Source organism: Acinetobacter sp. GG2, from assembly GCF_000292385.1.
GTDB classification, from domain to species: Bacteria; Pseudomonadota; Gammaproteobacteria; order Pseudomonadales; family Moraxellaceae; genus Acinetobacter; species Acinetobacter seifertii.
Window position 1 is genome coordinate 57672 of the sequence record NZ_ALOW01000025.1, and the last position, 44603, is coordinate 102274.

General features: G+C 39.6%; 42 protein-coding genes (1 of these 42 only partly in view). 15 read left to right on the forward strand and 27 right to left on the reverse strand.

From position 1 onward, the window contains the following. The 4 genes from B554_RS0104080 to B554_RS0104095 form a co-directional block, all read left to right on the forward strand. Positions 1-504: the end of an MFS transporter gene (locus B554_RS0104080; RefSeq protein ID WP_004703464.1), read on the forward strand. 1140 nt of this gene lie to the left of the window's left edge; the window shows 504 of its 1644 coding nt (coding positions 1141-1644); its start codon lies off the left edge, out of view; its stop codon occupies positions 502-504. A 40-nt stretch (positions 505-544) separates the two neighbouring features. Further along, positions 545-1678 (forward strand): HlyD family secretion protein, encoded by a 1134-nt coding sequence (locus tag B554_RS0104085; RefSeq protein ID WP_019457071.1) that lies wholly within the window; start codon positions 545-547, stop codon positions 1676-1678. A 65-nt stretch (positions 1679-1743) separates the two neighbouring features. After that, positions 1744-2625 carry a 1-aminocyclopropane-1-carboxylate deaminase/D-cysteine desulfhydrase gene (locus B554_RS0104090; protein WP_019457072.1) on the forward strand — a complete coding sequence of 294 codons (882 nt, stop codon included), beginning with the start codon at positions 1744-1746 and terminating at the stop codon, positions 2623-2625. 115 nt (positions 2626-2740) lie between these two features. Then, a complete protein-coding gene (locus B554_RS0104095) occupies positions 2741-3940 on the forward strand; it encodes an NAD(P)/FAD-dependent oxidoreductase (protein ID WP_019457073.1) in 1200 nt (399 codons plus the stop codon). A gap of 12 nt (positions 3941-3952) precedes the next feature. Here B554_RS0104095 and B554_RS0104100 read toward each other — a convergent pair whose 3' ends face one another. The 3 genes from B554_RS0104100 to B554_RS0104110 form a co-directional block, all read right to left on the reverse strand. Further along, entirely contained in the window at positions 3953-4123 is a 171-nt protein-coding gene (locus B554_RS0104100) for a hypothetical protein (protein WP_019457074.1), read from the reverse strand. Positions 4124-4249: 126 nt separating this feature from the next. Beyond that, positions 4250-5917, reverse strand: a complete 1668-nt coding sequence (locus B554_RS0104105) for a mechanosensitive ion channel (protein WP_019457075.1) — start codon at positions 5915-5917, stop codon at positions 4250-4252. Positions 5918-6144: 227 nt separating this feature from the next. Beyond that, on the reverse strand, positions 6145-6372 hold the full coding sequence (locus tag B554_RS0104110) for a hypothetical protein (RefSeq protein WP_004703475.1): 228 nt from the start codon (positions 6370-6372) through the stop codon (positions 6145-6147). Between the two features lie 292 nt (positions 6373-6664). On the opposite strand from B554_RS0104110, the gene B554_RS0104115 reads away from it, so the two are divergent. Beyond that, a complete protein-coding gene (locus B554_RS0104115) occupies positions 6665-7084 on the forward strand; it encodes a hypothetical protein (protein ID WP_171057774.1) in 420 nt (139 codons plus the stop codon). Positions 7085-7132: 48 nt separating this feature from the next. On the opposite strand, the gene B554_RS0104120 is transcribed toward B554_RS0104115, so the two are convergent. Further along, positions 7133-7894: a ferredoxin--NADP reductase gene (locus B554_RS0104120; RefSeq protein ID WP_019457076.1), complete on the reverse strand. Its 762-nt coding sequence runs from the start codon at positions 7892-7894 to the stop codon at positions 7133-7135. 86 nt (positions 7895-7980) lie between these two features. Between B554_RS0104120 and gigC the strand changes: the two genes are divergently transcribed. Beyond that, positions 7981-8868 (forward strand): LysR family transcriptional regulator GigC, encoded by an 888-nt coding sequence (gigC, locus tag B554_RS0104125; protein WP_004703480.1) that lies wholly within the window; start codon positions 7981-7983, stop codon positions 8866-8868. 11 nt (positions 8869-8879) lie between these two features. Here gigC and B554_RS0104130 read toward each other — a convergent pair whose 3' ends face one another. The 16 genes from B554_RS0104130 to ndhC form a co-directional block, all read right to left on the reverse strand. After that, a complete protein-coding gene (locus tag B554_RS0104130) occupies positions 8880-9341 on the reverse strand; it encodes an excalibur calcium-binding domain-containing protein (protein ID WP_019457077.1) in 462 nt (153 codons plus the stop codon). A gap of 159 nt (positions 9342-9500) precedes the next feature. After that, a complete protein-coding gene (locus B554_RS0104135) occupies positions 9501-9794 on the reverse strand; it encodes a cold shock domain-containing protein (protein WP_004703483.1) in 294 nt (97 codons plus the stop codon). A 115-nt stretch (positions 9795-9909) separates the two neighbouring features. After that, positions 9910-10545 carry a uracil phosphoribosyltransferase gene (gene upp / locus B554_RS0104140; protein WP_019457078.1) on the reverse strand — a complete coding sequence of 212 codons (636 nt, stop codon included), beginning with the start codon at positions 10543-10545 and terminating at the stop codon, positions 9910-9912. A 100-nt stretch (positions 10546-10645) separates the two neighbouring features. Beyond that, the gene (gene nuoN, locus B554_RS0104145; protein ID WP_019457079.1) at positions 10646-12142 is read right to left on the reverse strand and encodes an NADH-quinone oxidoreductase subunit NuoN; all 1497 of its coding nucleotides are present in this window, start codon (positions 12140-12142) and stop codon (positions 10646-10648) included. 2 nt (positions 12143-12144) lie between these two features. Beyond that, positions 12145-13743 carry an NADH-quinone oxidoreductase subunit M gene (gene nuoM, locus B554_RS0104150; RefSeq protein WP_019457080.1) on the reverse strand — a complete coding sequence of 533 codons (1599 nt, stop codon included), beginning with the start codon at positions 13741-13743 and terminating at the stop codon, positions 12145-12147. 1 nt (position 13744) lies between these two features. Next, positions 13745-15634 carry an NADH-quinone oxidoreductase subunit L gene (gene nuoL / locus B554_RS0104155; RefSeq protein WP_019457081.1) on the reverse strand — a complete coding sequence of 630 codons (1890 nt, stop codon included), beginning with the start codon at positions 15632-15634 and terminating at the stop codon, positions 13745-13747. Then, positions 15631-15939, reverse strand: a complete 309-nt coding sequence (gene nuoK / locus B554_RS0104160) for an NADH-quinone oxidoreductase subunit NuoK (RefSeq protein WP_000529822.1) — start codon at positions 15937-15939, stop codon at positions 15631-15633. Before nuoK ends, nuoL begins: the two co-directional genes overlap by 4 nt. Further along, a complete protein-coding gene (gene nuoJ / locus B554_RS0104165; protein ID WP_014205902.1) occupies positions 15939-16457 on the reverse strand; it encodes an NADH-quinone oxidoreductase subunit J in 519 nt (172 codons plus the stop codon). The genes nuoK and nuoJ overlap by 1 nt, the downstream gene beginning before the upstream one ends. Further along, positions 16457-16999 (reverse strand): NADH-quinone oxidoreductase subunit NuoI, encoded by a 543-nt coding sequence (gene nuoI, locus B554_RS0104170; protein ID WP_004703498.1) that lies wholly within the window; start codon positions 16997-16999, stop codon positions 16457-16459. Before nuoI ends, nuoJ begins: the two co-directional genes overlap by 1 nt. A gap of 18 nt (positions 17000-17017) precedes the next feature. Next, positions 17018-18034 (reverse strand): NADH-quinone oxidoreductase subunit NuoH, encoded by a 1017-nt coding sequence (nuoH, locus tag B554_RS0104175; protein WP_004703499.1) that lies wholly within the window; start codon positions 18032-18034, stop codon positions 17018-17020. 3 nt (positions 18035-18037) lie between these two features. After that, on the reverse strand, positions 18038-20722 hold the full coding sequence (gene nuoG / locus B554_RS0104180; RefSeq protein ID WP_004703501.1) for an NADH-quinone oxidoreductase subunit NuoG: 2685 nt from the start codon (positions 20720-20722) through the stop codon (positions 18038-18040). A gap of 11 nt (positions 20723-20733) precedes the next feature. Then, the gene (gene nuoF, locus B554_RS0104185; protein ID WP_019457082.1) at positions 20734-22065 is read right to left on the reverse strand and encodes an NADH-quinone oxidoreductase subunit NuoF; all 1332 of its coding nucleotides are present in this window, start codon (positions 22063-22065) and stop codon (positions 20734-20736) included. Next, on the reverse strand, positions 22062-22571 hold the full coding sequence (nuoE, locus tag B554_RS0104190; protein ID WP_003653477.1) for an NADH-quinone oxidoreductase subunit NuoE: 510 nt from the start codon (positions 22569-22571) through the stop codon (positions 22062-22064). The genes nuoF and nuoE overlap by 4 nt, the downstream gene beginning before the upstream one ends. Positions 22572-22584: 13 nt before the next feature. Then, positions 22585-24372, reverse strand: coding sequence for an NADH-quinone oxidoreductase subunit C/D (nuoC, locus tag B554_RS0104195; RefSeq protein ID WP_004703507.1), 1788 nt, complete (start codon positions 24370-24372; stop codon positions 22585-22587). 84 nt (positions 24373-24456) lie between these two features. Then, positions 24457-25134, reverse strand: a complete 678-nt coding sequence (locus tag B554_RS0104200) for a NuoB/complex I 20 kDa subunit family protein (protein WP_002050353.1) — start codon at positions 25132-25134, stop codon at positions 24457-24459. A gap of 6 nt (positions 25135-25140) precedes the next feature. Continuing rightward, the gene (ndhC, locus tag B554_RS0104205; protein WP_004703510.1) at positions 25141-25692 is read right to left on the reverse strand and encodes an NADH-quinone oxidoreductase subunit A; all 552 of its coding nucleotides are present in this window, start codon (positions 25690-25692) and stop codon (positions 25141-25143) included. A 425-nt stretch (positions 25693-26117) separates the two neighbouring features. Between ndhC and B554_RS0104210 the strand changes: the two genes are divergently transcribed. Both B554_RS0104210 and B554_RS0104215 read left to right on the forward strand, forming a co-directional pair. Continuing rightward, positions 26118-27539, forward strand: coding sequence for a GGDEF domain-containing protein (locus B554_RS0104210; protein WP_019457083.1), 1422 nt, complete (start codon positions 26118-26120; stop codon positions 27537-27539). 93 nt (positions 27540-27632) lie between these two features. Beyond that, positions 27633-27986, forward strand: a complete 354-nt coding sequence (locus B554_RS0104215; protein WP_004703515.1) for a hypothetical protein — start codon at positions 27633-27635, stop codon at positions 27984-27986. 22 nt (positions 27987-28008) lie between these two features. Here the strand turns inward: B554_RS0104215 and bfmS are convergent, their stop codons facing one another. Genes bfmS through B554_RS0104230 form a run of 3 tightly spaced genes read right to left on the reverse strand, consistent with a single transcriptional unit; the run spans position 28009 to position 30610 of the window. Next, positions 28009-29658 carry a sensor histidine kinase BfmS gene (gene bfmS, locus B554_RS0104220; RefSeq protein WP_019457084.1) on the reverse strand — a complete coding sequence of 550 codons (1650 nt, stop codon included), beginning with the start codon at positions 29656-29658 and terminating at the stop codon, positions 28009-28011. A 32-nt stretch (positions 29659-29690) separates the two neighbouring features. Further along, the gene (bfmR, locus tag B554_RS0104225; RefSeq protein ID WP_000076440.1) at positions 29691-30407 is read right to left on the reverse strand and encodes a response regulator transcription factor BfmR; all 717 of its coding nucleotides are present in this window, start codon (positions 30405-30407) and stop codon (positions 29691-29693) included. Continuing rightward, positions 30404-30610 carry a hypothetical protein gene (locus tag B554_RS0104230; RefSeq protein ID WP_019457085.1) on the reverse strand — a complete coding sequence of 69 codons (207 nt, stop codon included), beginning with the start codon at positions 30608-30610 and terminating at the stop codon, positions 30404-30406. The genes bfmR and B554_RS0104230 overlap by 4 nt, the downstream gene beginning before the upstream one ends. 329 nt (positions 30611-30939) lie before the next feature. Here B554_RS0104230 and B554_RS0104235 point away from each other — a divergent pair, with 329 nt between their 5' ends. The 3 genes from B554_RS0104235 to B554_RS0104245 all read left to right on the forward strand — a co-directional run bounded on the left by B554_RS0104235 (position 30940) and on the right by B554_RS0104245 (position 35387). Beyond that, complete coding sequence (locus B554_RS0104235; protein ID WP_019457086.1) at positions 30940-33774, forward strand: ribonucleoside-diphosphate reductase subunit alpha; 2835 nt, start codon at positions 30940-30942, stop codon at positions 33772-33774. 56 nt (positions 33775-33830) lie between these two features. Continuing rightward, a complete protein-coding gene (locus tag B554_RS0104240) occupies positions 33831-33965 on the forward strand; it encodes a hypothetical protein (protein ID WP_002120013.1) in 135 nt (44 codons plus the stop codon). A gap of 138 nt (positions 33966-34103) precedes the next feature. Next, positions 34104-35387 (forward strand): ribonucleotide-diphosphate reductase subunit beta, encoded by a 1284-nt coding sequence (locus B554_RS0104245; RefSeq protein ID WP_004703550.1) that lies wholly within the window; start codon positions 34104-34106, stop codon positions 35385-35387. Between the two features lie 430 nt (positions 35388-35817). On the opposite strand, the gene B554_RS0104250 is transcribed toward B554_RS0104245, so the two are convergent. Further along, the gene (locus tag B554_RS0104250; RefSeq protein WP_004703552.1) at positions 35818-36576 is read right to left on the reverse strand and encodes a sulfite exporter TauE/SafE family protein; all 759 of its coding nucleotides are present in this window, start codon (positions 36574-36576) and stop codon (positions 35818-35820) included. Between the two features lie 180 nt (positions 36577-36756). Between B554_RS0104250 and B554_RS0104255 the strand changes: the two genes are divergently transcribed. The 4 genes from B554_RS0104255 to B554_RS0104270 are packed head-to-tail and all read left to right on the forward strand — an operon-like array spanning position 36757 to position 41156. Next, positions 36757-37539 carry an iron-containing redox enzyme family protein gene (locus B554_RS0104255; RefSeq protein WP_019457087.1) on the forward strand — a complete coding sequence of 261 codons (783 nt, stop codon included), beginning with the start codon at positions 36757-36759 and terminating at the stop codon, positions 37537-37539. 26 nt (positions 37540-37565) lie between these two features. Then, complete coding sequence (locus B554_RS0104260; RefSeq protein WP_019457088.1) at positions 37566-38846, forward strand: pyridoxal phosphate-dependent aminotransferase; 1281 nt, start codon at positions 37566-37568, stop codon at positions 38844-38846. Positions 38847-38895: 49 nt separating this feature from the next. After that, on the forward strand, positions 38896-40608 hold the full coding sequence (locus B554_RS0104265; protein WP_019457089.1) for an FAD/NAD(P)-binding protein: 1713 nt from the start codon (positions 38896-38898) through the stop codon (positions 40606-40608). Positions 40609-40628: 20 nt separating this feature from the next. Next, entirely contained in the window at positions 40629-41156 is a 528-nt protein-coding gene (locus B554_RS0104270; protein ID WP_004703559.1) for a cupin domain-containing protein, read from the forward strand. Between the two features lie 39 nt (positions 41157-41195). On the opposite strand, the gene zapE is transcribed toward B554_RS0104270, so the two are convergent. The 3 genes from zapE to B554_RS0104290 all read right to left on the reverse strand — a co-directional run bounded on the left by zapE (position 41196) and on the right by B554_RS0104290 (position 44520). After that, complete coding sequence (gene zapE / locus B554_RS0104275; RefSeq protein ID WP_319795919.1) at positions 41196-42284, reverse strand: cell division protein ZapE; 1089 nt, start codon at positions 42282-42284, stop codon at positions 41196-41198. After that, positions 42271-43173, reverse strand: a complete 903-nt coding sequence (locus B554_RS0104280) for an ArgP/LysG family DNA-binding transcriptional regulator (RefSeq protein WP_019457091.1) — start codon at positions 43171-43173, stop codon at positions 42271-42273. The genes zapE and B554_RS0104280 overlap by 14 nt, the downstream gene beginning before the upstream one ends. 369 nt (positions 43174-43542) lie before the next feature. After that, positions 43543-44520: an MDR family oxidoreductase gene (locus tag B554_RS0104290; protein WP_019457093.1), complete on the reverse strand. Its 978-nt coding sequence runs from the start codon at positions 44518-44520 to the stop codon at positions 43543-43545. Positions 44521-44603 lie beyond the last annotated feature (83 nt).

Consider the following 44603-nt stretch of genomic DNA (forward strand, 5'->3'; position numbering starts at 1 on the left):
GATGTTCGACCTGTAAACTTCTTTGCAAGTCAGTTCCTAGTAGGTTTCGCAGGTGGTTTATTTATTGGGCCGTTACTGCTCATTGGTTTCGCCCAAACTTTAGCTAAAGGTCCTTCGTATGTAGTGACTTTTATTGTGCTGTTCTCAGCAACTCAAACCTTTGGTGGTCTGGTCGGGTCTTCTTTCTTCTCGACCTATCAACAACACCGCACACAGAACTATCAAGTCGAGATTATTAAAGATTTAGAACAATCCGACCCGTTAGTTTCTCAAAGGCTCTCCACCTATCAGCGTAGTGCAGCCATCACAACAAATGACCCAGCATTACAAACGACTCAGGCCATGCGCACACTCAATCAAGTGGTTACCCGTGAAGCACAAGTGCGTGCCTACAATGATGTTATTGCGTTAAACGGTATTTTTGCTATCGCATTGCTCTTATGGGGTGGATTTAACATTGCGCGTAGTAAATATCTACAACGTAGAGGAATTAGCCGTCCTTAAAGGCTTTCGTATTTGATGAAATAGAAATTGAGATTGATATATGTCAGATGATCAAAACAAACCGGAACCAACACCAGCTCAGGCACCTGCCAACGAGCCAACACCTGCACCTGCACCTGCACCTGCACCTGCAAGTAAATTGATTCCGACAAAAAGCTCAACTCTGTTCTGGATGTTGGGAGTCCTTATTATCGGTATTTTAGTAATTTTATGGGCATGGAGAATTGGTCCGTTTGCAACGAGTGTCCAGCAAACTGACAATAGTTATGTCAAAGGTAAAACTACGATTTTATCTTCACAAATTAATGGCTACGTTAAAGATGTATTAGTCAAAGACTTTGATCATGTTAAAAAGGGTCAAGTGCTAATGCACATTGATGCAACCACTTATGACCAAAAAGTAACTCAGGCAGCTTCTGGGGTTGAACAAGCTAAAAATACTTTAGCCAACCAAACCCAATCCATTGCTCAGAAGCAAGCTGATATTGTGGCGGCGCAAGCTAAAGTCGATCAAGCAAAAGCTCAATACGAACTCTCTTTAGCTCAGCTTAGACGTTACCAACAGCTAGGAAATAGTGGTGCAGCCTCTAAATCTGAGCAAGATAAAGCCGCGGCCGATGCTGAAAATAACCTTGCAGCACTTAAACAGGCAGAAGCGAATGTTTTAGTTGCTAAAGAGGCTTTGAAAACCGCACAGGTCGCAGAAGCTGGCTTAGAAGCACAAGTTTCAAGTGCTAAAGCACAGTTAGACCAAGCACAGACCACCAAAGACTATAGCGTTATTGTTGCTCCAATGGATGGTCAACTGGGTGAAGTAAACCCTCGTGTTGGACAATATGTCGCGGCAGGCTCACAGTTACTCTACTTAATTCCACAGCAAACTTGGGTGATTGCTAACTTTAAAGAAACCCAAATTGCCAATATGCGAATTGGTCAAAAAGCATGGTTTACTGTCGATGCCATGAACCACAAAAAATTTACAGGCCATGTTGAGCAAATCTCACCTGCTGCAGGTTCAGAGTTCAGTGTGTTAAAGCCAGACAATGCGACAGGCAACTTTACTAAAGTTGTGCAACGCATAGCTGTACGCATCACCATAGACCCGAATCAGGAAGGAATGGAACACTTACGCCCTGGTATGTCAGTAATTACTTCTGTCGATACAAGTTCTTAATCAGCTTTTTAAAGTTCTCTTTAAAAAGCTACAATGTGATCATTCATTATTTTTCTCAATTTCTAATGTTTGATCACATTGCCCAACCGATTTCCTACCAGCACATTGAACTCCCCTCATCTGTTCATCTCGACATTAAAAGGATAGATCTAATTCATCCTCAAATTTCGGGCAATAAATTTTTCAAACTAAAATACAATCTGCTTGCCGCAAAACAACAAGGTCTATCAACTATTTTGACTTTTGGTGGGGCTTATTCCAACCATATTGCTGCAACTGCTTATGCAGCTCATCTTTTTGGCTTACATAGTATTGGAATTATTCGTGGTAAAGAGTTAGCGAGTAAGCCTCTTAACCCCACTTTGGCAAAAGCCCAAAGTCTGGGAATGCAGCTACATTTTGTCTCACGCAATGAGTATCGCTTGCGAGATGACGCAAATTATCTTCAAAAGCTAGGTCATCAGTTTCCTGAAACTTTTATTATTCCAGAAGGCGGCACCAATCAGCTAGCAGTTCAAGGTTGTCAGGAAATTCTTAGTGAGTATGATTTAGAGCAATACGATGTGATTTGCTGTGCAGTGGGAACCGCCGGAACGATTTCAGGTCTTATTGAAAGGAGTTCAGCACATCAAAAAGTTATGGGGTTTTCGGCTTTAAAAGGTGACTTTTTACAACAAGAAATTCAACAGTGGACTAAAAAACAGAATTGGTCTCTGACAGATGCTTATTGCTGCGGAGGTTATGCCAAAACGTCACCTGAACTATTTGCATTTATTGAGAGTTTTGAAGCGAAATATGCCGTGCCTCTTGAACCGATCTATACGGGAAAAATGATGTTCGGTCTGTTTGACCTTATAAAGAATCATTACTTTCCTGAAGGAACTCGTATTCTGGCTATTCATTCTGGTGGTTTACAGGCAGATATAAGAAATAAATCACACCAATAATTTACTCATTTTAGTTAAGGTTTTCTCTACGGCAATAAATGTCTTTAGCACGAGTAAGTGCTGACATGGTAGTATATGCCCCTTTTTAATTTTCACGATTAATCGAGAATCTCTTATGTCTAACAGTCATGTCGATGTCATTGTCTTAGGTGCAGGCGCTTCTGGACTCATGTTGGCTGCACATGCTGCTAAACGAGGGCGCTCGGTTTTAATTTTAGAAAAAGCCAACAAAGTTGGTAAAAAGATTTTAATGTCAGGTGGAGGTAAATGTAACTTTACCAACCTGTATGTAGAGCCTGACAACTATATTTCTCATAATGCACACTTTGTCATTTCTGCCCTGTCACGCTATAGCAACTGGGACTTTATTGGGCTGGTATGTGATTATGGAATTGCCTATGAAGAACGTAAACACGGCCAATTATTTACGCTAAACGGCGCTAAAGAAATTTTAGAGATGTTGGTGAGTGAGTGTAATAAAACCAACAATGTTGAAATTAAAACCCATTGTGAAGTTGGACAGATCGACCTATTACAACAAGGCGGTTTTTCTGTACACACCAACCAAGGTCGATTTAGCTGTGAATCATTAGTTGTTGCTACAGGCGGTTTATCCATTCCGACTTTGGGCGGTTCTGGATTTGGCTATGAACTGGCACAAAAATTTGGACATACAGTTTTCCCAACCCGTGCTGGTTTAGTTCCATTTACTTTTTCAGATCATATTAAAGAAGTCACCACACGCTTAAGTGGTAATGCTTTAGATGTGACGTTAAGCAACTCAAAAAATAGCTTTACTGAAGCGTTGTTATTTACGCACCGTGGCTTAAGTGGACCAAGTTCCTTACAGCTTTCTAACTATTGGAATACTGGAGAAAGTTTTAAAATTGACTTTTTCCCAAGCCAAGATTTAACAACTTATTTAAAAGACAAAAAGAAAGCACAGCCGAAAGTTTTATTGCGTACCCTTCTGAATGAATTTACCGCGAAAAGTATTGTACAAGAGCTACAACAACTCATATGGCCAGAGCATAGCGAAACAGCGATTGGTAATATTAGTGATGCACAGCTAGAGCATATTACCGAGCAGTTACATGGTTTTTCGGTTAAACCATCAGGCACTGAAGGATACCGTACTGCCGAAGTGACCTTAGGTGGAATTGATACAACCGAAGTTTCATCTAAAACACTCGAAAGCAAAAAGCAGAAAGGACTGTTCTTTATTGGAGAAGTACTTGATGTAACCGGCCATTTAGGAGGTTATAACTTCCAATGGGCTTGGTCTTCTGCTTATGCAGCAGCACAATATGTTTAAATGCGGAATAAGCTAATTTGCTGCTTTCGCTTCACTCGATGATTTTTCAGCATCACGTGTATGCGTTGTTGCCTGTTTTGATGAGTCAGATTTGCTAAATACAAATTTATAAGCACTTGCTAAAAAACCAACGGTAATCCCAGCAATTACAACAGGTGCTAAAAAACGACCAGGTTTTTTCATCGTATTTTCCTCACTTATTTGTTTTTATAGCTGTCAAAGACAGAACGACCACTCATATAGAGTGGTCGAACTTATCACAAAAATCAAAGATTTTTTGTACGGTTTATCTGAAAATTAGTTCACTCACTAAATTTCATCATTTTCACCAGTAGAGCCAAATGGTTTATTTACAGGTGGTTGTGCTGGGTTTACCTGTGCAGAATCTGCTGGTTTTGCATCAGATGGAACCGCTGACGGTGGAGTTGTCGTAGTTGATGAAGTTGGAGTTGAAGACGTACTCGCTGTTGTTGTAGTAGGTGGTTGATATAAAGGATTTGGATGATTTGCTTCTTTTTTCGCTTTATCAAGCAAATCAGATAGCAATCTTTCTGCTGGTTGGCGACCACCCAGACCAAATGCAAGTGCGAAAGCAACTGCAACTGCGCCTAGAGTTAAACCAAATGCAAGGTTCACAATCGAATCAGCAATACCCATCGCTTTTAAACCAAGCGCAAGAACTAGGCCAATAATTAAGACACGAACCAAACTACCTAACCAACGCGAACTATTATATTCACCACGTTGAACTACGTTCGCCACAACATTTGCAAGCCAGAAACCAATCACCAAAATTACAGCGCCCAATAGAATGTTTGCACCGAAATGGATAAACATTGCGATTAGACCACTAATCTGTTCAAAACCAAGACGGTCAGCAGCTTCAGAAACTGCAAACAACATGGTAAAGAACACAATTAACCAGCCAACAGCACCAGAGACTTTAGTTTGACCTAAAAAGCGTTGTACATCTAATTTTGCTGGAATTTCATCAACACCTGTTCCTGCAATCAGTTCGGCAACCAAGCGTCCAACAAAACGAGAAACAATATAAGCAACAAGTAGAATTAAGCCAGCAGCAATAATATTCGGAATCGCTTGCAAGATTTCATTCAGCATTGCTGTCGCTGGTTGAGAAATGGTCTGAATACCCAAAGCTTCAAATGCCACAATCAATGTCGTAATGATAATAATGGCAAAAACAAATGAACCTAAGAATTTGCCTACATTTGAATTTTTGAAAAGACCAATTTTTTCAGCTTGAGCTTGAACACCTAAGCTATTGATTAGACCTTCAACAATACCGCGTACAATTTTTGCCAAGATATAACCAACAAAAACGATAACGCCAGCAATGAAGATATTTGGTAAGAAGGCAATCGCCTCATTCACCATGTTTTGAACAGGAATAAGTAAACCTGTTAATCCCAAGATTGAGAGAACAATAGGAAGGAAAAGTAATAGTACAAGCCAGTAAAGAATTTCACCGATATTCTGACTGATTCCTCCTACACCCACTTCACTACTTAATTTATCATCAAGTTGCGTTCTAGATAGCACATTGGTGATCCCTGCTCGCACCAGTCGAGCAACAATCCAGCCAATAAAGCCCACCACCACCGCAGCAATAATATTTGGAATGTAAACAAGTACCTGATTCACCATATTGCTAAATGGACCACTTACTCCACTAATGTTGAGTACATTTAAAGCAGCAACAACGGCAAGAATCAAAATAAACCAAAATATGACTTTGGAGACGAGACCTTCTATATTGGGAGTACGCCCTGTAGCTGAAGATAATTTGGCATTGGTATTTAATTTTTGCAGAAGTTTTTTTACCCCTGCTGCTACCACTAAAGCGATTATCCAGCCAACCAGTAAGATGACAATTGCAGCCAAAATAGGATGAAACTGATCCCAGTAATACATCGCATCAAACTGAGCGCCGCGAGGCCCATTAAAAAATTCATTCATATTGTTATGTCCTCAATTGTTATGTTCTTTTCAGTGTTATCAATAAATGAAAAACACCAGTTCGTTGTAAAAAATGACGATAAATGCGGTCTATGTCACCTTATGTTTTGAATATTTTTCAATCAACAACCTTCTGCATAAATACAACAAATTGATGCAAAAGATTGCAAAAAAAGCCTTCAGGGCACATCCTAAAGGCTTTCTATCAAGATATACTGTTGGGCTTACTATCCTTTGTAAGTCTTCAAATCAGGACTACCCATCATGACATGTGGTGTGGTCTCATGTTGAAAAGCTCCTTCTTCTTTAGGCGTTTTGCTATGATCAGCAACCATGTAGACGATGAGTGCAATAAGAAAAAGCCCAACAATAATTAAAATATAAACTGGCAATCTTCTTTTTTTCGCAGTTTCTTCAGGACTCGTCACATGAGGTGGTTTTGAAAAATCATGCATCTTCTTTCCCCTCTTCTATTATCATTAACTTTATAATCATCATAACAATTTGATTTGTTGCATTGTGTGAAAAAGCATTATGCGTAGGTGACTAGGTTTGCAAAACTCTACTTTTAAAATAATAAATTTAGTATAAAATTTAGCCACATTAATTTTGACTATTAAAAATATAATCTCATTTTATTCATCACCTTCTTCAAAACTCGATTTGTAATACAATATGTTTTAGCGCTTACTTTTTATAAAATAGGCTATAATAAGCCCCCTTGTTTTAAAGCTACTCAATTTTATGATGTATCGTCAGCAAAGCGTAACTCTTGATCTCGACACTGACGTCACACATCAATGTTATTTGCATCAAACAAGAGATGAGCATCTCATTGGTATTATTGAATTTAATAAACCAAGCTTCCAGTTAAAATGGGGTGATCTTGAGTATTTCCGTCGCCGTACCGAAGAGTTCTCGGTCATGCCATTCCCTGAATGTGTTAATGCGATGATTGTTGATATTCGTAATATCAATGTATTTCTGGATAATGAAGTCCCGATTTTACCGTGGCGTTTACTTGAAGAAGACTGCCCTGTTCGCTTGGTTGTTCCTCAAGATCGTCTTGAATATTATGCAGGTCTGTTTGAACCAACTTGGCTTTCAACAGATGTCGACAGCGCGATTTCAGAAATTCGTGAATTTATGGATATGTTTGTCCATTAATAAACATATCCATAAAAAGTTTTCTTAAAAATATTTTATTTTCGGTTTTTACCAATAATTTTCTACCGCAATATTTCCCTCACCACGACGATTCATCGTCAAACCACGGCGTTTTAAAGCTTCTTTGGTATCATCTACCATTTGTGGGTTTCCACATAACATAACGTGACTAGTTGCTGAATTAAGTTCCAGACCTGCTGCTTTTTCTAACTCACCATTTTCGATTAAAACCGGTAAGCGCTCATGCAACGGCGCTGATGAGTCTCGGGTAATAATAGGAATAAATTTAAAGCCGTTATGCCCTTCCCCAAACGTTTCAGCAATCTCTTGAATACGATCGACATATGCCAATTCATCTTCCGTACGGACGCTATAAACCAAATTAATCTTTTGATAATTAGACCAAGTTTCAAAGTCTTGTAGCATCGACAAAAATGGAGCCAAACCTGTACCTGTTGCTAATAACCATAAATCATGCGGTAAAGGTTGCTGATAACGCGCCAAAGTCAGGTATCCATAGGGAATTTTTTCTAAATATAGCTCATCACCGACTTGCAAATGCTGTAAATTCGAAGTGAAGGCACCATCTGGTACAACAATTGAGAAGAACTCTAGCGTTTCATCAAATGGAGAAGACACCACCGAATAAGCACGGACAACCAGTTCCTCCCCCACCTTTAAACCTATACGCGCAAACTGACCTGCGGTAAATTTAAAATGCGAAGGGCGAGTCATGGTAAAGCTGAAAAGTGTTGGGGTCCAACGATGAACTGATAAAACTTTTTCTACGCTAAATTTTTCAATTGACATGATTTCAACGTGGCATGAAATAGTGCGCTCATGTTAGCATGACAGCCGAAATAATGAATACTTTTAAACGTTAAGGCTTTTTAAACATGCGGATGACATTACGCCAGTTGGCTGTTTTTGTAGCAGTCGCCCAAGAAGGAACCGTTACTAAAGCCAGTGATGCGGTCAGACTGACGCAAAGTGCAGCTAGTATGGCTTTAGCCGATTTAGAAGACGGCTTAGGTGCTCCTTTATTTGATCGTTTAGGTAAGCGCTTACAGCTTAATGATCTTGGACGTTTTTTACTTCCTCAAGCATTAGAAATATTAGGACGTTGTGAAGCATTTGAACAAGCTGCCAAGGGTGAATTACAAAGTATCGATTTACGTATCGGTGCGACTTTAACCATTAGCGACTACTTAATGCCTGATTTAATGGCTAACTTTTTACAACGTCATCCGCAAGCACATTTACAACTTCAAGTGGGCAATACACGCCAAATGATTGAAGCAGTAAATCAGTTCCAATTAGATTTAGCTTTAATTGAAGGTTCTTGTCACTTACCTCAACTCCAATGTATTCATTGGCGTGATGATGAGTTAGCAGTATGCTGTTCACCAGATCATCCTTTAACTCGTTTAAATCGTCCACTTACGCCTCAAGATTTTCATGATGTAGAATGGATTTTACGTGAAGAGGGATCTGGTACGCGTGAAGTCTTTGATAATGCAATTTTGCAAGATCTACCAGATGCCAACATTCGCTTAACGCTTGGTCACAATGAAGCAATCTTGAAAATAGTGGCAGGTGGCTTAGGAATGTCTTGTATTTCTAGATTAGCGATTGAACCTTTAAGTGAGAAAGGTCAACTCGTTATTTTAGATACACCATTTTGGCAACTGACCCGTCCACTTTATATGCTGGTACATCGCCAAAAATATCAAGGCCCAGGACTTAAAGCATTTTTAAAATTCTGCGATGAAGATCAGGCTTAAAGCCTGATCTTCTAATGCCATCGTGAATCATTTTCACATGGCTCACCGTCATGATCTCCATCCATTTTAGTGTTCGGGCAATTTCTTACAAACCAACGTGCCTCTTCTAAAGAATGCATTTGCGAACAATGCTCACGCCCATCACAATGAAAAGCCGATGTTTCATTATTTACTCGTTCCGAGGCTGGAGCTGTTTGAGGAGTAAATGCTAAAGCCTTTTTCGTTTTCTCAGATAGTTGAATATCCGGCAATTTACCCAAAGCTGCTCGCTGTTCCTTAATAATCTGCTTCTGTTGCTGTATTAATAATTGTACTTTTTCATGTGATGCACGCTGCTGAGCTTGTTGACGATAGTGCAATACAATAAAAGTCACACACGCAACAACAACCAAGATGCCAACGATAAATATACTGATGTACTCACGTGAACTCAGCTTGAATTTGCTGCGTTTAATTTTTCCCCGTTGAACCATATTTCCCCATTCTTTATCTTATTATTCATTTTTAAGAAAATTAAGGGAAATTAATATCTCCCTTAATTCTAAATCACTTAATCTTTCTGAACGCATCAAAACAATTGTCTAGTACATTCATTATTTAAGTGTTTTTAATATATTACATTTAGCTCATTATTAACGTCGGAAATTTGACAATAACTCACTCGTGATCGCTTTATTGTGATCCGCAATTTTATTTTTTTTGGTTTTCGCAGGATTCGTGTCAACACGCTCAATTTTGATCGCTTTAAATTTCCCTTGATTGTCAGCCGCAAGAAATCTCACTTTCTCATTTCTTTTCGGCTCACCTTCTGATGCAGGAAAGTCAGAAATATGAAAGAAAATATCTCCTTCAGTGGTTGAAATAAAACCAAACCCCTTATCGGCGTTATATTGTTTTACTCTTCCAATATAAAACTCTTGTTTCATGATCTTTCCCCTACTTTTCCCATCCAATCGTTGCTGTAAATAAAAAGAGACTTTCAATTCCGCTGTTAAAAAATACGGTTTGATGAAGTCTCTTTTTTTATGACTATTTCAAAAATTAATCTTTTTGAACACTACCAAAAATCTTGTCACCAGCATCGCCTAAACCTGGAACAATATAGCCTTGCTCATTTAAGCCATCGTCAATAGATGCAGTATAAAGCTCAATATCAGGATGCGCTGCTTCAACCTTTGCAATTCCTTCAGGAGCTGCAACTAATACCATAACACGGATATCTTTACATCCACTTGCCTTTAACACATCAATTGCAGCAACCAAAGAGTTACCTGTTGCAAGCATTGGATCAATAATCATTGCAATACGGTTAGCAACATCTGGAACCAGTTTTTTATAGTAAGTACGTACTTCTAGAGTGGCTTCATCACGCTCAAGACCTAACACACTTACTTTTGCACTTGGAATCAGATTAAGTACGCCATCAAGCATACCGATACCAGCACGTAAAATCGGTACAATCGTTATTTTTTTACCAGCAATACGTTGAGTAGTAACAGTTCCAGCCCATCCATCAATTTCGCAATCCACAACTGGTAAATCTTTCGTTGCTTCATATGTCAACAACATAGTCACTTCTTGAGCAAGCTCACGGAAATTCTTAGTACTGATGTCAGCACGACGTAATAAACCTAATTTATGACGAATAAGTGGGTGACGAATTTCTTGAATGGCCACAGATGTTACCTAAAAATATAAAAACGTATTTATTATAATCTTTTTTTAACTATCAATAAAAAAAAGCCTCCATATTTGGAGGCTTTTTTGTACACAAGAATTATTGTTGTTGCGAAAGCATGAAATGTAATGGAGATAAAATTTCTGCTTTTAATGCCAAATTAATCATTGGATCTGGATATACACCCAAAATAATCACTAATGCAGCAGCAGCTAATACCATCAAACCACCCACTTTTTGTCCCCAATGTGCATCAGCATCAATACGAGGAGTTTCAGGTGGAGTCATATACATCACAACCATCACACGTAAGTAGTAATACAAACCAATACCACTACCCACAATAATCATTGCAGCTAAGAACCAGTGTTGAGTCGTTACAGCAGCCATAACAACTAAGAACTTACCAATGAAGCCTGCTGTTAATGGAATACCAGCCAAAGATAACATCATGACTGTTAATGTTGCTGTAAGTACTGGACGGCGCCAGAACAAACCACGGTAGTCTGCAAGGCTTTGAGCTTCATCTACGTTGTTATATGGACTAGACATTAACGCTACTGCACCAAAGGCACCAATAGTTGTTAATACATAAGTCACCACATACACAGTTACGCTACCTAAGCTCGCATAAGTCATGCTGATTAAAGCAATTAACAAATAACCAAAGTGAGCAATAGATGAATAACCCAAAATACGCTTTAAGTTCACTTGGCGAACAGCGAGCAAGTTACCGACTAAAATTGACAATACAGCAATGATTGTCAAAACAGTCACTAACGAGTTCACCATAATTGCGCCAGAAGCAAGCAAATAACGTACGAACAAACCAATAGTCGCAACCTTAGCAGCAGTTGCTAAGAAAGTTGCCATTGGAGCTGGAGCGCCTGCATATACATCTGGTGTCCATTTGTGGAACGGTGCAAGCGACAATTTGAATGCAACAGCAAAGATAATAAGTGCTAAACCTAATAACACCATTGGCTGTTTGATTGCGCCAAATAAAGCTTGAACCGAATCATAGAATGAAAGCGAACCAGTGTAAGCGTAGATATACGCCATACCCATCAACAACATCGCAGAAGCTGTTGCAGAAAGTACAAGGTACTTAATACCCGCTTCAAGCGATTGGCTACGTTGATATGTATAAGCAAGTAAGCCGTATACAGGAATCGACATTAACTCAAGGCTAATAAAGAAAGATGCATAGTGAGAACTTGCAACCATCAACATTGCACCTGCTACAGAAGCAAGTAACAAAAGATAGAGTTCTTCACGGTTGTCTTTATAAGTCTCAATGTAAGCATGAGACAGAGTACAACACGCCAATGATGCAACTAAAATCATGAACTGATAGAACAAAGTAAATGGATCAACCATAAACATGCCCATCACATTTGCCGGTACAAATTTACCGCCAAATAGTTCTAGCAAGATATAAAGTGCAGCAAGGTTTAAACCGACAACAGAAGTTGTTGCGATTAAATTATGGTTACGCTTAATTGATATGAGCAGCATAACGACGACTGTTGTCAACGCAACAATCATCACAGGCGCTAATGGCATAATCGTAGAGAATGATACTGTGAAGTTCATGGTTATTGGATCTCCACATGGTCAAGTTGAGTAGCTGTTTGCTGAACAGTTTCAACGACTTCTTGTACTGGCACATAACTATTGACCAACCACTGCATACTTGAATGAGATACATCCAAGAATGTTTGTGGGAAGATACCAAGCCAAACGAGACCAATCGCACAAATCATCAAAATAACAACTTCACGAGCAGATAAGTCTTTTAATGGACTAGTGTAGTGTTGCTTTTGTTCAGGGTTTGGCTCACCAAATAAAGCACGGTGAATCAAGATCAAGCCATATAAACCTGCAAATACAAGGCTGATAGAAGCAAGAATCGTGAAGGCAGGATATTTATTAAATGAACCCATCAAAATCAGGAATTCACCAATAAAGTTACCTAAACCTGGCACACCAACAAGAGCAGCTACGAAGAACATTAAGAAGAATGGTAAGTATTGGAGTTGACCACGAAGACCACCCATCAAACGCAAATCACGTGTATGCAAGCGCTCGTAGATTTGACCAGACATAATGAATAATGCAGCAGATGACAAACCATGTGCCAACATCATGATCATTAAACCTTGGAAGGTCAAAATATTACCTGCATAGATTGCAAGTAAAATGAAGCCCATGTGTGAAATCGACGTATACGCAAGTAAACGTTTCATGTCAGTTTGCTGGTAAGCACACCAAGCGCCGTAGAAAATACCAATCAAACCGAAAATAATCGCAATATCTGCAAACTGTGCAGAAGCTGCCGGGAAGAATGGAATTACAAAACGGAGCAAACCGTATGCTGCTGTTTTAATCAAGATACCAGCCAAGTCTACAGAACCCGCTGTAGGAGCTTGAGCATGGGCATCTGGTAACCAGCCATGCAATGGAAACACTGGTAACTTCACTGCAAAACCAATAAAGAAGCAGATCATGAAACCATACGCGAAGCCAGCAGGTAAACGATTCGCTACAGCTAATAAATAGTTGTAATCAAAACCGATCATACCAGTCATCATGTAACCATAGACCACAAGGCCAAGGATACCGATTAACATCACTAAACCAGCGATTTGCGTATATAAGAAGAACTTGGTTGCAGCGTAAACACGTGAACGGCCGTTTGAACCTTTATGACCCCATAACGCAATCAAGAAGTAGATTGGTACAAGCATCATCTCCCAGAAGAAGAAGAATAGGAACAAATCGATTGCCAAGAACACGCCAATAACGCCACCTAAACTCCATAATAAGTTTAAGTGGAAGAAACCAACGTTCTTTTGAATCTCACCCCATGAACAACCAACAGCAAGTACACCAAGTAAAGCTGTTAACAACACCATGAGTAAAGATAAGCCATCCACTGCTAAGTGAATGCCAATACCGAGAGATTTAATCCACGGTAAATAGAACTCAGCTGACCAAGTTGGGACTTTTGAGCCCAACTCGTAGGTATAAGTACCACTTTGCCAAAGTGCAAGACCTAGGCCCAACGTAATGAGCATACCAATTAAGGCAATCCAGCGTGGCAAAGTTTTGTCGAGTTTATCGACTAACCAACAAGTAAAACCTGCAATGAACGGAACAAGGATCAGCGCGGGTAAAATTAAATTGTTTTCCATTTTATTTCCCCACTACCTGAATAACGATCAAGATCATCAATAACACCACTACACCGAGTGACATGCTTGATGCGTATTCACGCAATGAACCTGTTTGACGTGAGCTTGTAAAACTGTTTCCGCCTTTAACAAGCGCAGGAAGCACAAGCCACAAGCTATCAATTGGATCACGACCAAATAGTTTGGCGAAGAATAAATAAGGTTTAACAAAAACGATGTCATACAGCGCATCAAAACCAAATGCAGTACGACAAATATGAGCTAAGCCAGCACCAAGACTTGTTTTTGCAAACGACTTCACTGCACCGTAAGCAAATGCAAACAGCCCAACACCAACAGCTAAACCAGCAAGCGCGATACCTACTGCTAAATGCTCTGCCCCATGCATGCCTTCTACAAACTGTTCAGCAACATGGAATTCAGGAATTTTTGCAGTATTTAAAATACCAGCGACTGGGCCTTTTAGGGCAGCGCCCACAAAAGTAGACAATACAGCTAAGATACCTAATGGCGCCCAGTAAGTTGCACCTTTAATCTCATGGTAATGTGTATTTTCTTTACCGAAGAATACAACCCAGATTAAACGGAAGGTATAGATTGAAGTCAGGAATGCACCTGCTACACCAGCCCAATATAAGGTATGGTATAGAGCAATTGATTGACCTTGTACCCAAACTTCACCAAGAATCGCATCTTTTGAGAAGAAGCCGATTGTTAAGAATGGAATCGCTGCTAATGCACCGCCACCAATCGCGAAACATGCAAATAGGAATTTGTTTTTGTAGAACAAACCACCCATTTTGAAAATATTTTGTTCGTGATGGTAAGCAAGAATAACTGCACCAGAAGACAAGAATAATAATGCTTTGAAGAATGCATGAGCCAACATGTGGAACAAGCCAGCTTGATACGCTTCTGCACCGACAGCCATAAACATATAACCAAGCTGACTCATTGTTGAGTAAGCCAAAATACGTTTGATGTCTGTTTGCACAAGAGCAGCAAAGCCTGCAACTAATAAAGTTACAGCACCTGTTACTGAAATGAATTGCATCACTTCAGGTGCAAGCTCAAATACGCTGAATAGACGGCAGCATAAGTACACACCAGCCGTTACCATTGTTGCTGCGTGGATTAATGCAGAAACAGGTGTTGGACCTGCCATCGCATCTGCCAACCATGTTTGCAATGGAATTTGAGCAGATTTACCAGCAGCACCCAAGAACAACATTAACGCAGTCCAGATGGTAAGTGACGAACTCTTCGTCATTACTTCTGCTGCATGTTCAACGATGTACTGAGTATTCAGCGTACCAAATTGTTGGTAAAGCAAGAATAAAGCGATAAGTAAGAATACGTCACCTACGCGGGTAACTGTAAATGCTTTGATCGCTGCCCAACCATTTGCAGGGTTTGCATAATAGAAACCGATGAGCAAGTAAGAGCAAAGACCTACGCCTTCCCAACCTAAGAATAACAACGCTAAGTTGTCACCCAATACAAGCACAAGCATGCTTGCAACGAATAGGTTGAAATAAGAAAAGAAACGCGCATAACCTTCTTCACCACGCATGTACCATGATGCAAAGATGTGGATTAGGAAACCAACACCAGTGATCATGCCCATCATAAGTAAAGATAAGCCATCTAAATGTAAGCTAATGCCAGGAGCGAAACCACCAACATTGAACCATGTCCAAAGGTTTTGAACAAAAACCTGTTGGCCGCTGTTGGTAAATGCCATACCAGCAATCAATGCAAATAATGCAGATAAACCTACAGAACCCACACCAATAATTGCTGCAACATTTTCAGAGAGCTTATCACGCCCTGCCGCCAATAAAATAAAACCGATTAGCGGAAATAATACTGTTAGATATAAATAACTCATCCGCGCATCTCACTAGCAGCATCCACATCCAAATGATGGAAGCGATGATAGAACTGAAGGACAATCGCAAGACCGATACACGCCTCTGCCGCAGCAAGGGTTAAAATCAGAATGAACATCACTTGTCCATCTGGTTGTGCCCATACGCTACCCGCAAGAACGAATGCTAACGCAGCAGCATTCATCATGATTTCAAGACTCATTAACATAAATAGTAGGTTGCGTCGCACCATTACACCGTAAAAACCGAGTGCAAAAAGAATGGTTGCAACAATCAAACCATGTTCTAAAGGGATCTGGCCCATTATTCTTTTTCCTCTTCTGCACCTGGTTCACGTTTACCTAAGTGGTATGCTGCAACAAGGGCTGCTAGCAATAACATCGCGGCAACTTCAACCAATAATAAGTAGTGAGTAAAGAGCGCTTGACCAACAACTTTTGGTCCAATTACTTGTGCTCCAAGTGGTGCAGAGATGGTTGTATATTCACCACCAAGCATCCAAACTAAAAGTAAGCCAAGTAAAAAGCTCATGAGTGCTGGATATGCCCAAGCATCTGAAGAAAGCCATTTACGCTCTTGTTCTACAGTGTGTTGCCCTAAGTTAAGCATCATCACCACGAATACGAACAAGACCATAATTGCACCAGCATAAACAATGATTTCGAGGGCGCCAGCAAACGGCGCACCTACGATCATGAAAATACCAGCAACTGCAAGTAATGAAACAATCAGACTAAGCAATGCATGTACAGGGTTCGTGTTAGTAACTACACGAACCGTAGAAACGATGGCCACGAGCGCCATCAAATAAAACGGCCACATCATGGTAATAGACTCCGTACATCGATTGGTGCACTTTCTTTTTGTGCTTGACCTTTCTCTTTACCGCTAACAGCCATACCAGTTACACGGTAGAAGTTGTAGTCTGGGTATTTACCTGGACCTGAAATGAGTAAGTTTTCTTTCTCATATACAAGGTCTTGACGTACGTATTCGCCCAACTCGAAATCTGGAGTCATTTGAATCGCTGTCGTTGGACATGCTTCTTCACACATACCGCAGAAAATACAACGAGAGAAGTTGATACGGAAAAACTCCGGATACCAACGCCCATCTTCTTTTTCTGCTTTTTGTAGTGAAATACAGCCAACTGGACATGCAACCGCACAAAGGTTACATGCCACACAACGTTCTTCCCCATCTGGGTCACGCGTTAATACGATACGACCACGAAAGCGTGGCGGCACAATTTGTTCAGCCGGTACTTCTGGATATAAAATCGTGTCACGTTTACGCGTTGCATGGCTAAATACCATAAACAACGAACGTACAATTGATCCGAATCCAGCTAGAAATTTATACATTTTGTACTCCCTGCTGTCCTAGGCCTGATTCATCAGAATCACAGCACCAGTCACTAACAAGTTGACCAACGCCAATGGCAAACAAATTTTCCAACCAAAGTTCATGACTTGGTCATAACGTGGGCGCATTAAAGAACCACGTGCCAATACAAACATCATTACAAAGAATGCTGTTTTAATCACAAACCAGAATACTGGTGGAACAAATGGAATTTCTAAATTGAATGGCGCTAACCAGCCACCAAAGAATAAAGTCACGATCAATGCAGAGATAAGTACAACGTTGACATATTCAGCAACGAAGAACATACCCCATTTCATACCGCCATATTCAACATGGTAACCTTCAGCCAATTCTTGTTCTGCTTCTGGTTGGTCAAATGGATGACGGTGAGTTACCGCAACACCAGCAACCACAAAAATCAAGAAACCTAAGAATTGTGGAATAACGAACCAAACATCGCGTTGTGCTTCAACAATTTCACGAAGGTTGAATGAACCTGCAATTGCAACCACACCCATTAACGAGATACCCAAGAACACTTCATAAGAAATGGTTTGAGCAGCTGAACGTAAGCCACCAAGCAATGAGTATTTGTTATTTGAAGCCCAGCCACCAAATAAGACTGCATAGACTGCAATACCAGCCATTGCCATAAAGAACAACAAACCGATGCTCATGTCGGCAACACCCAGCGAAGGACTCACTGGGATAACCATGAACGAAAGCACCGCAGTTGCCATCGCAACTGCCGGAGCTAAACGGAAAGTTAATTTATCAGCAAATTTTGGTGTCCAGTCTTCTTTGAACATGATCTTGAGCATGTCGGCAACGATCTGGAACATACCACCAGGACCAACACGGTTTGGACCATAACGGTCTTGCCACCAAGCAAGTAAACGACGCTCAATAAAAGACATCAACGCAGCAACAAGAACAACAACAAGCAAAATCACAACTGCTTGAACAACTGCATAAGCAATTGGCCAGTTCTCAGCCCAAAGTGGCGTTTGACGTATAATTTCTTGATTCATGAATTACACTCCTAAAGCCACTGAAACAGGCTCAGCTAACGATACTGTTGGTGCTAAACCAACTGGGTACCCGATATAACCTGTAGGTAAGTATTCAATTACTTGTACAGGCAAGCTCACTGTAGTTTCGCCTGCTTTAACTGTAATGCGTTGGCCTTCTTGCAAATTCAAACGCGTTGCGTCTTGCTCACCAACTGCAAACATAGCTTCTGGAATACGAGTTTCCATTGCAGGTGTTTTAATCGTGAATTCACCAGAACCAAAGATGTGGTGCATTGGTACAAGACGGAAGCTTTCAGGGTTTGCAACTACAGCAGTTGGAGCAACATAGCTACGTGCTGGACGTTTTGCTAAACGATCGAATAAACGAACGCCCGAATCACCACCTTTTAAGTGACCGCCCACTTCATCTTGGTATTTGTTCCAAGATTGTGGAGAGTTCCAACCCGGAGCCCACGCAAATGGTACAAGTGAAGATGCATTTTGTGGACCTACATAACCTTCCATAGAGAATGTTAATGCTGAGTCTGGATCTGTTGGCTGTTTAGGTTCATGAACCGATAAAGGTGCACGAATTGCTGTACGACCAGAATAACGACGTGGTTCACGCGCAATTTTCAAACCATGTACACGGTAGCCTGCATCTGGTGCAACGTCTTGAATTGCTTCAAGTACCGGAACATTTTTAACGATAGTTTCAATAACATCATCAAGCAATGTCCAATCAACTGGCTTACCTTTAAGGCCAGTTTCAATGGCATGCAACCAACGCCAAGATTCTTTAATCGCGTATTCAGGCTTGTAGTAGCTTGGATCGTAAACTTGGTAGAAGCGCTGTGCACGGCCTTCTTGGCTTACAACAGTACCATCACCTTCAGCAAAGCTTGATGCTGAAAGTACAATATCAGCCTGTTTCACAGTTTCTGTTTCGCTGTGATCAAGCACAATTACTGTTTCAGCTTTATCAAGTGCTGCTTTAACTTGAGCAGCCGGTAAGCGACGGAACAAGTCATTTTCAACAATCACAAGTGTGTCGTAGTCTTGAGCAAATGCTTGTTCAAGGCTTAAACCGCCAAACAATGCCAAGCCCATAGAGTTCACTTCAGGAACAACAAGGCTTAAACCAGCTTTTGAACCAAGGTTTTGCGTTAACTCTGCCGCAGCTTCCATAATTGAAGCATCTTGCAAGCTCGTACCCGCAATAATTAACGGTTTGTTTGCTGCTTTTAAAGTGTCGGCAATAGTTTGTGCAAATGCTTTTGCATCGTCATCTAAACCACTTACAACTTCACCTTTAACTGCTGCAGCAACTGCAAAACCTAAACGCGCGATGTCATTTGGAGATGCAACCACTTCACCAGTCGCAACATCGGCAAGACGAGTTTGAGTTGCAGCCAAGATATAGATCGGAGACTTCGCTTCCTGACCAATACGTTGTACAGGCTCAGCCAACCAATCTGGCGTACGTGTTTTTGCAGCCATTTCGCGAGCTTTGTTTTTCGCAGCTTGACGAACTGACAATGCCATACGAGGTGCAGTTTGAGTTAAATCTTCACCCAAAATTAATACTGCATCATAGCCTTCAATTTCACGCATGTTCGGGTTGTAAATACCCTCTGTTTGCATGATTGAAGCTGCAAGCTCAACAAGATTTTGCTCTTTTTGTGCAACACCTGTTGAATAGTTTGCTTGGCCTACAAGTTCACGTAATGCGTAGTTTGATTCTAAACTTGCACGTGGTGAACCAATACCTAAAACTTTCTTACCTTCAAGTTTCGCAATTGCCTGATCTAAAGCTTGGTCAACTGAAACAGTTGCTACTGTTTCACCATTGCGGAATTGAGGTTGACGCGGACGATCTGCACGGTTTACATAACCTGTGCCAAAACGACCTTTGTCACAAAGGAAGTATTGGTTAACCGAACCATTAAAACGGTTTTCTACACGACGGATTTCACCATAACGCTCACCCGGAGAAATGTTACAACCCGAAGAACAGCCATGACACACGCTTGGTGCATATTGCATATCCCATTTACGGTTATAGCGTTCTGAGTGAGTCTTGTCGGTAAATACACCTGTTGGACATACTTCAGTCAAGTTACCTGAGAATTCAGACTCTAAAGTACCTGATTCTGGGCGACCAAAGTAAACGCGTGACGCATTGGCATATACACCAAAGTCTGTACCACCCGCATAGTCTTTGTAGTAACGAACACAACGGTAACAAGCAATACAACGGTTCATTTCATGCGCGATGAATGAGCCGAGTTCTTGATTGTAGTGTGTACGCTTCGTAAAACGATAGCGACGACGGTCGTGACCTGTCATTACAGTCATATCTTGTAAATGACAGTGACCACCCTCTTCACATACTGGACAGTCGTGTGGGTGATTCGTCATTAAGAATTCAACAATAGACGCACGGAAATCCGTAGCTTCTTTGTCTTCAATCGAGATATAGGTATTGTCAGATGCTGGCGTCATGCATGACATCACAAGACGTCCGCGCGTATCTTCAGGATTTGCATACTGAGTTACGGCACATTGACGGCAAGAACCAACCGAACCTAAGGATGGATGCCAACAAAAATATGGGATGTCGATGCCCAGACTCAAACATGCTTGTAGCAAGTTTTCCGAGCCGTTGACTTCATACGATTTTCCATCGACATGAATTGTAGCCATAGTCGAATTCCTTAAGCTTGTTCTACGTTGCTGGTTTGCACGACAGGACGATTCGTCACTTTCGCTTCAAACTCACCACGGAAATGTTTGAGTGCGCCCATAAGCGGCTCCATCGCGCCTGGTGCGTGGGCACAGAAAGTTTTACCAATCCACAATTTACGAGTTAACTCTTGTAAATGATCGATATCTTCTTTCTTACCTTCACCTGTCTCAAGTGCTTTAAGCGCTTTAACAGCCCATGGCAAACCATCACGGCATGGTGTACAGAAACCGCATGATTCGCGCGCAAAGAACTCTTCTAAGTTACGAGTGAGCGATACCATACATTGAGTTTCATCTACCACCATCAACAAACATGTTCCCAAACGAGAACCTGCTTTCATAATAGTGTCTGCATCCATTGGTAAATCAATAGTATCTGCAGGTAAAAAGTCAGTAGACGCACCACCTGGTAACCATGCTTTAAGCTTTAAGCCTTCACGCATACCGCCGGCATGATCTTCAATTACTTCACGAGCAGTCGTACCAAATGGAAGTTCCCAAAGACCAGGGAATTTAACTTTACCTGACGCACCATAAATCTTAGTGCCTGGATCTTTTGATTTACCAGCTGATAAACCGATATACCACTCTGGACCACGAAGCATGATTGCTGGCAAGTTGTTATAAGTTTCAACGTTGTTCACAATCGTAGGACGACCCCATGCACCAGCAACTTGCGGGAATGGTGGTTTTGTACGTGGGTTAGCACGGCGGCCTTCAAGTGAGTTAATCAATGCAGTTTCTTCACCGCAGATATAACGACCTGCGCCTGTATGCACGTGTAACTCGAAGTTCCAGCCAGAACCTAAAATGTTGTCACCTAAGTAACCTTTAGCGCGAATTTGGTCAAGCGCTTCATTTAGGTATTGTGCAGCCTCGATGTATTCGCCACGAATGAAGATATAACCTTGAGTTGCTTCTAAGGTATAACCTGCAATCAACATACCTTCGATCAATTGGTGAGGAAGTTTTTCCATCAACAAACGGTCTTTAAAGGTACCCGGTTCCATCTCATCGGCGTTACAGATTAAATAACGTGGGCCACCATCATTTGGTGCCATAAGAGACCATTTGATCCCTGCTGGGAAGCCTGCACCACCACGACCTTTTACAGTTGCAGCTTTAATGACATCTAACACTTCAGCAGGTTTCATACCTAATGCTTTTTTAAAGCCTGCATAACCTTCAAGTGCTTCGTAATCGTCAGCGCTACGTACTGCTTCTTGTTTGCTTAAACGCCAAGTCAGTGGATGAGTTTCCGGATTACCGTCGCCATAAATTGGTTTTGGTTCGGTATTCATACATACTTCTCCAATAACTGTTTGATTGATGTCACTTCCACTAAACCGTGAGTATCTTCATCAATCATTAACGTTGGGCCTTTGTCACAGTTGCCTAGGCAGCAAATTGGTAGCAGTGTAAAACGACCATCTGGTGTCGTCTGACCATACTGAATACCTAATTCACGCTGGAATGCTTCAGCAAGTGTTTCAGCACCCATTAAGAAGCAAGCAATTGAGTCACAAAGCAAAATTACGTGACGACCTACCGGATGGCGATAGATACGGTTGTAAAATGTTGCAACACCTTCCAAATCAGCAACACTCATCGACAACAACTGTGCGATGGCATTCATTTGAGCGTCATCTACCCAACCATTACGGCGCTGTACGCACTTCAAAGCATCCAAAGAGGCTGCACGTGGGTACGGATAGTGACCAATGTGATGTTCGATGTCGTGAATTTCTTCCGCAGTCAAAATTCCTTCAACATTCACACGTGGTTTTTTATCAGTCAAAATCATCATTATGTGTTACCTCTTAGCGATCCACGTCAGCCATAACCACGTCAATGGTCGCCAGATAAATGATTAAGTCAGATACTAAACTTCCGTTAATCACTGAAGGCATTTGCTGTAAGTGAGTAAACGTCGGTGTACGAATACGAGTACGATAACTCATGGTCGCTTTATCTGAAGTCAAGTAGTAAGTACTTGCACCTTTCACAACTTCGGTCATGAATGATGATTCACCAGCAGGCATAACAGGACCCCATGACACGCTCAAGAAGTGCGTAATCAAGGTTTCAATGTCTTGTAATGTCTTATCTTTTGGTGGTGGCACAGCCAATGGGTGATCCGCTTTATATGGACCAGAAGGCATGTTATCCAAACACTGTTTGATAATTTTGAGTGACTCAGTAATTTCACGGAAGTGAACAAGTACACGAGCGTATGCATCGCCTTCATACTCAACTGGCACATCAAAATCAAAGTTTTCATAGCCACTGTATGGACGATATTTACGTACGTCGAAATCAATACCTGTTGCACGTAAACCAGTACCAGTTACACCCCATGCAAGCGCAGATTTTGCATCGTATTGAGCAACATTACGTGTACGACCAATAAACACAGAGTTTTTAAGTGCAGCTGTGTAGTATTCGTTCAAACGTTTAGGCATCCACTCTAGCAATTCTTTAACAAGTTTTTGCCAGTTGTTTGGAAGGTCGTGTGCTGTACCACCAATACGGAACCATGCTGGATGCATACGGTAACCCGTGATTGCCTCAACAATGTCGTAAACTTTTTGACGGTCTGCGAACATATAGAATACTGGTGTCATACCACCGGCATCCTGAATTGCCGTACCACAGAATAACAAGTGGTTATTAATACGGAACAATTCGTTCAACATGACACGAATCACTTGCGCACGTTCAGGAACTTTAATACCTGCCATTTGCTCTACAGCCATGACATACGGCATGTTTTGAGCACAACCACCTAAGTAGTCGACACGGTCAGTATAAGGAATGAAAGAATGCCATGTTTGACGTTCAGCCATCTTTTCCACACCACGGTGGTGATAACCGATATCAGGTACACAGTCCTTCACTTCTTCGCCATCTAACTGCAATACAACACGGAACGCACCGTGCGCAGATGGATGGTTAGGGCCCAAGTTCAAGAACATGAAGTCTTCGTCAGCGTTACCACGCTTAAGACCCCAATCTTCAGGTACAAAGCGTAAGTGTTCCTGTTCGAAATCTTGCTTCGCTTTGTCTTGCATGTACGGCGTATATTCTGTCGCACGTGCTGAATATTCTTTACGAAGCGGATGACCTTCCCAATAAGTTGGCAACAAAATACGACGGAGCATTGGATGCCCTTCGAAATTGATACCGAACATATCGTAAGCTTCACGTTCATACCAGTTGGCATTTGGCCAGATATTTGTCGCTGTCGGGAGGTTAAGATCATTTTCGTTCAAGGCAACCTTGATACGAATGTCACTATTACGCTCAAGCGATAATAAATGATAGAACACAGTGAAGTCAGATGCTGGTAAACCATCACGATGTTGACGTAAACGCTCATCCATCGCTGATAAGTCAAACAGCATTACATAAGGACGTTCCACTTTACGCAGGAACATGAGGACTTCTTGCACGCGTGCGCGCTCAACCCAGACTGTTGGAAACTCTTCAAAAGTCGCCTGCACATAGAAGTTCTCACCAAACTTGGTTTTGAGCTCTTCTACGATTGCAAATGCTGGGCGTGAATCAACTGGTGTTGATTCTGGCATAGCAATGTCAGTTTCAGCCATTGGCTTGGCTTCCTATTTAATACAAATTCTGTCAATTTTCTCGATGAACATATCGGTTAGATATGTCAAAACACCGTCAAAAAATTATTTAATCTCATCCATAGAGCGTAAGTTTTTAACGGCAATACGCTGCGCATTCTTACGATCACGTTCTGGCATCATCTTTGGCTTATACACTGGCTGAAGATCATCACCAATCACGGCAGAAAGCGGGCGTCGCTCTAATTGAATCTGGTCTTGCAAAAGCATTAATGCTTGAATTAATGCTTCAGGACGAGGCGGACAACCTGGGACGTACACGTCAACAGGAATAATTTTGTCTACACCTTGTACTACTGAATAGATGTCGTACATACCTCCAGAGTTTGCACAAGCACCCATCGAAATAACCCATTTAGGTTCTAACATTTGTTCATACAAACGTTGAATAACCGGAGCCATTTTTACAAAGCAGGTACCTGCAACAATCATCAAGTCAGCCTGACGAGGTGAAGCACGAATAACCTCTGCACCGAAACGGGACAAGTCATGCACGCCTGTTAAAGTCGTTGCATATTCAACGTAACAACATGAGGTACCAAAGTTAAATGGCCACAAAGAGTTTTTACGTCCCCAGTTTACTGCTGTATGCAAGACATCCTCTAAGCGAGTCATGAATACGTTTTTATTCACTTCCTCTTCTAGCGGATCAGTCACAATTTGACGTTCTTGCAATGGGTATTGATCAGCATCCGGATTCGCGCGGGTCAGAGTATATTTCATCCCGACTTACTCCTTTTCAGATGACAATGCAGGTGTAGTTTTTGACTTAACACGACCTGATGATTGGGCTGGAATCTGGCCTGTAGGGTCAGTTACGAGCTCTTCAATAGAGTTAAAGCGTGTAATTTCAGCAATATTCATTGTTGGTGAACCAACTTTGATCTTTTCACCTGCTGATTTACGACGATCTGCTGGTGACCAACTTAAGGCACCTACAGAGAAGGCATAAACAAGCGCAATCAATAGATCAACGACAAAGATCACAACAGTGGTATATCCCAACCACCCTACTTCACGCACAGAAGTAGACCATGCATAGAGGTAAAGTGCCTCTAAATCGAATACAACAAAGAAAATTGCAACTAAATAGAACTTTGCAGACAGGCGAATGCGAGCGCCACCAGCACTCACGACACCTGATTCAAACTGCTCTTGCTTAGCACGTCCCCACGATTTTCCCCCGAGGAGTAAGGGAACTGTGAGCATAAAGACGCAAAGAAATGTAACGCCGATCACGAAGGCGATAATCGCCCAGTCGTATGGAGTAATGGCACTCATGCGGGGATAACTCCTGGCAGGCCTATTATTTAACAAAGAATGTATGTATTGGCCTTTGAATACACCAAACACAAAATTAATCCCGCCAATTGTACCTGATTTCTAATTTCGCATGCTAGTTGAAGCGTCTTAGTCTTTTGGATGATTTTCTAATCAAAAGTATTCATCTATGTCTTGTAGAGGGGGTTTCACCGTTCATAATCGGTTTATTTGATAGTTTTTATGCTTGTGATGATTTTTTTCATTTTTTGATTTTTAATATTATTTGAACAATCGCTCATTTGGTCAAATTAAACAACTTACTTTTTTATAATATTAAGCGGTTTTTTATTGTATTCATCTTCTGCTCTGAATTATGATGAATGTTTAATCATGCATAATATTTATTACTCTTGGATAAGGGTATTTATCATTAAGGGCAGCTGATGCCATACTCACTTCGTGAACTTTCATTTTCTTCCTTCCTGAAATTTTTCATTCTATTTACGATCATTGTTTCGATATGCTGCTTTATTGGAATTGCATCTCGGCCCCTTAGTTTTCTGGCTTTTTTCTGGCCGGCCAATTCAGTTTTATTAGGATTACTAGTTCGCTATCCTCAAACACGTAAGCTCGGTACTTTTCTTGGTGCATATACTGGATATATTATTGCCGACCTTATTCAAGGCACACCATTTTTACTGACTATTATCCTAACAACATCTAACTATATTTATGTTGTTACTTCTTTAGTGCTGTATCTATGTTTAAGTCAACACATTAGATCTGCTCATCGTGGTTATTCTTACCTTTTTTTATTCGGGTTATGTGGCATAGGCAGTTTAGTTGGCGCTTTATTTGCCGCGACTTTTGTGCCTATGTTTAATACCAAGTTTATGCTTGGCAGCTTTTGGGCTGAGTTTGGTTACTGGATGACATCAGAACTACAAAATGCCCTACTCTTACTTCCTATACTGCTCAATATCCCTGCTTACTCCCAGATAAAACGTTATTTTAATGGTCATCGGGAGCATATAAGCATTATCGACTTATTGCCTTTTTTAGCTGTATTAATTTCAATTACAGTAAGTTATTACGACTCTGGGCCAGGTTCTTTACTCTATCCAATCGCAGCTTTAGTTTGGTGTGCTATACGCTACAAACCTATTGTAGTCGCCCTAATTACCTCATTTACCAGTGCTTATATTATTTACCATGTCTCTGGTCATTATTTATTACTTTATCCAAATGAATACTTAAGCAATACCATCTCAATTCGTATTGGCTTAATTATGATGACGCTTGCACCTCTGACTGTTTCTAGTATTAGTGCACTTCACTCTGAGTTAATTCAAAAACTCCAACATGCTATTGCCCATGATGAGCTCACATCTAGTTTAACTCGACGTCAATTTTTACAATCAGTTCGTATACTTCAAGAAAAAGTTCAAAAGGAAAATAAAACATCTGCTTTTTTTATGCTAGATGTCGATCATTTTAAGAAGGTAAATGATAGTTATGGCCACCTAATTGGAGATCGAGCCTTACAAACCTGTGTAACCACTATACAAAATATTTTGCACCCTCATGATTTACTAGGACGTTTTGGTGGCGAAGAGTTCGCAATTTTTATTCCTGATACTAATAAAGAAGCCGCTTTTGAGCTCGCCGAAAGAATACGTACCAAGATTAGTCAGCAACCGATTTATGTTTATGGGAAATTACCTATTTTTGTACAGGTCAGTATTGGTATAAGTCTATATTCACCAAATCACCATCGGTCTATTGAAAGCCTGTTTAAAGAAGCCGATGACGCACTCTATCAAGCTAAACGCCAAGGACGTAATCGGGTTTTTATTTCTTTGTAATATTTTAAAGTCATCATCTAGTGTAATGAATTTTATACAATAACTTCTGTTTTTGCCATGTATGCTAATAACAGATAATAAGGAGAAAAATGTATGAATCTAGAATATACGCATAAACCAGACTATTACTTGTTCGCGCAATTACTCGTGCGACATATAGAAAGCTATATTCAAAAACATCCAGATGCAGATAATGCCATTTTTGACTTGAGAGATGTCTATGAAATTTTTAGACAAGATTTCGCGTCAACCACGACAAACCTAGAAGGCATTTTACATATTGCAGATTCATATAAAGTTGAAACTTTGAATGGAGACCAACCTCTTATTCAAAAATATCAAATTGATGCTAAAAATAATTCGCTGTTAATTGACTTTAATACCGATGCTCTTAACAGTCTAAGAAGCGGCAAACCGATTTTAGAGCCTGACGCGACTCAACTATAAATCAGCCAATAAAAAAAGCACCTTATGCAGGTGCTTTTTTATTGGCTTTTAATGGGGGTTGTTTAAATCGATGTGCTGGCCAAGTCATAATAAAACGTGCCCCACCCAAACTTGGGCTTTCATCAACTTTAATTTCACCACCAAACCAGTAAGCAATACGACTTACAATTGAAAGTCCCAGACCATAACCACCAGAGGCACGCGTACGGCTGTCATCTAAACGAGCAAAGGCTTCAAATACACGCTTACGGTCTTGTTCAGGGATACCCGGCCCATCATCTTCAACACAAACAAAAGCCATGCCATCACTGTGAATACCACCAGTAATACGCACTTTATTATCACAATAACGAACTGCATTGCCGACCAAGTTTTGTACAACACGGTGAAGGTAACGACGCTCTGCATCCACCTTGACATATAAAGGGGGTGGAACGAGCTCAATCTCTTTCTGCGTTTTTAAGGCTTCAGTTTCAACAGCAACCTGATCCAACACTTCAAAAAGTACAATTTCTGCAAAATCTAACGAAGGTGTGCCCTGCTCTAATTTTGCATAAGTCATGATTTCATCAATTAAAGTATTGAGTGCTTCAATATCTTTATCAATCATGTCGACCTGATGCATACGATGATTGTAGTCATCTTCTTCGGCCAACATTTCCGTACCAAAGCGTATACGTGCTACTGGCGTTCTCAGTTCATGAGATACAGCTCTCATTAACTCACGTTGAGCTTCAATTAAACGTTGAATATGATCAGACATATTGTTATAGCTTGAAGCCAAGTTTGCCATTTCGTCACTTCCTTCAATAGGAACACGCAATGACAAATCCCCCGATTTCATACGGTTTAATGCATAACGCACTTGTCGAATTTTGCGCTCTAACGGCAAAATCAAACCATAAACACCTAAACTTAATAAGAACAAGCTAAATAAGGTAATACCCGCAGAAAGCTGTAAAGGCATCCAGTTAAACATTGGAACAGGGCCTAACACCAAAACTTGCGTAGGGTGGTTCGGAATTGGAGAGACAATCGAAATAGTTGTACCACGTACTGTTGCACTATCTTTGTACAACATGACACTTTGGTCTTGGCGTAACCGTCCAATCTGTTCAGAATCCAGATTTATATCTTGAATGTTTTGAATATTGATTGGATATGAGAAATGTTTTTGAATCTTGGCAAGATACTCTTGTTCCTGACCCGGATAAAACATGAGATAGTCAAGTACAAAAATAGGAAGAGCCTTCATTTGGCGTTCACTAATTTTGTCGACTTTTATAGATAGATAATGTTGTGGGTCGTCACGCAAGCCAATAATCACATAAGCAATGCTATTGCTTGCATCGTAACGAACTACAGATTTTTGTGCTTCGATCCGCTTTTTCTCGGTTCGAGACAGTTCAACCTTACTTGCATCGGTATAGTAAATTGGAAGTTCGAGCAAATCAGATGCGTCAGAAATCCAATCTATCTTTTGCTGCTTCCCAGGTTGTCGAGCGACCCCTTCACTAATGACATAAGAAATACCATCAGTTAAAGATTCTCGGTATTCTTGCGCGCGTTGGTAGTTGATAATTTGTACCAGTAAATACCCAAAAACAGCCACCAAAACAACAAGAATTACCAGCCCCGCATATATTCGCAGGAATATACTGTGTTTAAACACTCGACCAACCTTATAGGAAGTTTAATCAGATTTTACAATCCATTGGTTTCTTTAACAAACAAGTAACCTTTACTACGTACAGTTTTAATACGTTTTGGATTTTCAGGATCATCACCAATTTTTGGACGAATACGCGAAATACGCACATCGATTGAACGGTCTTGACCATCGTATTCGATACCACGTAAACGTTCGAAGATATCTTCGCGCGATAAGATACGACCAGCGTTTGAAGCAAGTAACCATAACAAGTCATATTCAGCACTTGTAAAGTCAACAAGTTCACCGTTTAACGTTACAGAGCGGCCGCCATTGTCGATGACAAGGTCGTCAAACTCAATACGTTGTGCAACTTCATCTTCAACAGTTTTATCTGTGCGACGTAATAGTGCACGAATGCGCGCTAACAATACACGTGGCTGAACTGGTTTAGCGACATAATCATCAGCACCCATTTCCAGACCAAGTACTTGGTCCATGTCTTCAGTACGTGCAGTCAACATTAAAATAGGTTGATGGTAATGTGGACGAACTTCACGACAAACGGTTAAACCATCGGCACCTGGCAACATGACATCCAAGACCACAAGATCTGGTTGCTCACTAATAATACGACGAATTGCACGGTTACCATCAGTTTCCACACCAACTTCCAAGCCGTTGCGGATTAAGTATTCTTGAGTTAATCGTGCTAAACGCTCGTCATCTTCAACGATCAGAATCTTTGGTAACTTTTCTTCTTGGCTCATATCATTGCCCCTATAAATCTCATTACATGCATCTTAAAAATCTTGCAGATACATTCGTTTATCATTTGCAATATACACACGTTTACATTGTAAACAAGTAGGCGTTCACCAAACTGATACATGACAACCATGTTTTGTTGCATTTTATTAATCTTTGAATTTCCAAGTATTTTTAATATCTGTTTATTGTTATTAAAAGTCATAATCTATTCATATTTTCTATGTATGAATATTAAACAAATTATTTCTTGGCGGAGTTTAAATTCATTCAAGTGCTTGTTTTTTGAGTTATCCACAAAGTTATCTATAAGCGTTTTTTAATAGCTTTGCTATGCTATCTCCCGACAAATCATACAGATAAAAAATTACTAAAAAGTCAAGATTGATCTAGCTTAAAAAATCCCGTATCTTGTGTTGAAAATAAACTTTAACTACTAAGTCTTGTGTTTATCCCTCAAATATCGTGGCATGTTTTTTGCTCGGTTCAAACGGTCTATGAACATAACAAAAGTGACAATGGAGCTATGCTGGCATGAGCGTAATTACTTCGACTCCCGGTCAAATTCAGGTGATTAAACGCACTGGAGATGTTGCTGCATTTGATGCAGATAAAATTTCTGTTGCGATTGGTAAAGCTTTTCTTGCTGTGGAAGGTCAACAGAGTTCGGATTCTAGCCGTATTCACGACCGTATTACCCAGTTGACGGAAATGGTTTTAAATACATTTACTCGCCGTTTACCATCGGGCGGTACGATCCACATTGAAGAAATTCAAGATCAAGTAGAACTTGCTTTAATGCGTACTGGGGAACAAAAAGTTGCCCGCGCTTATGTGATTTACCGTGAACAACGCGCTAACGCTCGTCAGCAAACAAACTCAAACCACCACCCTACTTTACAAGTTACTGACGCAAACGGTCAGCTTCAGCCACTTGATTTAAGTGCACTACAAGCTACAGTTTCTAAAGCAGCTGAAGGTTTGGAAGGTATTGACGTTCAAGCGATCGTGGATGAAACCGTTAAAAACTTATATAACGGCGTAAAAGAAAGCGATATTGCTACAACCATGATGATGGCAACACGTACCCGTATTGAACAAGAACCAAACTACACTTACGTAACTGCACGTTTGCTCTGTAATGAATTAGTGGGTACAGGTTTAGCTTTCTTAGGTCTACCAACTGATACTGCTGAAAACAATGCACTCGAAGCATTCTTGAAAAAAGGTGTAGAGCTTGATTTGCTTTCACCTGACTTGCTTGACTTCGACTTAGAAAAATTAGCAGCAGCAATTCAACCAGAACGCTCTAATCAGTTTACCTACTTAGGTTTACAAACTCTATTTGACCGTTACTTCATTCACTCAAACGGCGTTCGCTTCGAATTACCACAATTATTCTTTATGCGTGTGTCAATGGGTCTTGCACTCAATGAGCAAGATAAAGAAGAGCGTGCAATCGAGTTCTATAACTTATTGTCTAGCTTCGACTATATGGCTTCTACGCCTACCCTGTTTAACTCAGGTACATTACGTCCACAGCTTTCAAGTTGTTACTTAACAACGATTGGCGATGACCTTTATGACATTTATGGCGCAATGCGTGATAACGCTATGCTTTCTAAATGGGCTGGCGGTTTAGGTAATGACTGGACACCTGTACGCGCCTTGAACTCTTATATTAAAGGTACAAACGGTAAGTCTCAGGGTGTTGTTCCATTCTTGAAAGTTGCGAACGATACTGCTGTTGCCGTAAACCAAGGTGGTAAGCGTAAAGGTGCTGTATGTGCATACCTAGAAACTTGGCACTTAGACATCGAAGAGTTCTTAGAGCTTCGTAAAAACACTGGTGATGACCGTCGCCGTACACACGACATGAACACTGCGAACTGGGTTCCAGACTTGTTTATGCAACGTGTATTTGAAGATGGTGAATGGACACTCTTTACCCCTTCTGAAACTCCAGACTTGCACGACTTAACTGGTGCTGAATTTGCTGAGCGTTATGCTTACTATGAGTCTGTAGCGAAAGAAACTAACATGCTACACAAGAAAGTACGTGCTAAAGATTTATGGCGCAAAATGCTTTCTATGTTGTTTGAAACTGGTCACCCTTGGATCACGTTCAAAGATGTATGTAACTTACGTTCACCTCAACAACACGTTGGTGTAGTTCACTCATCTAACCTATGTACTGAAATTACCTTGAATACAAATCAAGACGAAATTGCAGTATGTAACTTGGGTTCGATTAACCTTGTACAACACGTTCAAGGTGGTGTGTTAGACCGTGAGAAGTTAGCTCGCACAATTAAAACAGCAGTACGTATGCTCGATAACGTTATCGACATTAACTACTATGCTGTACCACAAGCGAAAAATTCTAACTTGAAACACCGTCCTGTAGGTATGGGTATCATGGGCTTCCAAGATGCGCTATACGAAATGGGTATTGCTTACGGTTCAGACGCTGCTGTTGATTTTGCAGATGAATCAATGGAAGTGATTAGCTACTACGCGATTGAAACTTCAAGCAACTTGGCTGTTGAACGTGGTTCTTACTCAACATTCAAAGGTTCATTATGGGATCAAGGTATCCTTCCAATCGACTCTTTAGAAATTGTTGCGAAATCTCGTCCAGAGCGCATGTTCGAAGTTGACCGTACTCAACGTTTAGACTGGGACACTTTACGTGCCAAAGTTCAAAAAGACGGTATGCGTAACTCAAACGTGATGGCAATTGCTCCAACGGCAACCATCTCTAACATTTGTGGTGTTTCTCAGTCTATTGAGCCAACATTCCAAAACTTATATGTGAAATCTAACCTGTCTGGTGAGTTCACTGTTATTAACCCTTACCTTGTTCGTGCCTTGAAAGACCGTGGTCTTTGGGACACAGTAATGGTTAACGACCTTAAACACTTTGAAGGTTCAGTACAAAAAATTGCTCGTATTCCTGAAGAATTAAAAGCAATCTTTGCTACTGCGTTTGAAGTAGATACACGTTGGATCGTTGATGCTGCATCACGTCGTCAAAAATGGATTGATCAAGCTCAGTCACTTAACCTTTACATCTCTGGTGCAAACGGTAAGAAACTTGACATCACATACAAGATGGCATGGTTACGTGGTCTTAAGACGACTTATTACCTCCGAGCTTTAGGTGCGACTTCTGCTGAAAAATCTACAATTAACACAGGTGCTTTAAACGCAGTTAAACCTGCGACTGTTGAAGCAGCTCCAGTTGCTGCCCCTGTTGTAGAAGCGAAGAAACCAGAAGCAGCGGTTGAAGAAGAAGGCTTTACCCAAGCAGCTCCTGTACCAATGGCTTGCTCAATCGACAACCCTGATTGTGAAGCTTGCCAGTAACATTCAATAAAATTGCTCTTTTTCACTAAAGAGCAATTTTAAAAGAGGTAAAGATTATGCTTTCTCATCTCAGCCATAATTATATGCTTGGTGTTGGAGTATTAATCTTTGCCTTTATTTTCTTTTATATGCCGATGGTTTACGCATTCATTACGATACGTAAGCAACAGCGTAAGCAAAATAAGTTGTAGTGAGTAGAGACCAAAGGCCCAAAATTTGGTCATACCTTAATAAAACTTAATTTTGTTTACACATTAAAAGCGTATAGTAGGGACATCTTCGTTTAAGAGATGTCAAATATAGATATATACAACGAAGAGAGAACAAAAATGTCTATCCTTAGTTGGGACGATTTTGAAGATGATTCGCAAAAACCGGCTGCACCTGAACACAAGTCTGCGGCCATCCAACCGGAAAAAACGCCAGATTCGCAGAATGTATCTACTGCGCAGCCATCATCGCCGAGCGTGGCAGCTCCACAATCCGCTGGAACCCATTCCGTGCGACCAACAGTTGCCTCCGATACGATGGCTAGAGCCTCTGCAGCCTTAGAACATTTAGACGTTGCTCCTGGCCTTGAAGAGCTAGAAATGGGCGCGCAACGCGTTCAGGTTGACGACAAAGCCATGATTAACTGTCGCGCTGACTTGAACCAGCTTGTTCCATTTAAATACGAATGGGCTTGGCAGAAGTATCTTGACGGGTGTGCAAACCACTGGATGCCACAAGAAGTTAACATGAACCATGACATCGCGCTTTGGAAGTCTGAAAATGGCTTAACCGAAGATGAGCGTACTATTGTTATGCGTTCTTTAGGTTTCTTCTCGACTGCGGACTCTTTGGTTGCAAACAACCTAGTATTGGCGATTTACCGTCACATTACTAACCCTGAATGCCGTCAGTACATCTTACGTCAAGCGTTTGAAGAAGCAATTCACACTCACGCTTACCAATACTGTATCGAATCTTTAGGTATGGACGAAGGCGAAGTCTTCAACATGTACCGCGAGATTCCATCTGTTGCACGTAAAGCATCTTGGGGTCTTAAGTACACTCAATCTTTAAGTGACCCTACTTTCCACACTGGTACTCCTGAGAACGACCAACGTTTACTTCGTAACTTGATCGCATTCTACTGTGTACTTGAAGGTATCTTCTTCTACTGTGGCTTTACTCAAATCTTGAGTATGGGCCGTCGTAACAAGATGAACGGTGTTGCTGAACAGTTCCAATACATCTTGCGTGATGAGTCTATGCACTTGAACTTTGGTATCGACATGATTAACCAAATCAAGATTGAGAACCCTCACCTTTGGACTGCCGAGTTCCAACAAGAAGTGATTCAAATGATTCTTGAAGGTACTATGCTTGAAATCGAATATGCACGTGACACAATGCCACGTGGTGTATTGGGTATGAATGCAAGCATGATGGAAGAATACTTGAAATTCATCTGTAACCGTCGTTTATCTCAGTTAGGTTTACCAGAGCAATTTGCTGGTGTAACGAATCCATTTGCGTGGATGTCTGAGATGATGGACTTACGTAAAGAGAAGAACTTCTTTGAAACTCGCGTAACTGACTACCAAACTGGTGGTGCGTTAAGCTGGTAAGTTTCGACTTAGTTAATTAAGAAAAAACCGCTATCTATCTAGCGGTTTTTTCTTGGCTTGTATTTATTAAACTTTTTTCAAGATGCTAAATCTTGATCATATATATGCAGATTTTCAGTAATCTTATTAAATTGCCAGCTTCTATATGTATCCCTTACCACGTTTTCACTCAAATTAATTTTAAATGAGTTTAATGAAAACTTTACTGATTCTATAGTTACTTTTTTCAGAATCCACTATCACTTTATTGAAATTTATAAATTGATATTAATTAATTGATTTTATTCCACTACAGGCATCAATATATTGATTAATATTTTCTATAAAGCAGTATATGTATTTCATCCTTCATTATTAAAAAATAAAATAAATTCAAGAGTAAAATTATTAACATCTAAATCAATTAGTTTAGGCACCCATAATAATGGATCTATACTGTTAAAGCGTATTTAACAATAATAGATATTCCAGATAGCAGTACAATAAAATTAATAATTTTCAAGAATTGCTGCTTAGACAATTTGAGTGTAATTCGCTTGCCAATGAATGCACCTATCAACATCGATGGGATAAACAGAAGTGCAAGTGACAATAAGTTATCAGAAAAATACACACCTGCTGTAGTAAATAGAATGACTCGAAAAACCGTACTGCATCCAATTAATGTTGTTTGAGTGACACGGATTTTTTCTGGAGTTTCGATTCGCCCATTGAGGTAAATTGCATATAAAAACCCACCACTACCAAACATAGCCCCTAAAAAACCACCAGATAAGCCAAAAGGAAAAACAAATTTTTTCTCTAGTTTTTTCTGTGGCTTAAAGCCACTTAATGAGTAAATCGCATATAAAAGAGTAAATATACCAAATGCTAGCAGTGCGTAACTTGCATTAACTCTCATCAGCAGTATAAAGCCAAGAAAACTACCGACAAACATAAGTGGTATTAGAAATTTTAATTCAGAAAAGTCTGCCTTCTTACCATCTTTAATGACATTTGAAATGGCAGCGAACATATCTAGTAAAGCTAATAGTGGAATAATTTGTGAAAGAGGCAAAAAGTTAAGTAATACAGGACTCGCAATTAATGCAGTTCCAAAACCCACCATTCCAAAAATAATATAAGAGCACACTATTGTTATTAACATTATTGAAAGTTGCAGTACTGAAAAATCTTCTAAAAGATACATTTAAAATTCCATTTTTGATTTTTAACCAAGCCAAACTACACTAAAATATAAATTATCACATAAATATTAGATAATTTTATCAAACATTAAAATATTTAATACTCATTTTTTTTGATTATTTCTTTGTTATAAAAATTTCGCTGTAAAAAATAAATTTCATTATAAAAGGATAATTCAAGAATGAACTCTAAAGTAATCATCAATGGAAATGTTGATTGTAAAGAAACGATTAGTGCTGAGTTAGATGAATTCATTACTAAAATGAATGATCATGAAATTTTCCAAAACAATTATTTCAAGCATTTGACTTCTACTTCATGGACGCCAGAATCATATATCTTATTTCGTGACAACTTCTTCTATCGTACCGAGCTAACCGTAAAAGGGATTGCTCATGTATGTTCGCGATCTGCTTTTGAAAACGATATGGACACTCTAGTCCTATTCACCCACATCTTAAGTGAAGAAACAGGTATGGGTGAAAAAGCCAAGTGCCATGAAATCTTTATGGAGAATGCGCTGAATGTATTTGGCGCCGCAGAATACAATCTTCCAGAGATGAAGGTTCAACAAGCTAAGAATAGTGATCGAATCATCGCAGAGACATTGCAGTATCGAGATACTATCCAAGGTTTGATTACGGGTAGTTATCCTCGCATGTTGGGAGCAGTCATGGCCCTAGAAAACCATGCTGATAAGATGCTTACCGTATTCCGCGAAGCATTCCGATTCAATAACAAAAACCTTGATCCAAGTGAATTCATTAAGAAAGTTGAGGTCTATTTCAACGCCCATATCGAAAATGGCGTCGAAGATCGTCATGCTCAAGATGCTAAACAGTGTGTCCATAACAACTGTAATAACCAAGAAGATCTTGATGAGATTAAGTTTGGTGCAAATGAAACATTGAAAGCCCAGCTTAAGATGTGGAATGCAATGTTTGATCAAGCTGTATCACTTTAATTAAAAAGGATTTTTGAGGTTTCACCATGCAAAACTTAGGTATTTCACAAGCAGCCTTGAATTTACGTGAATCAATTACACACGGAACTAAGGCGAAAATTTTAGAGTTAAATAAAAAGTCTAGCGCAGATGATCAGGTCATTGATTTAAGTATTGGTACTTTGGATGAAAAAACCAATAGCGGTATTGATGATGCAGTTAAGAGTTATATTTCAAATAATGCTGCAATTATCCATGAGTTTGCCCCAGTTAAAGGTTTCCCTTTCTTACGAAAGGCTATTGCTGAGCGTGTGAAGCGTTTACGTGATATCAGCTTCAATCCAGATACTGAAATCATGGTCACTCCTGGCGGTATTAAAGGTGCTATCACCGTGGTATTTCATACACTTATAAATCCAGACGATGAAGTGATTTACCCAGTACCAAACTGGCCTCATTACGCAGACATGATTGAATTGCACTTAGGTAAAGCTAAACCAATCTATGTCAAAGACTTTTATAACCAAGCGATTGATGTAGTTGAGTTAGAAAAAACCATTACTGATAAGACCAAAATTATCATTCTTGGTGACTGCCTAAACCCTTCTGGCAAAATTTATACTCGTGATGAATTAGAGTCGATTTCAAAAGTAATTTTGACTGCCAATGCAGAACGTTTGTCAAAAGGTCTAAGCCCAATCTATGTGCTTTTTGATTGTCCGTATGAATCACATATTTTGAATACTAAGCCTGCAAACATTTCAAATATTACCCAGCAGTTTAAAGACCAAACACACTCTATGTGGGACTACACCATTTATATTACCGGTCCCGGTAAAACCTATGGAATGCACGGCGACCGATCTGGATATATTTGTGCTTCGGACAAACTGATTAAAGTTATGGAAAAGGTACAGGTAAATTTAAACTCATTTGCTTCGACCTATGCCCAAATTGCGACACATGAAGCAATGCAAGAATACATGGATGACGTTGCAAAGAAACGTGCAGTAGTTGCCAGACAGAACATGCAGACATTCATTGAAGACTTGAAAAGCTGCACTGGTTTAGAAGTGACTGAGCCTGAAGGTGGATTTTTCTTATTCTTAGACTTGTCAAAGTATGGCGACAAAATCCAAAAGCTAGGATTTGATTCAGCCGATCAATATCTTTTGGAAACAGCAAAAGTTGCTTCTATTGGAGGCATGCATTTTGGTGAAAACATCGATAGCCTTCGACATTACATTCGCATGAATTGTGGACGTGATCCAGTGACTCTAAAGGCAGCCGCAGCACGTATTAAAGAAGCCCTTCAGAAATTGAACTAACTCATATTATTCAGGAAGTTAATTTTTAACTTCCTGAATTTACATTTTTATGGACGATATTACTTTGAAAAAGTTCTGTATCATTGGAATGGGATTCTCAGGTACGTGTACCTTCATCAGCTTTGTAAAAAAATTACTAAATCACGAGATTGATCATAAGTCATGCTCTATTACTCTTGTTGAAATGCGTGAATCTCTTGGACATGGGAATCCATACGACAAAGACGAATTATTGGCTGGTCATTTGTGTAATAACCCTGCCCATTCAATGTCGCTTTGGGATAACGACTTTGTGGATTGGATGGCAGAAAATAAAAACCATCTGATGACTCATTACCCCCACCTAGTTTATAAGAAATCTTTGGCTGGTGAATCGCAAGTCTTCCCCGATCCTAACGCTTTTTACCCTAGAGCTTTGTTTGGTATCTATCTGAATGATAGATTCAAAAAATACCTAGAATTAGCCAAATTAAATCGTATAAAAGTTGAAGTTTACAATGGCTATGAAGCTATCGATGGCTACGAGGCTAAAGGCGGTTATAATTTAGTTATTAAGAATCAAAACTTAAATCGAACCATTGAATTAAAAGGATTTTCTAAGCTGTTACTGACTATCGGACACTGGACTGCCAGTCATTTAGACTCCAAACAGAGTTTATTCGTAAAACCATATCCTTTTCAAAAAGTCTTAATGAGACTTAATGACATTATGAAACAAGATTATAAGCCAAATGTTCTTGTTCGCGGTATGGGCCCTAGTGGCGTTGATACCATCATCACTCTATTTAGCGAAGGATCTTTTGCAACTGAAAACGGAACCTTCTCAAGCTATCAAAAGGCCGTGACAGATGAAAACTTCAAAGCCTATGTTGCTAGTCGTTCGGGATACTTCCCTGCGGTACGAGGCAATAAGCCTAACTATGACTTTAAGTATTTCACTCATGAATCTTTCCCTGAGTTGCAACAGCACTTAAATCAGGTTTTATCACTAGATGATATTCTTCATCTGCTTGATCTTGAGCTTAAAAATGCAACTAACGGTGAAGTGTCATTCAATGATTTGTGCAACTTGAAATTTGCCAATGCTTATGAAAAGTTGAAATACGATCTGGAGCACCAAGAGCTTAATGACTTAATTAATATGATCATTCTTAAAGTACGAAGAATGAAGTTTTACCGCTATTTAAGCAGTCATGATAAAAAACGCTACGACCAAGAATTTGATCACTTATTCATTCGCCTTGCTGTACCAATCCCACTGGAAAATGCACAAAAGCTGAAATGCCTATTTGAAGCTGACCTACTTCAATCACTCAAACTCGGCTATAACAGCAAACCTCTAAAAATAATGGATAGCCATGTACAGCTCATTGATGATCTAGGGCATTCATTTGATTTTGATCTTGTGGTGAATACGATCAGTCAAGACTTTGATATCTATAAACATCCATCAGCATTGGTTAAATCATTGTTAGAGCAAAAGAATATTGTCCCGAATATGGAGGATGAATATAACACTGGAGGTTTGATGCTGGATGGCTTAGAGACCTACAAACTGATGGAAAACCGTAGAGGATTTATAAAGCCCTCGGAGTATTTTTACTCTTTTGGTGTGCTTACCCGCTACTGGCAGAATGAACGTAACTTTTCCAAAGCGATTGTTGATGCTGCTGATTCTGTCTCGACTGATTGGGTTGAATTGTTTCAAAAGCATCTCAGTGAACCCATATTTACGCCAGAACAACTTTATAAAATTAGTTAATCGGACGAGGAAAATGATCAATGGAAATGCATCAGTTTTGTTATGACCGTGATATTAGGATAGTGCTGTGTAATTTAAAAGATAGCCTGTTTCCATTTCATAAGCATACTCATATCCCAGATCTTGTGTACTGCTCAAAAGGTGCTATTCAGGTTGAGTTACCAGATTTGCAGCAGAAATATATTGTTAATCAGGGTGACTTTTTTCAAATTCCCCCCAATGTTAGACACAGATTTGCAAATAAAGATATTGAGGTTGAAAGCCGTTATATCATTCTTCAAATTGGAGAATTTAGTATTGAATTTTTTAAAAATATTGAAGAAATAGAACCACTACTTGCCAATATTGAACCTAAAACTCGACTGAGTTCAGATATTTTTATTAAGGACTATAACGCTGACATTCAATATATTATTGAAGACTTTAAAAACAATAGAAAAAAGGAAATTAGTACCGAGGAACAAGCCGACATTATTCAAGCATTAGAAGTATTTTTGCAGAATGGATATAAGTCAAAATTTCCAGAGAAATCGTACTTTTTTGCTTAATCCAACTGCGTGTTAGTCATGCAAAGCATCGTTATATATTCAAGCAGACTCCTGAAGTTCCTTGTTATAACTTATGCTTTGCATTTCCTGTAATCGTGAATACGTTCTTTGAAATTCAAATTTAAGCCTCTCACCTTTATATAATTGATTTAATGGTTGTGAAGCAGCAAAGTATAGTTTGATTTTTTGATCATAAAGTTCATCAATCAAATAAATAAAACGTCTCACAGTATCATAAATTCTATCTGTTAAATCACCAATTCCACTGATGAGCACATAGTCATATTGCGTTGCTATCTCAATGTAATCAGCTGGGCTTCTGGCTTCTCGGCAAAGGTTTTCAAAGTCGAACCAGATCACATTCTTATAGCAAGATTTAACCTCGACTGATCTATGGTTGATCATAATGCTCGTCTTGAGTTCTTTCTGGTTATTTGTAAGCTGCTGGTAAACCGAATGAAGCCATTGTTCTGATTCTTGATTTAATGGAAATCTATAGAAATGGTCATTGGCGTTGCTTTCTTTAATGGTTCTATAATCGAGTTGATTACCGATTTTCAAGACTGTGCAATTCTTATTGATATGATCTATGGTCTCTAAAAATCTATCGCGATTTAAACCATCTTTATAAAGATCTTCCGGATCAATATTCGAGGTAGCAACCAATATCACTTTCTTTGAAAATAGCAGATTAAATAGATTTGAAAGTATCATTGCGTCGGCAACATTTGATACAAAAAACTCATCAAAGCAAATGAGCTTATAGTTGCTTGCTATGTCATTAGCAATCAGCTTTAAAGGATCTTTATTTCCCCGATAGGCAATAAGCTGCTTGTGAACATCTTTTAGGAAATGATGAAAATGCACTCTCATTTTCTTTTTAAAATTAAGAGAGTTATAGAATAAATCCATAATCCATGTCTTGCCTGTTCCTACACTTCCCCACATATATAGACCTTTAATCTGGGGACTAAAGAAATGACTAGACTGGTTTTCAATTTTATTCCAAATCTCATTTAATGTTTCAATAGCTTGTCGCTGAGACGGATCTGCAAGAACAACGCCATTATCAATCATAGAGTTGTATATCTCGAGTGGACTTTGACCCTCATGCTTAAGCATCTTCATTCCCTACGGTAGCCAAGATTGTTGTTGAGTGCTTAATAATAATATCATTCATTATTGAAACTGCTGGAGAAAGATAAGAAAGCTGATGCCAGTATAATGGAATCTTAATTCTATATTCTTTCGAAATTTCCTTTATGCCCTGATTCGATAAATCCTGATTTATCTTGCATATAGGCATTATTCCGTAGCCCATATCACAAGCAAGCCCAGAAATATAAGAGTCAGTTGAAGGAATAATATGAAAAGGAATCATTGATTTTTTGAGTCCGAAGTTAGATTCTAAAAAATCGAAATATATTCTTTCATTTTCATTAAATAAAACTAAAGGAGCTAAACGCAGACTCTCTCTATTAATTCCATTTTTAAACCATTTATTAATAAAATTCTCTGAGGCAACTAGGCAATAAACCATATTACCTAAATATACACTTGTACACCCTCTAATTATCTCAGACTCGGAAGTAATGCAGGCCTGAACCTCTCCTCTTTTTAAGAGTTCGATGGTATTACAAAGCGTATCAATTTTTACATCTATTGTAATAGCCTCAGACAGACAGTACTTGGCTAATATAGGGAAAAGCAATGACTCAAATGTACCGATACTCGCAGCAATGGGTAACGGCTTAAATTTATTATTATCGATGACCGATTTTAAAAAAACATTCTCTAATAAAGACACTCGTTGAAGATAAGCAAATAACTCAGCTCCAAATGGTGTTGGTTTACATGGTCTTTCTCTAACTAATAATACATTCCCTAATCGTTCCTCTAATAATCGAACTCTTTGAGAAATCGCTGACTGAGATACACATAACTTTTTACCAGCTTTTTCGAAACTTCCTGTTTCAACGACGGCCGAAAAGGCATCGCATTTAGTTTTGTCTAGCATTTTTAAATGTTATCTATATTAATTAAATTTATATTCATTAATCATAGTAATGGGTATGGCAATACGAAATACTACAATTGTATTACTTCTGCTAAATAATCATTATTTATTTTAATTAAATGAGTAACACACATGCAATTATTTAGTAAAACTAATAAAATCCCAATTAAATTCAATATTAATTTAAATGCAGTATCTAACTCCCAAACTGGTGGTGCATTAAGCTGGTAAGTTTAAGTGTTATCAATGAAAAACGACAATTGAAATTATTCTAAACAAAAGCCATCTCAGTGGATGGCTTTTGTTTTTATAAACTTAAATCATTTCACCCCAAGGTACACAAGGAGTCATTAAAGCTCTTTTAAAGGCTTAGAGCTTTACAACAACTCTACCTCTTATTTTTCCATCTAAAATTTCATTTGAAAAATTTAAGGCATCACTTAACTGAATTTCAGTCGTTACTGCTTCCAATTTCGTTTTATCTAATTCTGTAACTAAACGCTCCCAAGCTTCTTTTCTTAGCTCGATTGGTGCCATAACACTATCAATTCCATACAACGTAATTCCTCTCAGGATAAATGGAGCAACTGTTGCAGGGAAATCCATTCCACCCGCCAGACCACAAGCAGCCACCGCACCACGATATTTTGTACTAGCACATGCATTTGCTAAAGTATGACTACCCACAGTATCAATCACACCTGCCCAAATTTCCTTATTTAGCGGCTTTCCTTGTGAAGATAATTCAGCGCGATCAATAATTTCGCTTGCCCCTAAACTCGTTAAATATTCTGATTCTTGGGGTCTACCAGTTGATGCTGTAATCTCATAGCCAAGGTGACTCAAAATAATAATGGCAATACTACCCACTCCACCATTTGCACCTGTTACTAAAATTTTTCCATCACTTGGTTTGATACCATGCTTTTGCAAAGCCATGACACACAGCATAGCGGTATAACCTGCTGTACCAATAATCATCGTATCTTTAAAAGAAAAAGCAGAAGGTTTCTGTATGAGCCAATCACCTGAAACAGTCACTTGTTCAGCTAATCCGCCAGAATATTTTTCACCAACACCCCAGCCATTTAATAGAACTTCATCGCCTTGTTTCCATACTGGATGTTTTGATTCAATTACAACACCTGAAAAATCTATACCTGGTGTTAGTGGAAAACTACGTACTACCGGAGAGCGCCCAGTAATGGCTAAAGCATCTTTATAATTTAATGTTGAATATTTTACTTCAACTGTAACCTCTCCTTCTTGTAAAGGCTTTGGACTAATCTCAGCAACCTTTGCCAGATAACCAGCATCATCTTTAGTGATTACGATACCTTTATACATAGAACTTCCTCTCTATTTAATTAGACCAACTGTCTAGAATTAATTAAAAAATAAATGCAGACATCTGCATTTATTTTTTAATT

Bases quoted from the DNA above. Each gene is read 5' to 3' on its own strand.
- B554_RS0104110 (WP_004703475.1), bottom strand. From the start codon at position 6,372: ATGCATGATTTTTCAAAACCACCTCATGTGACGAGTCCTGAAGAAACT.
- B554_RS0104260 (WP_019457088.1), top strand. From the start codon at position 37,566: ATGCAAAACTTAGGTATTTCACAAGCAGCCTTGAATTTACGTGAATCA.
- B554_RS0104120 (WP_019457076.1), bottom strand. From the start codon at position 7,894: ATGTCAATTGAAAAATTTAGCGTAGAAAAAGTTTTATCAGTTCATCGT.
- B554_RS0104230 (WP_019457085.1), bottom strand. From the start codon at position 30,610: ATGACTTTTAATAACAATAAACAGATATTAAAAATACTTGGAAATTCA.
- B554_RS0104280 (WP_019457091.1), bottom strand. From the start codon at position 43,173: ATGCTAGACAAAACTAAATGCGATGCCTTTTCGGCCGTCGTTGAAACA.
- B554_RS0104105 (WP_019457075.1), bottom strand. From the start codon at position 5,917: ATGAATGAATTTTTTAATGGGCCTCGCGGCGCTCAGTTTGATGCGATG.
- B554_RS0104115 (WP_171057774.1), top strand. From the start codon at position 6,665: ATGTATCGTCAGCAAAGCGTAACTCTTGATCTCGACACTGACGTCACA.
- nuoE (WP_003653477.1), bottom strand. From the start codon at position 22,571: ATGATGATTTTGACTGATAAAAAACCACGTGTGAATGTTGAAGGAATT.
- B554_RS0104100 (WP_019457074.1), bottom strand. From the start codon at position 4,123: ATGAAAAAACCTGGTCGTTTTTTAGCACCTGTTGTAATTGCTGGGATT.
- B554_RS0104090 (WP_019457072.1), top strand. From the start codon at position 1,744: ATGTTTGATCACATTGCCCAACCGATTTCCTACCAGCACATTGAACTC.
- B554_RS0104200 (WP_002050353.1), bottom strand. From the start codon at position 25,134: ATGAAATATACTCTGACCCGCGCGAATCCGGATGCTGATCAATACCCA.
- B554_RS0104240 (WP_002120013.1), top strand. From the start codon at position 33,831: ATGCTTTCTCATCTCAGCCATAATTATATGCTTGGTGTTGGAGTATTA.
- B554_RS0104215 (WP_004703515.1), top strand. From the start codon at position 27,633: ATGAATCTAGAATATACGCATAAACCAGACTATTACTTGTTCGCGCAA.
- B554_RS0104265 (WP_019457089.1), top strand. From the start codon at position 38,896: ATGGACGATATTACTTTGAAAAAGTTCTGTATCATTGGAATGGGATTC.
- zapE (WP_319795919.1), bottom strand. From the start codon at position 42,284: ATGAAGATGCTTAAGCATGAGGGTCAAAGTCCACTCGAGATATACAAC.
- gigC (WP_004703480.1), top strand. From the start codon at position 7,981: ATGCGGATGACATTACGCCAGTTGGCTGTTTTTGTAGCAGTCGCCCAA.
- B554_RS0104095 (WP_019457073.1), top strand. From the start codon at position 2,741: ATGTCTAACAGTCATGTCGATGTCATTGTCTTAGGTGCAGGCGCTTCT.
- bfmR (WP_000076440.1), bottom strand. From the start codon at position 30,407: ATGAGCCAAGAAGAAAAGTTACCAAAGATTCTGATCGTTGAAGATGAC.
- B554_RS0104130 (WP_019457077.1), bottom strand. From the start codon at position 9,341: ATGGTTCAACGGGGAAAAATTAAACGCAGCAAATTCAAGCTGAGTTCA.
- B554_RS0104250 (WP_004703552.1), bottom strand. From the start codon at position 36,576: ATGTATCTTTTAGAAGATTTTTCAGTACTGCAACTTTCAATAATGTTA.
- nuoM (WP_019457080.1), bottom strand. From the start codon at position 13,743: ATGGAAAACAATTTAATTTTACCCGCGCTGATCCTTGTTCCGTTCATT.
- nuoJ (WP_014205902.1), bottom strand. From the start codon at position 16,457: ATGTGGCCGTTTTATTTGATGGCGCTCGTGGCCATCGTTTCTACGGTT.
- ndhC (WP_004703510.1), bottom strand. From the start codon at position 25,692: ATGAGTGCCATTACTCCATACGACTGGGCGATTATCGCCTTCGTGATC.
- B554_RS0104245 (WP_004703550.1), top strand. From the start codon at position 34,104: ATGTCTATCCTTAGTTGGGACGATTTTGAAGATGATTCGCAAAAACCG.
- nuoN (WP_019457079.1), bottom strand. From the start codon at position 12,142: ATGAACTTCACAGTATCATTCTCTACGATTATGCCATTAGCGCCTGTG.
- B554_RS0104135 (WP_004703483.1), bottom strand. From the start codon at position 9,794: ATGAAACAAGAGTTTTATATTGGAAGAGTAAAACAATATAACGCCGAT.
- nuoK (WP_000529822.1), bottom strand. From the start codon at position 15,939: ATGGGCCAGATCCCTTTAGAACATGGTTTGATTGTTGCAACCATTCTT.
- nuoC (WP_004703507.1), bottom strand. From the start codon at position 24,372: ATGGCTGAAACTGACATTGCTATGCCAGAATCAACACCAGTTGATTCA.
- nuoI (WP_004703498.1), bottom strand. From the start codon at position 16,999: ATGTATAAATTTCTAGCTGGATTCGGATCAATTGTACGTTCGTTGTTT.
- B554_RS0104210 (WP_019457083.1), top strand. From the start codon at position 26,118: ATGCCATACTCACTTCGTGAACTTTCATTTTCTTCCTTCCTGAAATTT.
- B554_RS0104290 (WP_019457093.1), bottom strand. From the start codon at position 44,520: ATGTATAAAGGTATCGTAATCACTAAAGATGATGCTGGTTATCTGGCA.
- nuoG (WP_004703501.1), bottom strand. From the start codon at position 20,722: ATGGCTACAATTCATGTCGATGGAAAATCGTATGAAGTCAACGGCTCG.
- B554_RS0104270 (WP_004703559.1), top strand. From the start codon at position 40,629: ATGGAAATGCATCAGTTTTGTTATGACCGTGATATTAGGATAGTGCTG.
- B554_RS0104085 (WP_019457071.1), top strand. From the start codon at position 545: ATGTCAGATGATCAAAACAAACCGGAACCAACACCAGCTCAGGCACCT.
- B554_RS0104235 (WP_019457086.1), top strand. From the start codon at position 30,940: ATGAGCGTAATTACTTCGACTCCCGGTCAAATTCAGGTGATTAAACGC.
- nuoF (WP_019457082.1), bottom strand. From the start codon at position 22,065: ATGAATACCGAACCAAAACCAATTTATGGCGACGGTAATCCGGAAACT.
- nuoH (WP_004703499.1), bottom strand. From the start codon at position 18,034: ATGAATCAAGAAATTATACGTCAAACGCCACTTTGGGCTGAGAACTGG.
- nuoL (WP_019457081.1), bottom strand. From the start codon at position 15,634: ATGAGTTATTTATATCTAACAGTATTATTTCCGCTAATCGGTTTTATT.
- B554_RS0104255 (WP_019457087.1), top strand. From the start codon at position 36,757: ATGAACTCTAAAGTAATCATCAATGGAAATGTTGATTGTAAAGAAACG.